Annotated in this window: 58 protein-coding genes, 4 tRNA genes and 1 pseudogene; 31 read left to right on the top strand and 32 right to left on the bottom strand. The window is 70.1% G+C overall.

Annotation, left to right across the window (positions count from 1 at the left end; translation table 11 throughout):
• Nucleotides 1–42: 42 nt before the first annotated feature.
• The 8 genes from BN1701_RS36585 to BN1701_RS27805 all read right to left on the bottom strand — a co-directional run bounded on the left by BN1701_RS36585 (nucleotide 43) and on the right by BN1701_RS27805 (nucleotide 6,728).
• A complete protein-coding gene (locus BN1701_RS36585; RefSeq protein WP_172803159.1) occupies nucleotides 43–198 on the bottom strand; it encodes a hypothetical protein in 156 nt (51 codons plus the stop codon).
• Between the two features lie 53 nt (nucleotides 199–251).
• Nucleotides 252–1,667, bottom strand: a complete 1,416-nt coding sequence (locus BN1701_RS27835) for an aminopeptidase P family protein (protein WP_054053683.1) — start codon at nucleotides 1,665–1,667, stop codon at nucleotides 252–254.
• A 101-nt stretch (nucleotides 1,668–1,768) separates the two neighbouring features.
• Nucleotides 1,769–4,189, bottom strand: coding sequence for a lamin tail domain-containing protein (locus BN1701_RS27830; protein WP_157368255.1), 2,421 nt, complete (start codon nucleotides 4,187–4,189; stop codon nucleotides 1,769–1,771).
• 82 nt (nucleotides 4,190–4,271) lie between these two features.
• Nucleotides 4,272–5,117, bottom strand: coding sequence for a hypothetical protein (locus BN1701_RS27825; RefSeq protein ID WP_054053681.1), 846 nt, complete (start codon nucleotides 5,115–5,117; stop codon nucleotides 4,272–4,274).
• 183 nt (nucleotides 5,118–5,300) lie between these two features.
• Nucleotides 5,301–5,390 (bottom strand) — tRNA-Ser (locus tag BN1701_RS27820).
• 101 nt (nucleotides 5,391–5,491) lie between these two features.
• A complete protein-coding gene (locus tag BN1701_RS27815; protein ID WP_054053680.1) occupies nucleotides 5,492–5,695 on the bottom strand; it encodes a CsbD family protein in 204 nt (67 codons plus the stop codon).
• 95 nt (nucleotides 5,696–5,790) lie between these two features.
• Entirely contained in the window at nucleotides 5,791–6,246 is a 456-nt protein-coding gene (locus BN1701_RS27810) for a nucleoside deaminase (protein ID WP_054053679.1), read from the bottom strand.
• A complete protein-coding gene (locus BN1701_RS27805) occupies nucleotides 6,243–6,728 on the bottom strand; it encodes a tRNA adenosine deaminase-associated protein (RefSeq protein WP_054053678.1) in 486 nt (161 codons plus the stop codon). Before BN1701_RS27805 ends, BN1701_RS27810 begins: the two co-directional genes overlap by 4 nt.
• Before the next feature lie 77 nt (nucleotides 6,729–6,805).
• On the opposite strand from BN1701_RS27805, the gene BN1701_RS27800 reads away from it, so the two are divergent.
• The 3 genes from BN1701_RS27800 (at nucleotide 6,806) to BN1701_RS27790 (ending at nucleotide 11,502) form a co-directional block, all read left to right on the top strand.
• The gene (locus BN1701_RS27800; protein WP_054053676.1) at nucleotides 6,806–8,014 is read left to right on the top strand and encodes a M20 family metallopeptidase; all 1,209 of its coding nucleotides are present in this window, start codon (nucleotides 6,806–6,808) and stop codon (nucleotides 8,012–8,014) included.
• Between the two features lie 180 nt (nucleotides 8,015–8,194).
• On the top strand, nucleotides 8,195–9,169 hold the full coding sequence (locus tag BN1701_RS27795; protein WP_054053674.1) for a prephenate dehydrogenase: 975 nt from the start codon (nucleotides 8,195–8,197) through the stop codon (nucleotides 9,167–9,169).
• 359 nt (nucleotides 9,170–9,528) lie between these two features.
• Nucleotides 9,529–11,502, top strand: a complete 1,974-nt coding sequence (locus BN1701_RS27790) for an Ig-like domain-containing protein (protein ID WP_054053671.1) — start codon at nucleotides 9,529–9,531, stop codon at nucleotides 11,500–11,502.
• A 53-nt stretch (nucleotides 11,503–11,555) separates the two neighbouring features.
• On the opposite strand, the gene BN1701_RS27785 is transcribed toward BN1701_RS27790, so the two are convergent.
• From BN1701_RS27785 to BN1701_RS27775, 3 genes are all read right to left on the bottom strand, one after another.
• Nucleotides 11,556–12,197 (bottom strand): putative glycolipid-binding domain-containing protein, encoded by a 642-nt coding sequence (locus BN1701_RS27785; RefSeq protein WP_054053669.1) that lies wholly within the window; start codon nucleotides 12,195–12,197, stop codon nucleotides 11,556–11,558.
• Nucleotides 12,194–12,397, bottom strand: a complete 204-nt coding sequence (locus tag BN1701_RS27780) for an antitoxin (protein ID WP_054053666.1) — start codon at nucleotides 12,395–12,397, stop codon at nucleotides 12,194–12,196. The genes BN1701_RS27785 and BN1701_RS27780 overlap by 4 nt, the downstream gene beginning before the upstream one ends.
• A 152-nt stretch (nucleotides 12,398–12,549) precedes the next feature.
• Nucleotides 12,550–13,737 carry a thioester domain-containing protein gene (locus BN1701_RS27775; protein WP_067520909.1) on the bottom strand — a complete coding sequence of 396 codons (1,188 nt, stop codon included), beginning with the start codon at nucleotides 13,735–13,737 and terminating at the stop codon, nucleotides 12,550–12,552.
• 424 nt (nucleotides 13,738–14,161) lie between these two features.
• On the opposite strand from BN1701_RS27775, the gene BN1701_RS27770 reads away from it, so the two are divergent.
• On the top strand, nucleotides 14,162–14,812 hold the full coding sequence (locus BN1701_RS27770; RefSeq protein WP_157368254.1) for an APA family fibronectin-binding glycoprotein: 651 nt from the start codon (nucleotides 14,162–14,164) through the stop codon (nucleotides 14,810–14,812).
• An 11-nt stretch (nucleotides 14,813–14,823) separates the two neighbouring features.
• On the opposite strand, the gene BN1701_RS27765 is transcribed toward BN1701_RS27770, so the two are convergent.
• Nucleotides 14,824–16,452: a DUF885 family protein gene (locus BN1701_RS27765; RefSeq protein ID WP_054053663.1), complete on the bottom strand. Its 1,629-nt coding sequence runs from the start codon at nucleotides 16,450–16,452 to the stop codon at nucleotides 14,824–14,826.
• Nucleotides 16,453–16,469: 17 nt separating this feature from the next.
• Between BN1701_RS27765 and BN1701_RS27760 the strand changes: the two genes are divergently transcribed.
• Nucleotides 16,470–16,952, top strand: a complete 483-nt coding sequence (locus BN1701_RS27760; protein WP_231949731.1) for an SRPBCC family protein — start codon at nucleotides 16,470–16,472, stop codon at nucleotides 16,950–16,952.
• On the opposite strand, the gene BN1701_RS27755 is transcribed toward BN1701_RS27760, so the two are convergent.
• Together BN1701_RS27755 and BN1701_RS27750 are read right to left on the bottom strand one after the other, a co-directional pair.
• On the bottom strand, nucleotides 16,906–17,634 hold the full coding sequence (locus BN1701_RS27755) for an SGNH/GDSL hydrolase family protein (protein WP_054053660.1): 729 nt from the start codon (nucleotides 17,632–17,634) through the stop codon (nucleotides 16,906–16,908). The two genes, BN1701_RS27760 and BN1701_RS27755, sit on opposite strands and share 47 nt — an antisense overlap.
• Nucleotides 17,634–18,107, bottom strand: coding sequence for a GbsR/MarR family transcriptional regulator (locus tag BN1701_RS27750; RefSeq protein ID WP_054053659.1), 474 nt, complete (start codon nucleotides 18,105–18,107; stop codon nucleotides 17,634–17,636). Before BN1701_RS27750 ends, BN1701_RS27755 begins: the two co-directional genes overlap by 1 nt.
• A 75-nt stretch (nucleotides 18,108–18,182) precedes the next feature.
• Here BN1701_RS27750 and BN1701_RS27745 point away from each other — a divergent pair, with 75 nt between their 5' ends.
• The 5 genes from BN1701_RS27745 (at nucleotide 18,183) to BN1701_RS27730 (ending at nucleotide 23,053) form a co-directional block, all read left to right on the top strand.
• Nucleotides 18,183–19,076 (top strand): ABC transporter ATP-binding protein, encoded by an 894-nt coding sequence (locus BN1701_RS27745; protein ID WP_054053657.1) that lies wholly within the window; start codon nucleotides 18,183–18,185, stop codon nucleotides 19,074–19,076.
• A complete protein-coding gene (locus tag BN1701_RS27740; RefSeq protein WP_054053654.1) occupies nucleotides 19,073–20,656 on the top strand; it encodes an ABC transporter permease in 1,584 nt (527 codons plus the stop codon). The genes BN1701_RS27745 and BN1701_RS27740 overlap by 4 nt, the downstream gene beginning before the upstream one ends.
• A 96-nt stretch (nucleotides 20,657–20,752) precedes the next feature.
• A complete protein-coding gene (locus BN1701_RS27735) occupies nucleotides 20,753–22,000 on the top strand; it encodes an MFS transporter (RefSeq protein ID WP_197672252.1) in 1,248 nt (415 codons plus the stop codon).
• Between the two features lie 138 nt (nucleotides 22,001–22,138).
• On the top strand, nucleotides 22,139–22,315 hold the full coding sequence (locus tag BN1701_RS36065; RefSeq protein WP_157368253.1) for a hypothetical protein: 177 nt from the start codon (nucleotides 22,139–22,141) through the stop codon (nucleotides 22,313–22,315).
• Nucleotides 22,316–22,528: 213 nt separating this feature from the next.
• Complete coding sequence (locus BN1701_RS27730) at nucleotides 22,529–23,053, top strand: hypothetical protein (protein ID WP_054053651.1); 525 nt, start codon at nucleotides 22,529–22,531, stop codon at nucleotides 23,051–23,053.
• A gap of 95 nt (nucleotides 23,054–23,148) precedes the next feature.
• Here BN1701_RS27730 and BN1701_RS27725 read toward each other — a convergent pair whose 3' ends face one another.
• From BN1701_RS27725 to BN1701_RS27705, 5 genes are all read right to left on the bottom strand, one after another.
• On the bottom strand, nucleotides 23,149–24,336 hold the full coding sequence (locus BN1701_RS27725; RefSeq protein ID WP_054053649.1) for a hypothetical protein: 1,188 nt from the start codon (nucleotides 24,334–24,336) through the stop codon (nucleotides 23,149–23,151).
• A complete protein-coding gene (locus tag BN1701_RS27720) occupies nucleotides 24,333–24,839 on the bottom strand; it encodes a SigE family RNA polymerase sigma factor (RefSeq protein WP_054053647.1) in 507 nt (168 codons plus the stop codon). The genes BN1701_RS27725 and BN1701_RS27720 overlap by 4 nt, the downstream gene beginning before the upstream one ends.
• A gap of 223 nt (nucleotides 24,840–25,062) precedes the next feature.
• Nucleotides 25,063–25,902: an ABC transporter permease subunit gene (locus BN1701_RS27715; protein WP_054053645.1), complete on the bottom strand. Its 840-nt coding sequence runs from the start codon at nucleotides 25,900–25,902 to the stop codon at nucleotides 25,063–25,065.
• Complete coding sequence (locus BN1701_RS27710; protein WP_054053643.1) at nucleotides 25,899–26,846, bottom strand: ABC transporter ATP-binding protein; 948 nt, start codon at nucleotides 26,844–26,846, stop codon at nucleotides 25,899–25,901. The genes BN1701_RS27715 and BN1701_RS27710 overlap by 4 nt, the downstream gene beginning before the upstream one ends.
• Nucleotides 26,847–27,030: 184 nt before the next feature.
• Nucleotides 27,031–27,471, bottom strand: coding sequence for a DUF6326 family protein (locus tag BN1701_RS27705; RefSeq protein WP_231949730.1), 441 nt, complete (start codon nucleotides 27,469–27,471; stop codon nucleotides 27,031–27,033).
• Between the two features lie 210 nt (nucleotides 27,472–27,681).
• On the opposite strand from BN1701_RS27705, the gene BN1701_RS27700 reads away from it, so the two are divergent.
• Both BN1701_RS27700 and BN1701_RS27695 read left to right on the top strand, forming a co-directional pair.
• On the top strand, nucleotides 27,682–28,824 hold the full coding sequence (locus tag BN1701_RS27700; protein ID WP_054053641.1) for a sensor histidine kinase: 1,143 nt from the start codon (nucleotides 27,682–27,684) through the stop codon (nucleotides 28,822–28,824).
• The gene (locus tag BN1701_RS27695; protein ID WP_054053638.1) at nucleotides 28,821–29,477 is read left to right on the top strand and encodes a response regulator transcription factor; all 657 of its coding nucleotides are present in this window, start codon (nucleotides 28,821–28,823) and stop codon (nucleotides 29,475–29,477) included. Before BN1701_RS27700 ends, BN1701_RS27695 begins: the two co-directional genes overlap by 4 nt.
• Before the next feature lie 303 nt (nucleotides 29,478–29,780).
• Here the strand turns inward: BN1701_RS27695 and BN1701_RS27690 are convergent.
• Together BN1701_RS27690 and BN1701_RS27685 are read right to left on the bottom strand one after the other, a co-directional pair.
• Nucleotides 29,781–29,856: transfer RNA gene (locus BN1701_RS27690), tRNA-Arg, on the bottom strand.
• Between the two features lie 36 nt (nucleotides 29,857–29,892).
• Nucleotides 29,893–29,982, bottom strand: a tRNA-Ser gene (locus tag BN1701_RS27685).
• A 207-nt stretch (nucleotides 29,983–30,189) separates the two neighbouring features.
• Between BN1701_RS27685 and BN1701_RS27680 the strand changes: the two genes are divergently transcribed.
• Nucleotides 30,190–30,957, top strand: coding sequence for a CoA transferase subunit A (locus BN1701_RS27680; RefSeq protein WP_054053636.1), 768 nt, complete (start codon nucleotides 30,190–30,192; stop codon nucleotides 30,955–30,957).
• Nucleotides 30,958–30,959: 2 nt separating this feature from the next.
• Complete coding sequence (locus tag BN1701_RS27675) at nucleotides 30,960–31,622, top strand: CoA transferase subunit B (RefSeq protein WP_054053635.1); 663 nt, start codon at nucleotides 30,960–30,962, stop codon at nucleotides 31,620–31,622.
• 28 nt (nucleotides 31,623–31,650) lie between these two features.
• On the opposite strand, the gene BN1701_RS27670 is transcribed toward BN1701_RS27675, so the two are convergent.
• On the bottom strand, nucleotides 31,651–32,316 hold the full coding sequence (locus tag BN1701_RS27670; RefSeq protein WP_054053633.1) for a dienelactone hydrolase family protein: 666 nt from the start codon (nucleotides 32,314–32,316) through the stop codon (nucleotides 31,651–31,653).
• Nucleotides 32,317–32,438: 122 nt separating this feature from the next.
• Here BN1701_RS27670 and hisC point away from each other — a divergent pair, with 122 nt between their 5' ends.
• The gene (hisC, locus tag BN1701_RS27665; RefSeq protein WP_054053631.1) at nucleotides 32,439–33,506 is read left to right on the top strand and encodes a histidinol-phosphate transaminase; all 1,068 of its coding nucleotides are present in this window, start codon (nucleotides 32,439–32,441) and stop codon (nucleotides 33,504–33,506) included.
• 36 nt (nucleotides 33,507–33,542) lie between these two features.
• Here hisC and BN1701_RS27660 read toward each other — a convergent pair whose 3' ends face one another.
• Nucleotides 33,543–34,292 carry a sulfite exporter TauE/SafE family protein gene (locus tag BN1701_RS27660; RefSeq protein ID WP_054053628.1) on the bottom strand — a complete coding sequence of 250 codons (750 nt, stop codon included), beginning with the start codon at nucleotides 34,290–34,292 and terminating at the stop codon, nucleotides 33,543–33,545.
• A gap of 25 nt (nucleotides 34,293–34,317) precedes the next feature.
• Nucleotides 34,318–35,019 (bottom strand): GntR family transcriptional regulator, encoded by a 702-nt coding sequence (locus tag BN1701_RS27655; RefSeq protein ID WP_369800630.1) that lies wholly within the window; start codon nucleotides 35,017–35,019, stop codon nucleotides 34,318–34,320.
• Nucleotides 35,020–35,149: 130 nt separating this feature from the next.
• On the opposite strand from BN1701_RS27655, the gene BN1701_RS27650 reads away from it, so the two are divergent.
• The 6 genes and pseudogenes from BN1701_RS27650 to BN1701_RS27635 all read left to right on the top strand — a co-directional run bounded on the left by BN1701_RS27650 (nucleotide 35,150) and on the right by BN1701_RS27635 (nucleotide 38,773).
• Nucleotides 35,150–36,394 carry an MFS transporter gene (locus BN1701_RS27650; RefSeq protein WP_054053626.1) on the top strand — a complete coding sequence of 415 codons (1,245 nt, stop codon included), beginning with the start codon at nucleotides 35,150–35,152 and terminating at the stop codon, nucleotides 36,392–36,394.
• Between the two features lie 11 nt (nucleotides 36,395–36,405).
• Entirely contained in the window at nucleotides 36,406–37,167 is a 762-nt protein-coding gene (locus BN1701_RS27645; protein ID WP_054053623.1) for a putative hydro-lyase, read from the top strand.
• A 2-nt stretch (nucleotides 37,168–37,169) separates the two neighbouring features.
• Complete coding sequence (locus tag BN1701_RS36060) at nucleotides 37,170–37,319, top strand: hypothetical protein (protein WP_157368252.1); 150 nt, start codon at nucleotides 37,170–37,172, stop codon at nucleotides 37,317–37,319.
• Nucleotides 37,320–37,595: 276 nt separating this feature from the next.
• Nucleotides 37,596–38,246 (top strand): hypothetical protein, encoded by a 651-nt coding sequence (locus BN1701_RS27640; RefSeq protein WP_054053621.1) that lies wholly within the window; start codon nucleotides 37,596–37,598, stop codon nucleotides 38,244–38,246.
• A 71-nt stretch (nucleotides 38,247–38,317) separates the two neighbouring features.
• Nucleotides 38,318–38,425 (top strand): annotated as a pseudogene (locus BN1701_RS37610) (MarR family transcriptional regulator); the annotation flags it as partial.
• Between the two features lie 63 nt (nucleotides 38,426–38,488).
• Nucleotides 38,489–38,773: a DUF5313 family protein gene (locus BN1701_RS27635; RefSeq protein ID WP_082860092.1), complete on the top strand. Its 285-nt coding sequence runs from the start codon at nucleotides 38,489–38,491 to the stop codon at nucleotides 38,771–38,773.
• A 7-nt stretch (nucleotides 38,774–38,780) separates the two neighbouring features.
• Here BN1701_RS27635 and BN1701_RS27630 read toward each other — a convergent pair whose 3' ends face one another.
• The 4 genes from BN1701_RS27630 to BN1701_RS27615 form a co-directional block, all read right to left on the bottom strand.
• Entirely contained in the window at nucleotides 38,781–39,167 is a 387-nt protein-coding gene (locus BN1701_RS27630) for a PIN domain-containing protein (protein WP_054053617.1), read from the bottom strand.
• Nucleotides 39,164–39,439: a hypothetical protein gene (locus BN1701_RS27625; RefSeq protein ID WP_054053615.1), complete on the bottom strand. Its 276-nt coding sequence runs from the start codon at nucleotides 39,437–39,439 to the stop codon at nucleotides 39,164–39,166. Before BN1701_RS27625 ends, BN1701_RS27630 begins: the two co-directional genes overlap by 4 nt.
• Nucleotides 39,440–39,552: 113 nt before the next feature.
• Nucleotides 39,553–39,637, bottom strand: a tRNA-Ser gene (locus BN1701_RS27620).
• Between the two features lie 30 nt (nucleotides 39,638–39,667).
• Entirely contained in the window at nucleotides 39,668–40,093 is a 426-nt protein-coding gene (locus tag BN1701_RS27615; protein ID WP_054056178.1) for a MarR family winged helix-turn-helix transcriptional regulator, read from the bottom strand.
• Nucleotides 40,094–40,857: 764 nt separating this feature from the next.
• Here BN1701_RS27615 and BN1701_RS27610 point away from each other — a divergent pair.
• Nucleotides 40,858–41,772: a neutral zinc metallopeptidase gene (locus BN1701_RS27610; RefSeq protein WP_054053613.1), complete on the top strand. Its 915-nt coding sequence runs from the start codon at nucleotides 40,858–40,860 to the stop codon at nucleotides 41,770–41,772.
• Between the two features lie 61 nt (nucleotides 41,773–41,833).
• Here BN1701_RS27610 and BN1701_RS27605 read toward each other — a convergent pair whose 3' ends face one another.
• A complete protein-coding gene (locus BN1701_RS27605; protein ID WP_172803334.1) occupies nucleotides 41,834–43,432 on the bottom strand; it encodes a M28 family metallopeptidase in 1,599 nt (532 codons plus the stop codon).
• 189 nt (nucleotides 43,433–43,621) lie between these two features.
• On the opposite strand from BN1701_RS27605, the gene BN1701_RS27600 reads away from it, so the two are divergent.
• The gene (locus BN1701_RS27600) at nucleotides 43,622–44,584 is read left to right on the top strand and encodes an NAD(P)H-quinone oxidoreductase (protein WP_054053611.1); all 963 of its coding nucleotides are present in this window, start codon (nucleotides 43,622–43,624) and stop codon (nucleotides 44,582–44,584) included.
• Nucleotides 44,585–44,952: 368 nt separating this feature from the next.
• Here the strand turns inward: BN1701_RS27600 and BN1701_RS27595 are convergent, their stop codons facing one another.
• Nucleotides 44,953–45,372, bottom strand: coding sequence for a hypothetical protein (locus tag BN1701_RS27595; protein ID WP_054053609.1), 420 nt, complete (start codon nucleotides 45,370–45,372; stop codon nucleotides 44,953–44,955).
• Complete coding sequence (locus BN1701_RS27590) at nucleotides 45,369–46,571, bottom strand: cysteine desulfurase-like protein (protein WP_054053607.1); 1,203 nt, start codon at nucleotides 46,569–46,571, stop codon at nucleotides 45,369–45,371. The genes BN1701_RS27595 and BN1701_RS27590 overlap by 4 nt, the downstream gene beginning before the upstream one ends.
• Before the next feature lie 136 nt (nucleotides 46,572–46,707).
• Here BN1701_RS27590 and BN1701_RS27585 point away from each other — a divergent pair, with 136 nt between their 5' ends.
• From BN1701_RS27585 to BN1701_RS27560, 6 genes are all read left to right on the top strand, one after another.
• Nucleotides 46,708–47,277, top strand: a complete 570-nt coding sequence (locus BN1701_RS27585; protein WP_054056177.1) for a bacterial proteasome activator family protein — start codon at nucleotides 46,708–46,710, stop codon at nucleotides 47,275–47,277.
• Nucleotides 47,278–47,344: 67 nt separating this feature from the next.
• Entirely contained in the window at nucleotides 47,345–48,214 is an 870-nt protein-coding gene (locus BN1701_RS27580) for a class I SAM-dependent methyltransferase (protein WP_054053605.1), read from the top strand.
• A gap of 56 nt (nucleotides 48,215–48,270) precedes the next feature.
• On the top strand, nucleotides 48,271–49,164 hold the full coding sequence (locus BN1701_RS27575; protein ID WP_054056176.1) for an ABC transporter permease: 894 nt from the start codon (nucleotides 48,271–48,273) through the stop codon (nucleotides 49,162–49,164).
• A 14-nt stretch (nucleotides 49,165–49,178) separates the two neighbouring features.
• The gene (locus BN1701_RS27570) at nucleotides 49,179–49,970 is read left to right on the top strand and encodes an ABC transporter ATP-binding protein (protein ID WP_054053603.1); all 792 of its coding nucleotides are present in this window, start codon (nucleotides 49,179–49,181) and stop codon (nucleotides 49,968–49,970) included.
• Nucleotides 49,967–50,872, top strand: coding sequence for a glycosyltransferase (locus BN1701_RS27565; protein WP_054053601.1), 906 nt, complete (start codon nucleotides 49,967–49,969; stop codon nucleotides 50,870–50,872). The genes BN1701_RS27570 and BN1701_RS27565 overlap by 4 nt, the downstream gene beginning before the upstream one ends.
• Nucleotides 50,873–50,939: 67 nt before the next feature.
• Nucleotides 50,940–51,209, top strand: coding sequence for a hypothetical protein (locus BN1701_RS27560; protein ID WP_054053599.1), 270 nt, complete (start codon nucleotides 50,940–50,942; stop codon nucleotides 51,207–51,209).
• On the opposite strand, the gene BN1701_RS27555 is transcribed toward BN1701_RS27560, so the two are convergent.
• Nucleotides 51,206–51,571: a GtrA family protein gene (locus BN1701_RS27555; protein WP_082860090.1), complete on the bottom strand. Its 366-nt coding sequence runs from the start codon at nucleotides 51,569–51,571 to the stop codon at nucleotides 51,206–51,208. The genes BN1701_RS27560 and BN1701_RS27555 overlap by 4 nt on opposite strands.
• Nucleotides 51,572–51,677: 106 nt before the next feature.
• Here BN1701_RS27555 and BN1701_RS27550 point away from each other — a divergent pair, with 106 nt between their 5' ends.
• Both BN1701_RS27550 and BN1701_RS27545 read left to right on the top strand, forming a co-directional pair.
• Entirely contained in the window at nucleotides 51,678–53,036 is a 1,359-nt protein-coding gene (locus BN1701_RS27550; protein ID WP_054053592.1) for an FAD-binding protein, read from the top strand.
• Nucleotides 53,037–53,050: 14 nt separating this feature from the next.
• Nucleotides 53,051–53,806, top strand: coding sequence for a decaprenylphospho-beta-D-erythro-pentofuranosid-2-ulose 2-reductase (locus tag BN1701_RS27545; RefSeq protein WP_054053590.1), 756 nt, complete (start codon nucleotides 53,051–53,053; stop codon nucleotides 53,804–53,806).
• Nucleotides 53,807–53,828 lie beyond the last annotated feature (22 nt).

Raw genomic sequence — 53,828 nt, 5'->3', positions numbered from 1 at the left:
ACCCCCGCGGGGTGACCGGCGTCCGTCTCGAATAACGAGAGATCAGCCCTCGTCGTCCGGCGCGGCGTGGTCGGCCTTGCCGGGGTTCGGGTCGCGGGACAGATCGATCAGCGGGTGCCGCTGCGCGCCTTCCGGCGCCGCGTGCCTGCCGACCTTGACGTCCGTCTCGGTCTCCCTGCGAGTGTCGTGATCGGACACGACGCCCTCCTTAGCTCCCCTTGACTAACTGCACTCCCAACAAAGGCCAGAGGCTACCCCCGATGGGCGCGCACCCACTCGGAGATGCCGTCGCGGGTGATCGGCAATGCGGCGGAGATCACGTCGGCACCGTCCGAAGTGACCACCAGGTCGTCCTCGATGCGCACGCCGATGCCGCGCAGCTCCGGGGGCACCGTCAGGTCGTTGGGGTGGAAGTACAGTCCGGGCTCGACGGTCAGCGCCATGCCGACCTCCAGCACGCCCTCGTTGTACGCGCCCGCGCTGGAGTTGGCGCAGTCGTGCACGTCGAGGCCGAGGAAGTGGCCGACGCCGCAGGCGATGTAGCGGCGGTGGTGCTGGCCCGCCGGGTCGAGCGACTTGTCGACCGAGCCCGGCAGCAGGCCCCAGTCGTGCAGGCCCTCGGCGAGCACCCGCATGGCCACCTGGTGGAACGCATGGTACTCCCGGCCCGGCCGGACCTCGGCCATCGCGGCCAGGTGCGCCGCGTGGACCAGGTCGTACACCTGGGCCTGAGCGGGGCTGAACTCGCCGGACACCGGGAAGGTGCGGGTGACGTCGGCGGTGTACAGCGTGTCGATCTCGACCCCGGCGTCGAGTAGCAGCACGCCGTCCTCGGCGACCGGGCCGTCGCAGCGGGTCCAGTGCAGCACCGGGGCGTGCTCGCCCGCGGCCACGATCGAGGTGTAGCCGACGCCGTTGCCCAGGGTGCGGGCCCGACGGTCGAAGGTGCCCTGCAGCCAGCGCTCGCCGCCGCCGCGCACCGCCTCCGGCAGTTCCCGGGCCACGTCGGCGAAGCCGATGACCGTCGCGTCGACCGCGGCGCGCAGCTGGCCGATCTCCCACTCGTCCTTGATCCGCCGCAACTCGGACAAGACCGTGCGCAGCTCGCCGCTGTGGGCCCCGACCAGCGCGTCGAGCATCGGTTCGACCCCGCGCGCGGCCAGGACCTGCGGCAGGTTGCCGCGCAGCGCTCTTGGCAGCTCCTCCAGCGGGCGGCAGATGATGCCCAGCGCGTCGGACCACTCGGCCAGGCCGGGCGCGGCACCGATCCACAGCTCGCCGTCGCGGGCGTTGGCGAAGAAATCGGCCTCGGTCGGGCCCGCTGGCTCACGCAGGTGCAGCACGGCGTCGTGGCCGTCGCCGGAGGGGTGCATGACCAGCACGGCGCCCTCGGCGTAGCAGCCGGTGAGCCAGGCGAAGTCGCTGTCGGCGCGGAAGGCGTAGTCGGTGTCGTTGGACCGCACGGGCGCGCGGCCCGCGCCGAGCGCGACGCGCTTGCCGGGGAAGGCGGCCGACAGACGGGCCCGGTGCGCGGCGGCGGCCTTGGCGGCGCCGGGGACGGCCCGGACGCGGCGGTCGGCCGGGCCCCAGTCGTCGCGGATGTAGTCACGGAAACCTTCGGCTTCCACCAACTTCGACGGGTCTCGTCGAGCCGGGCGGTCGCTCATGGCACACCTCTCTCACGTAGGCCTTGCCACCACCAAAGCACAGCGGGCCCACGTCGTGTCGACGCGGGCCCGCTGCCTGTGGATAACTAGTTGTTCTACTGCTACCGGTTCGGCCAGGGGATGCTGGTCGGGACGAAGCGGGTGACCTGCGGATCGTGGTCGCTCGCCTGGTCGGAGAACTCGGCGTTGATGTGCACGATGTCGTAGTCCGGGCGCAGCACGAACGGGCTGACCGTGGTGTGGTCGAGCGCCTGCGCGTTGCCCTGGAAGACATAGCTGTACCGCTCGGTCACGGGCAGCCCGTTGATCAGCGCGCGCAGCACCCCGTCCTCGGTCAGCTTGGCCATCACCGGCGAGAACTGGAAGTCGTTGATGTCGCCAAGGACCACCAGGTTGGCGAACGGGTCGATCCGCACGATCTGGCGGGCGAAGTCGTTCACCAGCGCGGCCTGCTTGAGCCGCTGCACCTCGGAGGTGCGGTTCGGCGGCTGGAAGCGGCCGAACAGCGGCTGGTCGCCACCCTTGGAGTTGAAGTGGTTGGTCACCACATACACGGGGTGACCGCGGAAGGAGAACTCGCCGACCAGCGGCTTACGGCTGTTGAGCCACGCCTCGTCGGCCGGGGCGATCCGCGCGGGTGACGCGGACAGCCTGGCCTGGAACGGGAACCGGCCGCGGCCGACCTGCACCGGGGTCACCGAGTCGCCACCCGGGCGGTCCACAAAGGACACCCGAGCCGGGTTGAACAGGAACGCGACCCGGATGTTGCCGCCCGGCTGGCCACCGTCGGCACCGTTGACCGGGTCGATCTGGCGCCAGTCGTAGCGCGGTCCGCCGAGCGCGACGATGGCGTCGGAGAACTTCTGCAGCGTCTGGTCCGCGGCGACGACGCCGTTGTTCACCGGACCTGAGTTGTCCTGAATCTCCTCCAGCGACAGGATGTCCGGCGTCGACAAGTTGGTGATGACCGCCTGCGCGAGCCGGTCGAACTTGGCCTGCGAGTCCACCGGCGACAGGTTCTCGACGTTGTAGGTCGCCACCGACAGCTCGCCGCCCCGCTCCGCGCGGGTGATCTCGGGCTGGATGCCGCCGGAGACCAGGTTGCCCAGTTCAGTGGCCTGGATGACGTAGCCGCCGAAGCGGCTGAAGTCGACCGGACCCGCGGTGACACCCGCGAGGGTGTCGCCGACGTCGGCCACCGGGAACGGGCGCTGGGCGAACGGGATCAGCGACAGGACCTGGACCCGGCCGCTGTTCTGCTGCTCGTATCCGGTGAGGACGGTCGCGCCGCGCGCCGAGCGGTTCTGGTCGGGCTTGGTGGTCAGGAACAGCTCATTGAACGCCGTGGTCGGGCCGACCACGCGCGCGTCGCTGACCTGCACGCGCATGCCCTCACGCGACTCGAAGAAGTCGAGCGCGGTGGCGGCCGGGTCCAGGGTCAGGCCCTCGATCGACCCGCCGGGGCTGGGCGCGTAGGTGTCCGGGACGGTGGTCGGCGTGAGCGCCTCGGCTGCGGGCAGCGGGTTGCCGCTGGAGCCGACCGTCCACGTGGCGCTGGTCAGCTCGGTGGTGGCGAGCATGACCGACGACGCGGGCGCCGCGTCCGGGTAGAACTCGTCGACCGTACCGACGACGGTGACCGCGTCGCCGACGCCCACGGTCGGCGTGGTGGAGCCGGTGAAGACGAACAGGCCCTCGCTGGTGGCCGGGTTCGCGTCGGGCTGCGGGTCCTGGAACCAGAAGCCGCGGGCCGAGCCGAACGCGCGGATCGCGGTCACGACGCCGGTCGTGCTGACCTTCGTGCCGTCCAAGGTGGACAAGTGCGTCGTGCCCTGGATCTCACTGATCTTGGCCGGGGTCGGCGCGGGACCGCCGCCGCCCGGGGTCTCGCCGAGGGAGTTTGTCGGCGTCGGCGCGCCGATCGCGAAGTCGACCGAGTTGTTGTCGGTGTCGGTCAGCGCGGGGCGGGCGGCCGACGTGGTGTTCGACGTCGCGGGGGTCGCCGTGGTCTCACGGACCACGGCGGCGCCATAGCCGACCAGGTCGCGGACGCGGGTGTCGGCGGCGCAGTCGGCGGCGGTCTTGCAGGTCAGCGGCGTGGTCGTGGTGACCAGCGCGATCGTGCCGCCGGTGGCCGACATCGGGATGGCGCCGGTGGCGTCGGGCGTGGGCAGCGCGACGGTCCCGCCCGCACCGGCCGCCTCGGCGACCAGGTAGCGGCTGTTGGCGCCGAGCGCGCCGGTGAGCGGGGTGACCTGCCACGGACTGGTCGGGCTCGCCGACGCGGGCAGGTACTGCACGCTCCAGCCGGACAGGTCGACCGAGGCCGAGCTCGCGTTGGCGAGCTCGACGAAGTCATTGGTCAGGGTCGCACCGGAATTGCCCCCACCGCCGTACACCTCGGCGATGAGCGCGTCGGCGCTCGGCACGGCCGCGGCGGTCGACGCGGTGGCGGCGACGAAGCCGACTGACAGGACGGCGGCGCTGAACAGCGCTGCCCGGGGGCGCGCGGTTGTTCTCACGGGAAGTCCTCCCTCACTGGACGGTGAGGGAATCCTTCCCCTATCGGGTGAACATGGGAAGTCGGCGAAAGTACTTAAGGGGTCACGCCGCACGACTGACTTTGCCGCGCAGCTCGGTCGTCTGGAGCATCCAGAACACCGCGAACTCCGCGATGAGCAGCGCTTCCAGGACGAACAGCCAGTGGCCGAACCCCAGCCATTTGGACACCAGGCAACCGACCAGCGAAAGTCCCATGGCGAAGGCGACGAGGGAATAGCGGTTGGTGGCCACCTTGGCCGCGGCGGTGTCGCCCTGTTTCTTGGCGAATCCCACGGCGTTCACCATGACCACGCCGATGATGCCCGCGAACAGCGCGATAGCCGAGACGGCGTGGCCGATCCGCTCGAAAGTGTCGCCCCAGAAAAGGAAGAACACGGTGCCCGCGGCCAGCGCGGTCAGCGTCACGGCCACTGAGATCCGGGCGTACTTGCTGAGGGGCCGGTCCGGGTTCTTGCGCAGCCACCGCACCACCATCGCCAGCAACGCGGCACCGAACCCGACGACGAGCAGCGTGAGCACGTTGTTGCTCACCGCGTCTGTCAGCTCTTCCGCCGTCGGGACGTTGCTGACGGCGCAGGTGTTGTCGACCGTCGTGGGCACGAAAGCGACGACAAAGGCCATGAAACCGGAGTAGTCGAGCAGCACGTTCTCGGTGTCGGTGCTGCCCCGGTAGACGATCAGACAGGCGCCGATCGCACACAGGGCTCCGACGAACACCGCACGCGCGGGGGTGAAGTAGTAGGCGCTGATGGAGTGCTGGAGGCAGTCCGGGGCGCTGGCGAAGTACTGGACTATGACGGAGAGGAAGAGCAGGCCGACGAGCAGGACCATCGCCAGGCGCAGGGTCAGATAGGTCTGGTTGACGTTCTCGCTGGTGGTATCGGTCATGGCCCCTCCTCGCGCGATTGATCAAGTAGGCCACGCCCACGAGCGCGTCGAGTAGGGCCCAACGCACCGATCCCGCTGCGCGTTCGGGCAATCATTCGCGCCAGGTGCGTGATCGGGGCGAATGAGACCAGACAGCAGAACGCCCGTTCCCTGAGATCAAGGAACGGGCGTTCTGCCTGAATATGGCGGTGGCGGTGGGATTTGAACCCACGGACGGGGTGAACCGTCACGCGCTTTCGAGGCGCGCTCCTTCGGCCGCTCGGACACGCCACCGCAGAAGAGAGTACAGATCTGGGGGCGGGATCCGCTCGCGGGGGTGGTCATAGCGCCCGCGAGCCCGCCACCGGCCGTGGCGGGCTCGCGAAAGCCGGCCGCTAGCTCAGTTTGTCCTTGGCCTGCCCCAGTGCGTCCTCGGCCTTGTCGCGGACGTCGTGGGCGGCTTCCTTGACCTCGCCCTCGACCTGGTCGGCCCGGCCGGAGTTGGCCAGATCCTCGTTCCCGGTCAGCTCGCCGATCTTCTCCTTGGCATCGCCGATCAGCTGTTCGGCCTTGTCCTTGGCCTTGTCGAAAATGCTCATCGGGGCACTCCTCTCCCTGTCCGAGGGCTCGAAGCCCTCGCTACAGGGGTGTCCTGCGTTCGGCCTAATCCCACATCTTTGTGATGCAGGTCACACTATCGACGGTCAGCGAAAAACTCGTCGAGCAGAGCGGCGCACTCGGCTTCGAGGACACCGCCGACGACCTCGGGGCGGTGGGTCAGCCTGCGGTCGCGCACGACATCCCACAGGGAGCCGACAGCTCCGGTCTTGGGTTCCCACGCGCCGAACACGACGCGGGCGACGCGGGCCAGGACCAAGGCGCCCGCGCACATCGTGCAGGGCTCGACGGTCACCGCGAGGGTGCAGCCGGTGAGCCGCCAGCCGTCGCCCAGACGGGTGGCGGCGGCGCGCAGGGCGAGGATCTCGGCGTGGGCGGTGGGGTCGCCGAGGGCTTCGCGGGCATTGCAGGCCGCGGCGAGCACAGTGCCGTCCGGGCCGGTCACGACCGCGCCGATCGGGATGTCGGCGGTCGCGTCGGCGCGGCGTGCCGCCTCGATCGCGGCGCGCACCAGCTGTTCGTCCGAGGTCACTGCAGGATGGTGTCGAGGTGCTTGGTGAACTCGTCGGCGAAACCGAGGCGCTGGGCGATCATCTGCAGCTGCTCGTCGGGGTACAGGTCGATCTCGTCGATGATCACCTGCATCTCCGGGGCGGGCAGCCCAAGATCGGCGAGGATGTCGAGCGAGCCCTCCGGCCACACCTCGTCCTCGTCCTCCGGCGGGTCGACGCGCAGCAGGTCCAGCGCGTCGGCGGCGATGTCGTAGTCCAGTGCGGCGGCGGAGTCGGACAGCAGCAGGGAGACCCCGCCCGGACTAGGCCTGAGCAGCAGGAAGAACTCGTCGTCGATCGCGAGCAGTCCGAAGACCGCACCCGTCGACCTGGTCTTGCGCAACTCGGTGATGGCCGCGTCCAGCTCCCGCAGCGCGGAGCCGTCCATTGGGTCGCATCGCCATTTGCCGTCCTCACGGACGACCGCAACTCCGAAGCCCGTTACCGGCTCCTGCTCCGACATGGCCCCACCGTATTCCGATCAGCGGTCACCCGGAAGAAGCAGTCCCCCTAACTGGGGGTCAATGACACTATCGAGAGATGAAGACGCAGCCCGACCCGAGGTTCAGCGGCCTGTTCGAAGCCGCAAGGGCGCTCCAGCCCAAGACCGTCGCCCTCCGCCGACAGCTGCACAAACACCCAGAACAGGGGCTCACGCTGCCCCGCACCCAGGCCGCGGTGCTGCACGCGCTCGACGGCCTCGACCTCAAGATCCAGACCGGCACCGCCGTCGGCTCGGTCGTCGCCGTGCTCAGCGGCGCGCGCCCCGGTCCGGCCGTGCTGCTGCGCGGCGACATGGACGCGCTGCCGCTGACCGAGGAGACCGGGCTGGAGTTCGCCTCGGTCGAGGACGGCACCATGCACGCCTGCGGCCACGACACCCACGTCGCGATGCTCGCCTCGGCCGCGCGCCTGCTCCACGACCGGCGCGACGCGCTCTCCGGGCAGGTCGTGTTCATGTTCCAGCCGGGCGAGGAAGGCCACCACGGCGCCCGGTTCATGCTCGACGAAGGCGTGCTCGACGCCGCGGACAATCCGGTGGAGAAGGCGCTGGCGCTGCACATCACGTCCAAGGAGAAGTCCGGGGTGATCCGGTGCAGGCCGGGTCCGATCATGGCGAGCGCGGACTCGTTCCGGGTCGTGGTAACCGGTCGGGGCGGCCACGCGTCCACCCCGGCCGACGCGCTCGACCCGGTGCCCGCGGCGGCGGCGATGGTGGGCGCGCTGCAGACCGCGGTGACCCGACGGGTCAGCGTTTTCGAGCCCGCGGTCGTCACCGTCGCCCGGATCACGGCCGGGACCACGTCCAACATCATCCCGGAGACGGCGCTGCTGGAGGGCACGCTGCGCACGCTGTCCGAGCAGACCCGCAAGACGATGGTCGAGGAGATCGCGAGGGTCTGCGTGAATGTCGGCGCGGCGCACGGGTGCGAGGTCGAAGTCGACATCAAGCCGGGCTACCCGGTGACGGTCAACGACGCGGTCGTCGCGGAGTGGCTGGTGAAGCTGGTGGGCAAGGTCGGCGGGCAGGCCAACATCATGCCCAACCCGCTGATGGGCGCGGAGGACTTCTCCTATGTCCTGCAGCGCGTGCCGGGGGCGATGGCCTTCCTCGGCGCCTGCCCGCCGGGGATGGAACCGGCCGACGCCCCGCCCAACCACTCCAACCGGGTGGTGTTCGACGAGGCCGCGATGGCGCACGGGGTCACCACGTACGCCGCGTTCGCGCTGGCGGTGCTGGGGTCTTAGAGCGCGTCTGGGAACTGGCGTGCGTGAGAGTCGTGATGGAGATGGCTCCTGGCGGTGCGGCCGGATCGGCCGCATACCGGAGTGGTCTGTGGGCGTATCCGGCCGTGCCGCCAGGAGCCATCTCGGCGCGGCTATCGCGTGCGCCAGTTCCCAGACGCGCTCTTAGGGCAGGATGTGTCGATGCGATCGGTGTGCGTGATCGGCCTGGGACTCATCGGCGGCTCGGTACTGCGCGCGGCGGTCGGCGCGGGCCGCCCGGCGTGGGGCGCGACGGCGTCGGAGACCGACGCGGAGGCCGCCGCCGCGTCCGGCTTCGACATCGGGTCAGTGGAGGACGCGCTTCGACGGGCTGGCCGCGAGGACGCGCTGGTGGTCCTCGCGGTGCCGCTGACCGCCGTCGACCAGGTGCTGCGGCGGGTCGCCGAGTTCGCGCCGGAGTGTCTGCTGACCGACGTGGCAGGCGTCAAGGCTCCGGTGGCGGAGGCAGTCGCCCGGTACGCGCCCGCGACCCGGTACGCGGGCGGGCACCCGATGGCGGGCACGTCCGACTCGGGCTGGTCGGCGGGCTCGGCCGAGCTGTTCCAGGGCGCGGCCTGGGTCGTCACCACCGACGACGACACCGACTTCACCGCTTGGCGCGCGGCCGCCGACCTGGCCATGGACTGCGGCGCGCACGTGGTCCCGGTCTCCGCGGGCGAGCACGACGCGGCGGTAGCGCGGATCTCGCACCTGCCACACGTGCTCGCCGCGGTGCTGGCCGCCTGCGGAGTCGACGGTGGCCCGTTGGCGCTGGCCCTGGCGGCGGGCTCCTTCGGCGACGGGACCCGGGTGATGGGCACGCGGCCCGACCTGGTGTTGGCCATGTGCGAGGGAAATCGCGCCGCTCTGCTTGCGGCCGTCGACGAAGCCCTCGGCCGCCTCGGCGCCGCCCGCGGCGCCCTTGCCTCAACCGGCGCGCTGCGTGCGACGGTGCAGGCGGGGCACGACGGTCGGCTGACGCTGGACGCCCACCGGGCGGCTAAGTCGGCGCGGGTACTGGTGGATCTTGAAGGCGGGAACGTGCTGGAGGAACTGTCGGTGATCGGCGCGGACGGCGGCCGGGTGGTCGGGTTCGATGGCACGATGGCCGTGGCCGAGGTCCCGATCTCGGCCTGACAACCCGCGCACTGCCCTAGGCCTGGGGGCGGCGCGAGGTCGTAGACGGGCCTGGTTGGCTGCGACTCGCAGCGCAACCCGGCAGGCGCGAGTCCGATGGGCGCCGGGACTCGGCGTCAAGGTGACCGCGGGCCGGGTGATCGGGTTCGAGAGCACGACGGCTGTGGCCGAAGTCCCGATCTCAGCCCGATGACCGCGAGCGCACAAACCCCACCCGCCCTGGGGGGCGGCCCTTGAACCAGTCTATCCGAGCAGGGCGACAGATGATCTTGGTTCGGTGGTGCCTGTGGACAACGTGCGCAGATATCGGGTCGGCAACAAAACCGTGACCGGCCGCACACCGGCCCTACGTTGACGTCGTGGATCAACCCCCGCCGCCCGGCCGCAAGACGCTGCTTCGGCGTGCCGCGATCATCGTGGCCGGGGTGGTCGTCATCGGCGGGGCCGTCGCGGTGCTGCGGTCCCCCGAACAAGCTGCTGACCTGCCAAAACCCGTCGCCCCGCCACAGACCACAGTCAAAGAGTTCGCAGGCGACGCCGTCGTTATCCCGTCCCCCGGCAATCCCCCTGCCCAGCCGGAGGGGCTGAGCGTCGACTCGGGGCCGCAGCGGCTGCTGGTGGCGTGGGGGCCGCAGCGGACGGGCAAGCCGGAGCCCGAGCGCGCGGCGGGGTACGAGATCCGCTGGGGTCGCGACGGCACGCTCACCAACGTCCGGCTGCTCTCCCAGCCCGTCGCCCAACTCGACGCGTTGGACAACGATGTGGCGTATCAGATCGAGGTGCGGACGATCGACTCGTTCGGCAAGCGCTCGATGCCCGCGTTGACCGTGGGCACGCCGCGGGCGCCGGAGAACGAGCCGCCGTGGGTGTTTGTCGACCGGTTCGCCTCGCGGGTGGTGCCGGAGCCGTCGCGGTGGCGGCTGGCCGGGACCTCCGACTGCGGTCGGGCCACCCGCGGCGAGGGTCAGGACGGCAAGCGGATGGTGGTGAGCGGGCAGTGCGGCGCGGATCCGCTGGTGCTGCGGTCGCGGGCGCCGTTCCGGCTGCGCGACGCCCCCGTGGCAGGCGAGTTGGGGCGGCTGGTCCTGGAGACCGACCACCCTGGACAGGCCGGAGAGCTGACCATCGACCTCGTCCCCGGCCCGGCCGACCTGATCGGCTCGGTCAACGTGCCCGGCCCGTCCGGTCCGCCCGGCCTCGCGCAGGACGACCCCGGGCTCCCACCCGGCGCGGTCCGGATCCGGATAGCGGGGGCGACGGTGCCGACCGCGCAGGTGCTCGTCGCGGCAGGCACCCCGCGGTTGGGCGGTGCGGTGGCACTGACGCCGATGGCGCCCGCGGAGATCGGGATCTCGACGCGCTGGGAGGTCGTGTTCCGGGCCGACGGGATCCGGGTGGTCCGCGACGGCAAGGTGGTCGGCGGCGGCGACGTGGTGCCCGCGTGGCGGGAGGCGACGGCGCTGCTCGGGTTCGTCGGCGGACCCGGCGGGCTGCGCGCCGCGGTGGACCTGGTCGGCTTCCTGGGCGCGGAGACCGCGCCGCCGGTGCTCGTGGCCCCGCCCGTGCTCGACACCGGCCGGGTGATGGAGTCCGGCCCGCAGCTGTCCACCCCGTCCGGCGGTGCCCGGGTCGGCGGCACGGTCGGCGCGCAGTTGCGGGTGACGCTGGTGCCCGGCAACGCCACCCCGATGGAGCACCTTTACACCGTCGAGGTCGGCGGCCGCGAGTTCCCCACCCGACCCGCCGTCGCGGGTCAGCCGCTGATCCGCGGCGTGCGCTATCCGATCGTGGCCGACGTGCCCGCCGAGGCCCTGATCCTGCGCGCCGACGGTGACACGCTGCCCGTGCGGGTGCGCGGGCCGTTCCGCCGGGGTGAGGGCGCCGCGCGGATCGTCAGCGCGTCGATCGAGCTGCTGGCCCCGCCGGGGGCGGTGTCGGCGGCGGCCGGGTCCGGCACGGACGTGCCGCTGGCGCGCACCCGGCTGGCGCTGGCCCGGCCGTCGGCCCGGTTCCTCGACGCGGCGGGCCAGCCCATCGCGGCCGACACGGCGGTGCCACGCGGGCGGCTGGTGCTGGAGGTGACCGCGGACGGCCCCGGCGGCCAACGGCTCGGCGGCGAACTGGCCGGGTTGGCCGGGGTCGAGGTGCGGCTGGACGGGACGAAGATCGCGGGCATCCCGACCGTCGCCGACGGCCCTGGCGTGGCGGGGGTCTGGCGGCTGGCGCTCAACACCACGGGACTGTCGGCGGGCGCGCACACGATCGAGGTCAAAGCGATCGGCGTCGACGCGCGGGCGGCCTTCGCCGTGGCCTACGCGCCGTTCACCATCTAGATGACCTATGAATCCGTACGCGGGATAGCGCGTGCCGGACTCGCAGGCAGGGTCTAGACCCGGCCCGCCACGCCGGGGAAGTCGACGACCACGCCGTCGGTGTCCACGGTCAACTCGGTCGTCTCACCGTTCTGCGTGAACGCGATCACCGCGCCGTCGGCGTCGATGGATACCGTGCGATAGGACTGGGTGACCAGGCTGACCGCCAGATCCGGGGCGTTCACCCACACCACCGGCAGCTCCGCCTCGCCGGGCGTGCGGTGCAGGCCCAGCCTGCGGATCGGCAGCGTGTGGAAGGTGACCGCGCCCGCGACCGCGACCGTCAGCGAGCCATCGAACTCCTCGCGCCGGGAGGCACCGGCCCGGTCGACCAGCCAGGCGCCGTCCTCGGTCCGGCTCAGCGAGATCTGGCGTTCCTCTTCGGCGGTGGTCGTGCGCAGCAGCAGTCGACCAGCGGTCTCACCCTTGTCGACCGACGCCTCGAACGACGCGCTGAACGCCTCGACGTCGCCGTCCGCGGCGGCGATGAGCCTGCCCGACGCGCGCAGCCGGGTCTCGGCGACCAGCAGCCGCACGGACTCCAACCGGGGCGGGCTGACCCGCTGCCAGGTGTGGATGGTCGGTTTGCGGGCAGCAGGCGAGCGGGTCCCTCCCGGAGGAAGGACCCGCTCGTCGGCCTGATTGCCTAAGTTCACGCCTGAGTGCCCTCGGCGGTGCCGGGCTTGTCCGGGATCATGTCCTGGATCTTGTCGACGACCCCGTCGACCTGCTCGTCGTGGCCGAACTTGCCCTTGACGAACTCGCCCGCCTTCTCGACGCCCTGCTCGATCTTGTCGCCGTGCTGCTCGACAAGGTCTTCCGCCTTGTTCTTCAGCTCGTTGAAGTCGATGCCCATCGGTGCTCCTCACGCACTCAAAAGTCTGCTGTGCACCCTTCCAGCAGGGTACCAACCGGCAACTTACCCATTCCCGCTCAGTTCGCGACTCGGCGCCGCAGATGAGTGAGCCCCTTCCGGACCAGCCGGAAGGGGCTCAGCTCAGTGCGCTATCAGGCGGAGCGGCGGCGGCGCTGGTAGAGCACCGCGCCGGTGCCCGCGCCCACGAGTCCGACACCGATCAGGACCGGCAGCAGGATCGAGGCACCGGTGTCCGGCAGGTCGCTGCCCGGCGGGACCGGGGTGGTGGTCGTGGTGACCGGCGGGGCCGTCGTCGTGGTGGTGGTCGACGGCGCCGTGGTGGTCGTGGTCGTGGTGGTGCTCGGCGGCGTGGTCGGCGCGACCTTCCAGTCGCCCTTGGCGCCCGCCTCGACCTTGATCAGCTGCGAGTCGGCCACGATCAGCGACTGGCCGCGCTTGTCGCGGTTCTCGACCACGAAGAGCCTGCCGGTGTCGAGCTTGGACTCGCCCTTGAGCTGGAACTCGCCAGAGCCGGCGGCGGCGCCTGCCGGGACCTTCAGGTACAGCTCGGTGCCGTCCTTGATGTCACCGGCGGCGATCTCCTTGCCGTCCTTGTCGGTCAGCGAGACACCCTCGGGCAGCTTCTTCACGATCTCGGTGATGCCGCCGTTGGTGCTGACGGTGAACGGGCCGACGAGCTTGCCCGCCTCGCCGCTCTTGGCGTCCGGGTTGACCTCCAGCGCCGGGGTGGGCTGGTCCTCGATGCCGACGTTGGCCTCGCCGACGAGGTAGTTGTAGAGCGCGAGGACATCCTTCTCGGCGTCTTCGCGGGTCGGCGTCGGGTTCTTCTGGTTGAGGTCGACGTCGTCGCTGAAGTGCCACACCGCGGCCTGGGTCGCGGAGATGGCCTCGCGCTCCTCAAGGCCGTCCTCGCTCCACTCAAGGCCGGGGATGGCGTTGAGCTCGGCCAGCGTCTTGCCCGGGAAGCCGTTGTGCAGCGCCCAGTTGACCTTCGCGCGGTTCAGGTGGAACGGGGAGTCCTGCACGGGGTACTCGTCCCACGGGACCTCGACCATGTCCTCGTCGTGGTTGAGGTTGACGTGGATCTCGACGCAGTAGACACGCAGCGTCGAGCCGTCGTTGAGCTTGAGGGTGAACAGCGTCGGCTGGATCTCGCCGAGGTTGCCACCGCCCATGTTGACTTCCCAGCCCTCAGCCTTCGGCTCGTGCTGGACGCGCCCGACGACGGGGTCGGCGGCCGCGGGAAGCGCGGCCAGCGTGAGGGTGGCTGCGGCGGCGGCGATCGCGACACCGGCGCGGCGGAGGGAGGAACGGCCCATGACTCTCCTTGAACGGATCCGACGTCAATCCTGGACTGCTGGATGCGCGCGGATTCGCCCAGAAGTCCGCCGCCACCGACTGCCGGAGATCAACTCACCCGAATGGGGTGATCACCGTAGATCAGTGCGGCGGACTCTACCGAGCGTTGTACCTAGTCCCTCAATGGGGTCACATTCCGATTTGGCAACTACTCCATCAGGTGACCCTGTCCAACTAGGACACTCTCCGAAACCACGTCCACCGAGGTCGGGGCCGGGTTATCGTCAGCCGGTGAGCGGCTGGCACAACGACGACCCGCTGCGGGACCAACCCACTGATAGCGGGTTTCCGACATCTGCGGGATTCGGCGAATCCCCGACCAGGGGTCGCTCGTTATTGCCCGCAATCCTCAGTGTCACCGCGATCGTGATCATTGTCGCCACTGTGATCACTATCGTTTTGCTGAACCGGAATGGCGGTACCCCGGAGCCCGTCTCCGCCCCACCGAGCACCCGGCCGAGCCAGACTGCGAGCCAAACTCCCACGTCGACCCGGACATCGGCGCCGGAACCGGGTCGGATCGACAATCCGCGGGCCCGGCTGGGCTACCAGGTCCCGGACGGTTGGAAGACCAGTGACCGAACCGTCGAGGTACTCGGCGTCGAGTTCGGCGGAACCGCCGCCTACGGCGCATATCAATGCGGTAACAACACCTACACAAGGTCGTTCGCCGTCAGCGCGGCGGCGCGAAGCAAGTCCGAGCAGCGCCTGAACCCGGAGCCCACGGCGGCCACCTTCGCCAAGGCGTTCGGCGAGCGCTTCTATCCGGGCGGCCAGGTCGGGGCACCGAGGAGCAGTGCCACCGAGGTCGACGGCGATCCGGCCGTGGTGGTCACCGTCAAGGTCACACCCAAGGTCGCCGACGCCGCGTGTGAGGCGTCGGACGCCGAGGTCACCGTGCTGGCCGTTCCCCTCAGCGACAAGGAGATCTCGCTGCTGGTCGTGACCAGCGACCTCGCGGGCGGCCCGGCCACCCCGAAGCCGCTGACCGCCGACGCCGCCCAGGAGATCGTGGAAAGCGCCGCGCGAATCTAGCGGTGTGACCCCTAGCCCTGCCAGGCGGTGACGACCTCGTCGAGCACCGACAGCGGCAGCGGGCCGCCGCCGAGCACCAGGTCGTGGAAGGCCCGGATGTCGAACCGGTCGCCGAGCCGGGCGGTCGCCGCGGCGCGGATGCGCTGGATCTCCAGCCGTCCGACCATGTAGGACAGTGCCTGGCCGGGGTAGCCGATGTAGCGGTCGACCTCGTTGCTGATCTCCAGGTCCGACACCGGGGTGTTCTCCCGCATGTAGGCCACCGCCCGCGCACGGCTCCAGCCCTTCGAGTGCAGCCCGGTGTCGACCACGAGCCGCGCGGCGCGCAGGGAGTCCATGGCGAGCATGCCGAGCCGGTCGACGTCGCCGGAGTACAGGCCCATCTCCTCGGCCAGCCGCTCGGTGTAGAGCCCCCAGCCCTCGGCGTAGGCGTTGACGTCGGCCAGCTTGCGCAGCAGCGGCAGGCCGGTCAGCTCCTGGGCGATGGTGAGCTGGAAGTGGTGGCCGGGCACGGCCTCGTGGAACGCGGTGACCTCGGAGGTGAACCGGTCGCGCTCGTGGGCGCGGTCGGTGTTGGCGTAGTAGATCCCCGGTCGGGTCCCGTCGAGCGCGGGCTGCATGTAGTAGGCGGCGGGCGCGCCGGGCGCCTGGGCGGCCGGGACCGGCTCCAGCTGACAGCGCTGCCCCGGCAGCCTGCCGAACCACTTGGGTGCCTCCGCCTCGGCCCGCTCGATGGCCGACCGGGCGTGCCCGAGCAGCTCGTCGGCGTCGCGCCAGCGCAGCGCCGGGTCGCTGATCAGCCGCTGGAAGATCTCGGCCTGGTCGGACACGCCGAAGACGCGGCCGCCGATCTCGGCGTACTCCGCGCGCAGCCCGGCGATCAGGTCGAGGCCGGTCTGGTGCAGGTCGTCGGGGGTGCGGTCGGTGGTGGTGTGCACCCGTGACAGCCCGGCGTAGATCGCGTCGCCGTCGGGCAGCGCGCACAGGCCAGGCCGGTCGTCGGTGCGCCCGTGCTGGGCGATCTCGTCGGCGAGCGCGGCCCGGTATCGGGCGAACGCCGGGCGCACGACCTCGGCCACGGCCTTTGCGCGCTCGGCGGCGCTGTCGTCGTGCTTGTGCGAAAGCAGCGGGTCGTTGTCGTCGGCGAGGTAGCGGTCGAGCTGGGCGATGGCGTTGTCGACGAGCCTGCGCACCGGCACCCGGCCCGCGACGATGCCCGCGCGGTGCCGGTCGAGGTGCCCGTCGAGGTGGCCGGGGATCGCGCGCAGCCTGGTCACGTAGTCGCGGGCGTGCTCGGCGTCGGGCAGCGAGACCATCGGCAGGAAGGTCAGCAGCGACGACGCGGCGCCGTTGAACAGGTCGGTGATCGTGTACTCGACCTGGCGGGCGTCGATCCGGTCGATGGTGGCCCTGGCCTGCTGGGCGGTGACCTGGGCGGTGACGTCGTCGGACGCCTCGGCCCTGGTGGCGATGTCGGCGCACTTGGCGCGGAGCGCGACTTCGGCCTCCTCGGACGGGTCGGCCAGGCGGTCGTCGTAGCCGGGCACGCCCATCAGGCTCGCGCCGAGCGGTTCCGCGTCGAACAGCACGTCGAGCAGTTCGTCGGCCAGGGCCGTGACGTCATTCACCCCAGAGGTCATGGCACGAGGCTACGCGGATGCCACCGTTCGATGTCACGATGTGGCGCATGGTCGACAGCCGCACCACCTTCGCCTTCGAGGTGACCGCCCGCAGCACCGCGGACGCCGCCACGATCTTCGCCTTGGTCGCCAACGGCGCCCGCTGGTCGGAGTGGGCCAAACCGCTGGTGTCGTACTCGGCGATCGAGCGCATCGGCGACCCGGCGCCCGCCGGGGTGGGCGCGGTGCGGCTGCTGGGCCACAAGCCGGTCCTGGTCCGCGAGGAGACGCTGGAGTACGAACAGGACCGCCGCCACCGCTACGCCCTGCGCACGCCTGGCCCGCTGCGCGACTACACCGCCGAGATCACGCTGACCCCACGCGAAGGCGGCGGCACGGACCTGGTGTGGCGCGGCAGCTTCGGCGAGCGGCTGCCCGGCACGGGCGCGGTGCTGCGGCTGGGCGTGCACAAGTTCATCGAAGCGCTGACGAAGAAGCTGGTCCGCGCGGCCGAGCGCTGACCGTCTCGGCCAGGCCGTCGGCCCACAGCGCATACCCCGCCTCAGATGGGTGAAAACGGTCGGCGCAAAACAGCCCGCCGTCGACGAGTTCACCGGGCAGCGGCACGTGACCCACGCCCGGCACCCGCCGAGCGATCCGCGCCGCCGCCGCGTCGAGTTCGGCCGCGCGGAGTCCCAGGACTGTCCGAAGTGGACGCGGCAGCGCCGGGAAGCGGTCCATCGGCGGCACTCCGGCGAACACGATCCGACCGTGGCGGGCGCGCAGGTCGATGCTCAGCCGCAGCAGGTCGCGGGTCCAGCGGGCGGCCGAGTGGAACTCGATCACGTCGTTGACGCCCAGCACGACCAGCACGACGTCGGCCGGGTCTAGCGCGTCGGCCAGTTCGGTTCGGGTGACGTGGGCGTTGGCGCCGATCCGGGCCGAGACCTGCCAGCGCACGGCGTGCCCGCGCGCGGCGACGGCGTCGGCCAGCCTGCCGGCGAGTCCGACCGCGTGGGTGCGGGCGCCGACGCCTGCCGCGGTCGACTCGCCGAGGACGGCCAGGCGCAGCGGGTCGCCGGACCCCGCGGTCCCGGTGGTGGGACCGTCCGCACCGGGCAGCCGCGGGATGGTGCGGCGCAGCATCAGGCCTTGGGCGGCGAGCACGGGAAGCAGGGCTGCGGTGGCGACTGTCGCGCGCATCAACGGCCCTTTTCCTGGGCACGCCAGCGCTCCATGAGCAGCGGGGTCTCCTTCTGCAGGAACTCGAAGAACCGCCGCGTGTCGCCGATGCGCTTGCCCGCGCGCGTGTCGGTGCCCAGCGCCTCGGCGCCTTCCCCGAGCGCGGCGTTCCACGTGTCGTAGAGCTTGTCGCGGTTGGTGATCGCGTCCAGCCAGGTGTCGTCGTCCACCGCGTAGTGGTCGCGCCGCTCGCCGGGTTCCCGTCCTTTGTGGACAAGATGGACCTGGTCGAGGTAGCGGACCGCGCCGGAGATCGCCGCCGGGCTGACGTTGAGCGCCTCGGCCAGCTCACCCGCCGTCATCCGGCCGGAGTCGGTGGCGAGCAGGCGGGTGAACACTCGCGCGGGCATGCGCGCCATGCCCGCGTCGGCCAGCAGCAGGGCGAACCGCTCCACGAACCTGGCCACCGCGTCGTCTTGGGATCTCTCGGTCACGGGCCCACCTTCTCATGCCACCCTTACGAGTTCTTAATGTTCACAAGTTTGTGAAATAAGAGTAGCTTCTGAAGTATGACAACCGCAATCTCGGTGTCCGGCCTGGTCAAGACCTTCGGCCGGACCCGCGCGCTCGACGGGCTCGACCTGACGGTGCGGACCGGGGAGGTCCACGGCTTCCTCGGCCCCAACGGATCGGGCAAATCCACGACCATCCGCGTCCTGCTCGGCCTGCTGCGATCCGACTCCGGCACCGCGACGCTGCTCGGCGGCGACCCGTGGAAGGACGCGACGGCCCTGCACCGCAGGCTGGCCTACGTGCCCGGCGACGTCTCGCTGTGGCCGACCCTGTCCGGCGGCGAGGTGATCGACCTGCTCGGCAGGCTGCGCGGCGGGCTCGACCAGCGCCGCCGGGCCGACCTGCTGGAACGCTTCGACCTCGACCCGCGCAAGAAGGGCCGCACCTACTCCAAGGGCAACCGGCAGAAGGTCGCGCTGGTCGCGGCGCTGGCCTCGGACGTGGAACTGCTGGTGCTCGACGAGCCGACCTCCGGGCTGGACCCGCTGATGGAGGCGGTGTTCCAGGAGTGCATTGAGGAGGAGCGCGACCGGGGGCGCACGGTGCTGCTGTCCAGCCACATCCTCGCCGAGGTGGAGACCCTTTGCGACCGGGTCAGCATCATCCGCGCGGGCCGCACGGTCGAGACCGGCACGCTGTCGGAGCTGCGCCACCTGACCCGCACCGCGATCACCGCCGAGTTGGCCACCCCGCCCAACGGCATCGCCGCGCTCGCGGGGGTGCACGACGTGAAGGTCAACGGGAACCACGTGTCCTTCGACGTCGACACCCGGGAACTCGACGGCGCGCTCAAGGCGCTCACCTACTCCGGCGTGCGCGCGCTGACCAGTCAGCCGCCGACGCTCGAAGAGCTGTTCCTGCGTCACTACCAGGAAGAAGTCGCCCGATGACCGGGACATGGCCGCTCATCCGGCTGGCACTGCGCCGCGACCGGATCATCCTGCCGATCTGGATCGTGCTGCTCGGCCTCACCCCCGCGAGCACCGTCGCGGCCTACGACCAGCTGTATCCCGACGCCGCGTCCCGGGTGGCGCTGAGCGCGGGCGCGGGAGCCAACCCGTCGATCGCGGTGATCTACGGACCGGCGTACGACCTGACCACCGCGGGCGGGTTCACCGCGTGGCGGTACGGGCTGTTCCTGGCTCTCTTCGCCGCGTTGATGAGCGTCTTCACCGTCACCCGGCACACACGCGCGGAGGAGGACAGCGGCAGGCTCGAACTGATCGGGTCGGCGGTGGTCGGCCGCTACGCGGCGCTGACGGCGGCGGTGTCGGTCGCGGCAGGCGCGAACGTCGTGATCGGACTCGCCGCGGCGCTCGGTCTGGTCGGGGCCGGGCTGCCCGCGTCGGGCTCGTTCCTGCTCGGACTCGGCGTCGCGGGCGCCGGTCTGGTGTTCACCGCGATCTCTGCGGTGACCGCCCAGCTGACCGAATACGCGCGCTCGGCCAACGGGATCGCGTGCGCGGTGTTGGGCGGCGCGTTCCTGGTCCGCGCGGTCGGCGACTCGACGGCGTCGCTGTCCTGGGTGTCCTGGTTCTCGCCGCTGGCCTGGCCGCAGCGCGCCAAACCGTTCGTCGCGGACAACTGGTGGCCGCTTGGGCTGGTCGTCCTGGTCGCGGGCGTGATCCTGACGGTGGCGTACTCGCTGGTGCCCCGTCGCGACCTCGGCGCGGGCCTGTTCCCGGCGCGGCTGGGTCCGGCGACCGCGCCCGCGTCGCTGTCGAGCCCGCTCGGCCTGGCGTGGCGGCTGCAGCGCGGCGCGCTCATCGGCTGGACCGTCGGCGCGGTGATCGTCGCGGCGGTGTTCGGGTCGATCGCCAACGGCATCAGCGATCTGGTCGGCACCAGCGACCAGGTGCGGGAGATCATGGAGCGGATGGGCGGGGCGCGGAGCCTGGTCGACTCGTTCATCGCGGCGATCGCGCAGCTGATCGGCATCGTGACCGCGATGTACGCGGTGCAGGCGGCGCTGCGGGCGCGGTCGGAGGAGACCGCCGCGCGCGCCGAACCCGTGCTCGCCACCGGGGCAGGCCGGGTGGTGTGGGTGGGCAGCCATCTCGCGTTCGCGGTGATCGGCTCGGCGGTGCTGCTGGGCGGCGCCGGACTGGCGATGGGGCTGGCGCACGGGCTGCGGATCGGCGACCTGGGCCAGGTCGGCGGGATCGTGGCCGGAACGCTCGCGCAGCTGCCCGCGGTGTGGGTGGCCGGCGGCGTCGCGGCGCTGCTGTTCGGGCTGCTGCCCCAGGTCACCACGGTCGCATGGGGCGCGGTCGCACTGTTCGCGTTGATCACGCTGTTCGGCCCGGCGGTCCAGTTGAGCCAGTCGGTTCTCGACATCTCGCCGTTCACCCACGTGCCGAGGATCCCGGGGGCGGAGTTCACCGCGACGCCGTTGCTCTGGCTCGCGGGGACCGCGGTCGTGCTCTTCGGCGCGGGTGTCACGGCGTTCCGTCGACGCGATGTCGGATGACGGAATGCGCGGGCTCGGAAACTAGTTACCCGATCGGGTGACTCCGACATATAGTTCGCGCAGCTAACAACTTCTTGGGGGCGGTCTCGGGTGACGGTGTCTGCGTTGGATCGGCCCGAGACCCTCCCCCGTGAAGTCTGGGTGCTGGTCGCGGCCAACTTCGTCATCGCCATCGGCTTCGGCCTGGTCGCGCCCGCCCTGCCCACCTTCGCCCGCAGCTTCGACGTCAGCGTGACCGCGGCGTCCATCGTGGTCAGTGCGTTCGCGGTGGCCCGATTGGTCTTCGCGCCCGCCGCGGGCGCGCTGCTCGGCCGGATCGGCGAGCGCAAGGTGTACCTGACCGGCCTGATGATCGTCGCGGTCAGCACGGGCGCCTGCGCGTTCGCCGACGAGTACTGGCAGCTGGTCACCGTCCGCGCGCTGGGCGGCATCGGCTCGACCATGTTCACCGTGTCGGGGGTCGCCCTCCTGGTGCACCTGACGCCACCGACCGTGCGCGGCAAGGCGACCGGCCTGTGGGGCACCAGCTTCCTGCTCGGCACCGTCGTCGGCCCACTGGTCGGCGGCGGGCTGATCACGATCTCGCTGCGCGCGCCGTTCATCGCCTACGCCGCGGCGCTGGTCGTGGCCATCCTGATCGTCTGGCTGTCACTGCGCGGGTCGACCCTGATCGCCGAGGCAGGCGAGAACCCGCACCCTGAGCTGCCGCTGCGCACCGCGATGCGCGACAGCGGCTTCCGGGCGGCGCTGGCGTCGAACTTCGCCAACGGCTGGGCGGCGTTCGGTGTACGCGTGTCGCTGGTCCCGCTGTTCATCACCGAGGTGCTCGACCGCGAGGACTCGTTCGCCGGGACCGCGCTGGCGGTGTTCGCGGCGGGCAACGTCGCGATGCTGATGGTGTCGGGCAGGCTGTCGGACCGCTGGGGCCGCAAACCGCCGGTCCTCATCGGACTCGTCGTGGCCGGACTGGCCACCATGGCCGTCGGCTACACCGAGTCGGTCCCGGTGTTCATGCTGCTCACCGCCGTCGCCGGGCTCGGGACGGGCATCCTCTCGCCGCCGCAGAGCGCCGCGGTCGCCGACGTGATCGGCAGCAACGCCCGCGGCGGCCAGGTGCTCGCGGCGTTCCAGATGGTCGCCGACATCGGTGCGATCCTGGGCCCGATCATCGCGGGCGTGCTCGCCGACCAGCTGTCCTACACCGCCTCGTTCCTGGCCACGGGTGCCCTGCTCATCGTGGCCGCCCTGATCTGGCTGCCCGCCCGCGAGACCCTGCCGCGCCACCCCGCCCCCGGCCCCGTCCACCCGACGCCCGCCGAGGCGATCGGCGCCGAACTGCCCTGAGTCGACAGTCACGGACAGTGTCCGGATTGCTCCGAAGGGGCGGAATCCGTTGATCCGGACCGGCAACGTCGGTCAAGTTCGTGCGTCGCGGCCTGCCGGGTGGGAGCCTTGTCATAGGGCATAAGGCAGGTGATTGGTATGGCGACGGCACTGTGGGTGGTGACAGCCGCGCTGTTCGCGGCGTTCATCATCTGGCGCCTGCGCCGAGCCAACCAGACACTCACCGCCATCCTGCGCGAAGATCACGCCGACGACTTGGAGCCCGCCGAAGTCGAGCAGCCCGCACACCGGATCGGCCGCCACCGCAAGCAGTAGGGCGTGGTTGAGAAGTGGCGTACGTGAGATCCGTGATCGAGGTGGCTCCTGGCGGTGCGGCCGGATCGCCCTCCTACCGGGCGTATTCGGGCGAATCCGGCCGTGCCGTCAGGGGCCGCCTCGGCGCGGATATCGCGTGCGCCACTTCTCAACCACGCCCTAGCCTGTGGATAACTTGCGACGCGTGTCGACACGGGCACGTAACGTGACCTCATGGCCTTCACCTTGGAATACAACAGCACCGTCAACGGCGTCACCTACGCTCTCACCGCGGTCGACGACGGCACCGCGGTCGACCTCGAACTCATCGGCGCCGCCGAATCCGGCGACATAGTCGCCGAGGGGAAAGTCCGCCTCCCGCCAGGCGGCGCGACCGCCGCGGCGGACCTTGTCCGCACCGCCCTGACCGCCATCGCCACCTTCGAGGGCAAACGGACCCGGACTCGCGTCGGCAACTCCCACGCCCGCTGGACCCCGGCCGACGACGCCGTGCTGCACGCGGATTGGCTGAGGTACCCACCCTCGACACCGGCGGTCGACGCCATCCGCGAACTCGCCACCGCCCGCCAACGCTCCTCCGCCGCCATCCGCGCCCGCCTGGGCAGGCTCGGCTGCGACCCGGACGTGGCGGGCAGGCTCCTGTCCGCCGAAGCCGCCGCGGTCGTCGGCCGGAACTCGGTGGCCGGGGAGATCTTTATCGCGGATGTGGAGGCCGCCCCTGGGCTGCCCGGTCGGTGAGTCGGTCGATCCCCAGGTGGTCCACAGGCCTGTGGACCACCTGGGACACAGCCCGACAAGGGGAGACAAGATCGCACCCAGGACCGGAGCGTCGCTCACGGCCGTCGCACGACGACCGACTTCTCCGTATCCACCCCGGGCAGCGTCGCCCGCTCGCATGGCGATCCGTCGACGTGACACCGCAGCAGGCCGAGTCCCCGATGGCCCGCGATCAGCACCGCGGTCTCGGTCTCCCAGTAGAAGTCCGGTGAGTCGAAGATGTCCATGGTGCCGAGCCCTTTGCTCCAGCCGCTGCCGGTGAGCAAGTCGGCGTGGGCGATCCACTCGGTGCCGCGTTGCCAAAGCAGGTACTGCCCATCGTTGGAGACAGGCGGCGGCTCCCAGGCCAGACCGACGCGACAGACCTTGCGCAGCACCGCGAACTCGGCTGCCGGATCGACCTCGACCAGGCAGGCATCCTGTGAGTCGGTGTCCGAGACCATCGCCAGCAGGTGACCCGCCGCGCCGAACCGCCCCAGGATCGCGAACTCCTTCAGCACAGGAGAAACCACGAACGCGCCCCGCGCCGGATTCCACGCGTCGACCGGCACCGCACCGAAGTCCCCGCTGACCCGGGCAAGCACAACCAGGTCCCCCGACCAGGCCCGCACCACCATGGACTGATCACCGGCGGGCAGTGGGGTTCGCGCCACCACGGTGCCCGACGGAAACTCGACCACCACGGCGTTCGCTACCTGGGTCCCGTCCTGATAGCTCCCGTTCCAGAACTGGACCACGGCCCGCTTCCCATCACGGTCAACGACGACCGCGGTGTCCGGCGCCTGGCCGAGGGGCGCGCTACTGCCGTCCTCCCGAACGAGCACCACGCTGTGCCCCTGCAGGCTGTCGACCCGCTGATAGGTGAGCAACCACCCGCCTACGACCCGAACCGCGTCGGCGACCCGCATGTCCGCCACGGCCGGAAGCGCGACCTGCCCCCCGCCTGCCCGCCGAAGCACCAGCCCGTCGACCAGATCCAACCTGGGCCGAGGCGATCCAGGAGCGGGCGCCACCGAGATCGACGTCGGATCGGCGGGCACCACCGCCACCGGCTGCCGCGCCACCTGCACCACCACGAGCGCCGCCGCGACCACAGCCACCACGGACCCGGTGATCGCCACCATCGCCCGACGCCTACGGATCCGCCGCCCCCCGGCGATCGCGCTGTCGGCCAGGTCAACCGTGTCCGGCACCACGGCCACCCGTGCGGCCAGTGCCTCTTGCAGGTTCTCCTCGATGCTCATCGGGTCACGCTCCCCTTTGCGTCCACCGGTTCGACACGACCGCGCAACGCCCCCAGCGCCCGCGACGTCTGACTCTTCACAGTCCCGACCGACACCCCCAGCGCGGCGGCCGTGGCGGCCTCGGACAGGTCGTCGTGGAACCGCAACACCAGCACGGCCCGCTGCCGCGCGGGCAGCTTGCGCACCTCGGCCCAGAGGTCCTGACTCAACGCCATCCGATCGGTGAAATCCGGCTGGACGACCTCAGGCAATACCTCGGTCGGCCGCTCGTCCCGCCACTTCCGCCGCCACAACGACGTCGCCGTATTCACCATGACCCGCCGAACGTAGGCGTCAGCCGCCTCGTGATCGGTGATCCGCCCCCACGCCAGATAGGTCTTCGTCAACGTGGTCTGCACCAGGTCCTCCGCGCTGGCCCAGTCCCCACTGAGCAAACACGCGGTCCGCAACAACGCGTCCTGCCGCGCGGCCACGAACTGGCGGAACTTCCCCTCGCCGTCCATCCGGACTCCCCTCGACACAAGGAGGACGCCGCGGCACGCCGAAAAGGTTGTCGGCCTCCGGGCCCCGGATGTGGTGAATCCGGACTTTGAGAGGGCGCCCGAGTTGAAGGACCGCAACGCGACGCTGGACGTGCGCGCGGCACTCGACAGCGCCGACGAACGGCGGCTCCGCGCACCCCGGTCGTCGTGCTCAGCTCCTTGGGGGGAACCGAGATGCACGGCGTCAGGCGTCGCGTCGGTGCAGCGTGACGGCGGCCGCCGCGATGGGGACGACAGCGTAGGCGGCCATCACGATCAGGCTCGCCTGTGTGGAGAGGTAGGCACCTTGCGTCTCGGCTGCTCCGGTGGTGAGCAACGCTGAGGACGCAGGCAGCGGTAGGTAGCTGACGATGGTCTCTACCCAGTCCAGGCTGATGAAGCTGAGGGTGCCGGGCAGCAGCAGCAGGACTGTCAGGGCAACGGTCACGCTGGCAGCGGTGGAGCGAAGGAGCGTGCCGATGCCGAGGGAGAACAGGGCGGCGGCGATGAGGGAGTAGAGGGTGCCGCCGAACACGCGCCAGGTGCCCGGGTCGTCCAGCGCTGGGACAAGGTCGTACTGCGAGAGCTGCGGCATGGTGACGAAGTAGGACAGGGTCACGCTGACGAGGGTCACGGCGGCGGTCAGGACGACCAGGGTGAGGGCTTTGGCGCCAAGGACGGGGATCCGGGTCGGGACTGCCGCGAACGTGGAGCGGATCATGCCGGTGGCGTATTCCCCGGTGATGAGCAGGGCGCCGAGGACGGCGATGGTGAGCATGCCGAAGTGGAAGCCGCCTGCGATGACCTCGGCGCCATGCATCTGCTCGATGCCCGGGGCCCGGGTGGGGTCGTCGGTCATGGCGCTCAGCGACATGGCGGCGGCCAGGGCCACCAGCGTGATCACCGCGGCGGTGGAGGCCAGCGCCCACCAGGTCGAGCGCAGGGACAGCAGCTTGATCCACTCCCCGCGCATGACCCCCGCGAAGGTGGGATGCACCTGCGCGGCGGGTGAGGTCATCGGGGGGTCGGCGGTCAGGGTGCTCATCGGTTCTGGCCCTTCCCGGTGGGGGTGGGTCGGGCGGTGGTGGGCTCGGAGCGGTACTCGACCGCGTCGTGGGTCAGGTTCATGTACGCCTCTTCGAGGCTGGCGCGGCGCGGGGACAACTCGTACAGCGGCAGCCCGTTTCTGAAGGCGACCTTGCCGACGTGCTCCGCGGTGGTCCCGCTGACCTCGATCGTCCCGGCCTCCGGAGCGGTGATGGTCACACCGTCGGTGGCCAGGGCGGCGGCGAGCTCGCCGACGCGCGGGGAGCGCACCCGCACAGCGCCGCTGGCGACGGAGTCGATGACCTGTTGGACCGAGCCTGCGGCGATGATGTGACCGCGGCCGATCACGAGGAGCTGGTCGGCGGTCTGGGACATCTCGCTCATCAGGTGCGAGGACAGGAACACGGTCCGTCCCTCGGCGGCCAGGTCGCGAACCAGCTGCCGAACCCACTGCACGCCCTCGGGGTCGAGCCCGTTGACCGGCTCGTCGAGGATGAGCGTTCGGGGGTCACCCAGGAGTGCGGCGGCGATGCCCAGGCGTTGGCTCATGCCGAGGGAGAACCCGCCGACGCGCTTGGTCGCGGCCCCGGCCAGGCCGGTCATCTCGATGACCTCGCTGACGCGGGAGGTCTTGATGTTGTGGGTGGCGGCCATCGTGCGCAGGTGCGAGCGGGCGCTGCGGCCGGGGTGCACGGCCTTGGCGTCGAGCAGGGCGCCGACCTCCCGCAGCGGGGAACGGTGCTGCCCGTAGGGCTTGCCGTTGACCGTGACGGTGCCCGAAGTCGGCCGGTCCAGTCCCATGATCAACCGCATGGTCGTGGACTTGCCCGCACCGTTGGGACCGAGAAACCCGGTGACGGTGCCGGGCGCGATGGTGAAGCTGAGGGCGTGCACGGCGGTCTTGTCGCCGTAGCGCTTGGTGAGCTGGTGTGCCTGGATCATGACCGGGGACCTCCCTGGGTGTTCGGTGGGGACTGGCGGGCCTGTGTGCGCATCTGACCTGCCGGTAGGGGCCTTGGAAGGCCCCTACGCGACGTCCCAGTGGTAGTTGGTGCCCACCGTCAGGAGGCCCACACCGCGGCACCGAGGCAGCTGGCTCCGAACAGGACGGGGACTGCTCTTGGGTTCACGCTTGCCGCTGGGCGCGAACGGTTTCACGGTCCGGGCTGGTCGCCATGGTCGCCGACGGTGCGGTGCGGGGCCAGGTCCAGGCCCACCGCAGGATGAGGGCGAGAAGGATCAGTTCCAGTGCGAAGCCAAGGCCGTAGAAGTAAGTCCAGGACTCGCCCACCACGTTGAATGCCGCGTAGGGGATCTGTACCGAGGCCACGATGAGGTTCGTGATGCGGTTCGCCCGGGCGGGCAGCGTCATCGACAGCACGATCATGAAGATCGGGATCGCCATGAGCGCGATGAAGGTGGTCAACAACGTCTGGTTGATGTCGAACTCAAAGACGACGCCGGCCAGGATGTCCTTGACGACGCCGGGCTTGAAGAAGGCGATGATGTCCACATAGGCGTACAGGAACATGAAGCTTGTCCACGCTGCGGCGAGCTTGGCTCTCACCGGGATCCGCGGGTCTTCCAGTGTGGTGGTGGGTTGACGTGTTCTCATCAGGGGCTCCGTTGTCGTGGTGCGGATCGGTAGGTCCACGATCTCCGAGCCCGGCGGCTGGCACATCGGCGTCGAGGCCGGACCCGCCTCGTTCGGTGGGAGGAGCGGCGTCTCGTTCTTTCGGTCGGTACCCGACGCCTCGGCGGTCCCTAGGCTGGGTGTGTGATTACCAACGCCCTGAGTTCGCTGTGGGCCGAGCCCCGCGCCACGGACGCTCCCGAACGGGTGTCGCGCGACTGGGTGCTGGTCGGGGTGTTGATGGTGACGGCGCTGCTCGAAGGAACCCTCCGAGAGGACGTCACCTGGCGGCTGGTCGTGACGATCGTGGCGGTCGGGCTCGCGCCGGTGCTGCTGTGGCGGCGTACCCACCCGTTGGTCTGCGTCGTGGTGGGCTTCGGCACCGGTATGGCGTTGGGACTGGCGAGCCTGCTGGGCGGGATCCCGGGCGTGGGCCTGAACACGATGGTCTACATCCTGGTGCTCGTCTACGCGCTGGTCCGCTGGGGCTCAGGGCGCGAGATCGTGATCGGGCTGGCGGTGGTGGCGGTCGCCGCGGTATTCAGCATTGCGACCGACTACACCGGGCCGACCGAGCTCTTCGGCGGGTTCGCCGTCCTGGCGGCGGCGGCGGCGGGCGGAGCGGCGTTCCGCTACCGCGCCGAGAGTTGGCGCCGGGCGTTGGGCCAGATCCGCAGCCAGGAGCGGGTCGGCCTCGCGCGCGAGCTGCACGACATGGTCGCCCACCACGTCTTGGCGATCGTTGTGCAGGCGCAGGCGGGCCGGGCGATGTCCGGGCAGCGACCTGAAGCGGCGCTCGAGGCGCTGGCGGCCATCGAAGGGGAAGCGTCGCGGACGCTCGCGGAGATGCGGGCGATGGTCCGGGTGCTGCGCGACGGAGCGCCTGCGGAGTACGCCCCCCAGCCCGGCGTTGCCGACCTGGTGTCCCTCGCCCGCCGCGACCCGGTCCCGGTCGTCGACGTGGAGTTGCCAGATGACCTGGACGAACTTCCGCTCCAGGTCGACGCGGCGGTCTACCGGCTGGCGCAAGAGGCGCTGACCAACGCCCTGCGGCACGCCCGCAACGCCTCGCGTGTGGAGATCCGGGTCGTAGAGGGCGCGGGAAGGCTGCGACTACGTGTGACCGACGACGGACAGATCGACCCGGCACGGTCGGTGAACCACGGCTTCGGGCTGCTGGGGATGACCGAGCGCGTGCAGCTGCTCGGCGGCACGCTGCGTGCCGGGCCCGCGCCCGAGGGCGGGTGGGCGGTCGACGCCGAACTGCCGACGAAGGTACGCCGATGACGGTGCGCGTGCTGGTGGCCGACGACCAAGATCTGGTGCGCACCGGCCTGTCGATGATCCTTGACGCGCAGCCCGACATCGAGGTCGTCGGCCAGGCCGCCGACGGCCACGCCGCCGTCGAGCTGGCGCATCGGCTCCGCCCCGACGTGTGCCTGGTCGACATCCGGATGCCCGGGCTCGACGGCATCGAGGTGACCGAGCTCCTAGCCGGGCGGGGCGTCCCGGACCCGATGGCGGTGGTGGTGATCACGACCTTCGACCTCGACGAGTACGTCCACGGCGCGCTTCGGGCAGGCGCCCGAGGCTTTCTGCTCAAGGACGCCGGGCCGGAGCTCCTCGTCCAGGCCGTGCATGCCGCCGCCGTCGGCGATGCCCTGATCGCGCCGAACATCACCCGGCGGCTGCTGTCCACCTTGGCCGCCAGGGAACCGTCGAAACGACGTACCCAACCGATCGATCCGCTCACCGACCGCGAGGAGGAGGTGCTGGCGCTGGTCGCCCGTGGCCGCACGAACGCCGAGATCGCCGCCGAGCTATTCATCGGCTTGACGACCGCCAAGACCCACGTCGCCAGCCTGCTGACCAAAATCGGCGCCAGGAACAGGGTCGAGATCGCGATGTGGGCGTACGACACCGGCCGGGTGGGGGACTGAACCGAACCTGACGTGCATGCACGACGACTGGTTCCCGGCAGGGTGGCTGCAGGGCGGCGGCCTGCGCTTGACAGTCGTCCTTGGCGTCGGCAGTGAGCTCAGGCGACGCACCTAAAGTCGACCAGCCAACGACTGGCCAGCGACCGGCGGACGGCGCGGATCTGCGGCCTAGCTGGCTCATTCCTAGGGCACCCAGAGAAACGCTCGGGCACCCAAAGGGGTCCGACAGCGAGAGCAAGCGGAGTGAAAATATCCGAACATAGACGAAACCGCAGCTAGACGAGGTCTCTCTGCGGTTTCGAGTGGTGCGCCCGAAGGGATTCGAACCCCTAACCTTCTGATCCGTAGTCAGATGCTCTATCCGTTGAGCTACGGGCGCGTGTTCAGTTATCACCCAGCGGGCTGGGTGGTACAGCGGAGGCTCCGGGATTTGAACCCGGGATGGGGGGTAACCCCAAACCGCATTAGCAGTGCGGCGCCATAGACCAGACTAGGCGAAGCCTCCCGGGGAGCCCCAAGCCGCTCGGCGGTAAGACTACACAGGGTGGGACGGCCCAAGCAAAACGCCCCCCTGGGGGCAGGGAAACAGCAGGTCAAGGGCCACATAGTCGGTGGACACGAAAGCGTCGCCGGATCGTGGTGTTCGGCCACATAGACACTCCAGCGGCCCCCGCTAGAGTCGAAATCGCCACACCCAGAAGGAGGGGCACACATGGACAAAGTCGTCCGCAGCGCCGCCGATGCGGTCGCCGACATTCCGGACAACGCGAGCCTGGCCGTTGGCGGGTTCGGGTTGTGCGGGATCCCGAGCGTGTTGATCCAGGCGTTGCACGAGACCGGGGTCACCGGGCTGGACGTGGCGTCCAACAACTGTGGGGTCGACGAGTGGGGGCTGGGGCTGCTGCTGCGCGACCGGCGGATCGCTCGGATGACCAGTTCGTATGTCGGGGAGAACAAGGAGTTCGCCCGCCAGTACCTGACCGGTGAGCTGGAGGTCGAGCTGACCCCGCAGGGCACGCTGGCCGAGCGGCTGCGCGCGGGCGGCTCCGGGATTCCCGCGTTCTACACCCGGACCGGGGTGGGCACGCAGGTCGCCGATGGTGGGGTTCCGTGGAAGTACGACACCGAGGGCAACGTCGCGATCGCGTCGCCTGCCAAGGAGGTTCGGGAGTTCGACGGGCTGGACTACGTGCTCGAGCGCGCGATCGTGTGCGACTTCGGCCTGGTCCGCGCCTGGAAGGGGGACCGGCACGGCAACCTCGTGTTCCGGGACTCCGCGCAGAACTTCAACCCGCTGTGCGCGATGGCGGGAAAGATCAGCATCGCCGAGGTGGAGGAGCTGGTCGAACCCGGCGACATCGCCCCCGGTGAGGTCCATTTGCCGGGCATCTTCATCCAGCGGGTCGTCCCGATGACACCCGAGCAAGCCGCCGACAAGCGCATCGAGCGTCGTACCGTCCGTCCGAAGCAGGAGGCCTGACGATGGCACTGACCCGTGAGCAGATGGCCGCGCGCGCCGCCGCCGAGCTGTCCGACGGCTCGTACGTCAACCTGGGCATCGGCCTGCCGACGCTGGTCCCGAACTACGTGTCCGACGACATCGAGATCGTGCTGCAGTCCGAGAACGGCATCCTCGGCGTCGGCGCTTACCCGTTCGAGGGTGAGGAAGACCCCGACCTGATCAACGCGGGCAAGGAAACCGTCACCGTCCGCAAGGGCGCGTCGTACTTCGACTCCGCCACGTCGTTCGGGATGATCCGCGGCGGCAAGGTCGACGCGGCGATCCTGGGCGCGATGCAGGTGTCGAAGGTTGGCGACATCGCCAACTGGATGATCCCCGGCAAGATGGTCAAGGGCATGGGCGGCGCGATGGACCTGGTCCACGGCGCCAAGCACGTTGTCGTGCTGATGGAGCACGTGGCCAAGGACGGCTCCTACAAGATCGTCAACGAGTGCTCGCTGCCCTACACCGGCCTCAAGGTCGCCCAGCGCATCATCACCGACCTCGCGGTCATCGACATCACCGCCGACGGGCTCGTGCTGCGGGAGACCGCGCCGGGCGTCAGCGTCGACGAGGTGCGCGAGAAGACCGAGCCGGAGCTGACCGTGGGCGCCGACATCCTGGAGATGGCTGTCGCGGTCTGACGCCGAAGCACCTGCGCTGGGCGAAAGCTCAGCGCAGGTGTGCGTCGAACCAGTTCAGTGCCCGCTGCCACGCCTCGAAGCCGCCGCTCTCGAAGGCGAAGCGGACCACGTCGGTGGCCACCTTGGCCGCGGCCGCGGCGTCGCGCAGCTTCTCGACCTGGGGTTCGGTGATGTCGTCGCCCTCGGTTCGGTAGAGGCCGAGCCACGGGCAGCGCAGATCGCCGGCGACCTCGATCAGCGCAGGCAGCCCGGCCGACAGCGGCTCGACGATGCCGCCGCCCGCCACCGTGACCGCGGCGCCGATGGTCCGGCTCGCGGCGACCACCAGGGCCACCGCGCCGCCGAGTTCGAAGCCGATGACGCCGATCCGGTCCGGGTTCACCGAGTGCTTGGCCAGCCAGGCGAACGCGATGTCGGTGGCGGCCAGCACGGACTCGCCGGACAGCTCGCTCACCTTGTCTCTGGCGGCCTCGTGGTCGACCTCGGCCGACCCGCCGACGTAGAGGTGCGGGACCACGATGAGCCACCCCTCGGCGGCCAGGCCCGCGACCATGGCGAGCACCGTGTCGGTGATGCCGCGCGCCTCGTGCAGGACCACGAGCCCACCGCGGGTGACACCGTCGGGCTCGGCGTAGGTCAGGCGCAGTTCACGGCCGTCGTCCAGCCGGATGTCCTCGGTATGGGTCTGGGCCATATGTCAACCCAACCACGGGTAGGTGTGTCCTCGTCAACGTGATCACCCGCTCACCCCGGGTGTCGGGATAGGTTCGGACCCAGCGGCAGCGTCGCCGCCACCGTGGAAGACGAGGAGCTCCGATGAGTGTCCGTACCCGCCCCGACCTGGCGGCCCTGCCGGACTACGTCCCGGGCAGGTCCATCCCGGGCGCGATCAAACTCGCCAGCAACGAGGTGTCGCTTGGCCCGCTGCCGAGCGTCGTCGCCGCGATCGCTCAGGCCGCGACCCAGATCAACCGCTACCCCGACAGCGGGTCCGGCGAACTGGTCGCCCAGTTGGCGCGCAAGCTGGAGGTGGCCGCCGACCAGGTGGCCATCGGCTGTGGCTCGGTGACCCTGTGCCAGCAACTGATCCAGGCGACCTGCACCGCCGAGGACGAGGTCATGTTCGGGTGGCGCTCGTTCGAGGCCTACCCGATCCTGACCCAAGTCGTCGGCGCCGCGCAGGCGCGCGTGCCGCTGACCGACGACCATTTCCTCGACCTCGACGCGATGCTCGCGGCCATCACACCCAAGACGCGCCTCATCTACTTCTGCAACCCCAACAACCCCACCGGCACCGCGCACCGCCGCGACGCCGTGGACCGGTTCATCGAGGCCGTGCCGGATGACGTGCTGATCGTCATCGACGAGGCGTACGGCGAGTTCGTCGACGACCCCGAGGTCCCCGACGGCGTGGACGTCGCCAAGGCTGCGTGGGCGGCGGGCCGGGACAATGTGGCGGTCCTGCGCACGTTCTCCAAGGCGTATGGGCTCGCGGGCCTGCGGGTGGGCTACCTGGTGGCGCCCCCGGTGGTCATCGCGGCGGTCAACAAGGCGTTCGTGCCGTTCGCGGTGAACGCCATCGCGCAGGTCGCGGCCATGGCGTCGCTGGAGGCCGAGGACGAGCTGCTGGCCAGGTGCCGCGACATCGTCGGCGAGCGCGGCCGGGTGCGCGCGACGCTCACCGAGTTGGGCTACGACGTGCCAGAGACGCAGGCGAACTTCGTGTGGCTGCCGCTGGGCGAGCGGACGGCGGCGTTCAACGAGCACTGCCTCGGGCAGAAGGTGATCGTTCGCGCGTTCGCGGGCGATGGTGCCCGGGTCACGATCGGCACGCCGGAGGAGAACGACGTGTTCCTCGCGGCGGCGGGGTCGTTCCCCCGCTAGGCGACCGGGTGGCGGCGTGTCCTGGCGGGCACGCCGTCACCTGACCAGAAGTTGAACGATCGCGGTGACACCGACGACGACGATCACCCCGCGCAGCACCGTCGGCGACAGCTTGCGGCCGACCTTCGCGCCGATCATGCCGCCGACGATTGCGCCGCCCGCGATCAGCGCGACCGCGTCCCAGGCGACCTCGGCGACGAAGGCGAAGATCACGCCGGACACGAGGTTGACCACGGCGGCGAGCACGTTCTTGACCGCGTTGATCCGCTGCAGGGTCTCGGTCATCAGGATGCCCATCAGGCCGACCAGCAGAACCCCTTGCGCCGCACCGAAATAGCCGCCGTAGACGCCCGCGGCGAACACGCCCGCGAACAGCGCGACACCGCCGTGCTCGTGGCGTTCCCACTCGGAGAGCTTGCGGGACAGCCACGGCTGCACGACGACCAGGACGAGCGCGAGTCCGATGAGGACCGGCACGATCGTCTCGAACGCGCCGGGCGGCAGGACGAGCAGCAGCACCGCGCCAACGGCCCCGCCGACCAGCGATGCGGTGCCCAGGCGCAGCAGCCGGGGCAACTGGCCCGCCAGTTCGCGGCGGTAGCCGATGGCGCCGGTGACCGATCCGGGGACCAGGCCGAGCGTGTTGGACACGTTGGCCACGACCGGCGGGAAGCCGACGGCCAGCAGCGCGGGGAACGTGACCAGCGTGCCCGAGCCGACGACGGTGTTGATGCCGCCGGCGAACACCCCGGCCAGCACGATCCCGGCGGCCTCCAGTGGCGTCATCGTGTCGTCCTCACGAGACGTGACCCTAGTTGGCCAGTTTCTCGTCTCGCTGCGTAAATGCGTTGAACATCTCATGCTCGGCGTCGTCCAGGTAGGACCGCAGGAGGTCCTCGGCGCCCTTGAGGTCGTTCTTGTTGACCTTCTTGACGATGTCCCGGTTGCGCTTGAGGTAACCCTCGTGCAGCGTCTGCGGGTCGCCCATCTCGTGGAAGCCCAGGCGCAGTTCGGCGCCGACCTGGCGCATCACCTCGTCGAGCCGGGGGCTGCTGACGAGGCCGACGATGGCCTGGTGGAAGCGGATATTGGCGGTGCCGACATCGGTCCACAGGCCGCCGTCGGCGGCCTCCTCACCGCGCTCGACAGCCGCCTGCAGGACCTGCGAGCCGTGCGCGTCGGCGAACTTGATCGCGGCGCACTCCAGGATGCGGCGGACGGTGTAGAGGTCGGCGACGTCGTCGCGGGACAGGCTGCGGACGAAGACGCCGCGGTTGAGCTTGTGCACCAGCAGGCGTTCGTGGGTGAGCAGCCGGAACGCCTCGCGCAGGGTGTTGCGGGAGACGTCGAGCGGGCCCATGAAGGACTCCTCGGTGATCCGCGTACCCGGCGGCAGCGCGCCTTCCATGATCAGGTCACGCAGTGCGGCCGCGGCGACCTCCGCGGCGCTGGAGCGTCCCTGCCCGAGCCTGCGGGCCAACATGCTCGCCCGCTTGACATCCTCCGCCGCCACGCGCCGCCTCCGATCGTTGGATTGTTCAACAAGTGAATCATCCGTTTGTCGGATTGTCATATTGTTGAACAATCCTCACACTCAACAATACGACATGTGAACAAGTGAACAATCCGCCGAAGGGGGAGCCATGACCGTGCCGCGCACCGACCAGGCTGAGACCGGCTGGTACCGATCACTACCGCCCAAGGGCCGCAAGGCCTTCGTCGGCGCGTTCCTGGGCTTCGGCCTCGACTCGTACGACTTCTGGGTGCTGCCGCTCGGCCTGGCCGCCATCGCGGCGAGCTTCGGGCTCACCACCGGCCAGACCGGTCTGCTGTCCACCGCGACCTTGGTGTTCTCAGCGCTGGGCGGCGTCATCGCTGGCGTGCTCGCCGACCGCATCGGCCGCGTCCGCACCCTGATGATCACTGTCGTCACCTACGCCGTGTTCACCGCGCTATGTGGCCTCGCCCAGAACTATGAGCAACTGCTGGCCCTGCGCGCACTGCAAGGCCTCGGCTTCGGCGGCGAATGGGCGACCGGCGCCATCCTCGTCGCCGAGTACACCGCGGCCCGCCACCGCGGCCGGGTCGTCTCGGTGATCCAGAGCTCATGGGCGGTCGGCTGGGGCGCGGCGGTGATCGCCTACACAGTGGTGTTCCACTTCGTCGACGCCGACCTGGCCTGGCGGATCCTGTTCATCACCGGCGCCCTGCCCGCCCTGCTGGTGTTCTACCTGCGCCGCGGCGTCGAGGACGCGCCCGTGTTCACCGAGCAGAAGTCCGCCGCCCGAGGGTCGCTGCGGGCGATCTTCCGCCGCGACCTGATCCGCACCACCGCGTTCGCCGCGCTGCTGGCCACCGGCTGCCAGGGCGGCTACTACACGCTGGCCACCTGGCTGCCCACGTACCTGAGCAAGCAGCGCGGCCTCACCGTGATCGGCACCGGCGGCTACCTCGCCTTCCTCATCACCGGCGCGTTCCTCGGCTACCTGACCGGCGGCCACCTCACCGACCGGATCGGCCGCAAGCCCTCGTTCCAGCTCTTCGCGGTCCTCAGCGCCGTACTCCTGCTGCTCTACACGCAGTTGCCCGCGTCGGCGTCCGGGTATGTGATGTACCTGGGCTTCCCGCTCGGCTTCTGCTCGTCGGCGATCTTCAGCGGGTTCGGCGCCTACCTGGCGGAGCTGTACCCCAGCCGCGCCCGCGGCGCGGGACCCGGCTTCACCTACAACTTCGGCCGCGCGGTCGGCGCCTTCTTCCCCGCCGTCATCGGCCTGCTCGCGGGCAGCTTCGGCATCGGCGGCGCGATGGCCTTCGGCGCGCTCGCCTACGGCCTGGCCATCGTCGCCCTGCTCGGCCTGCCCGAGACCCGCGACCGCGAACTGTCCTAAGTGGAGGAGACATGGACCCGCGAGAAGCCCGCGCGACCTTCCGCACCGGCGTGGCGCGAACCACCTCGGGCCTGGCCGACGGCTACGCCCAGGCCAACCTGATCGCCGTCCCCCGCGCCGACGCCTACGACGTGCTGCTGTTCGCCCAGCGCAACCCGAAATCGTGCCCCTTGCTCGACGTCACCGACCCGGGCGCGACCCGCACCCACCTGGCCGACGCCGACCTGCGCACCGACCTGCCCCGCTACCGCGTCTGGCACGACGGCGACCTGGTCGACGAACCGACCGACGTCACCGACGTCTGGCGCGACGACCTGGTCACGTTCCTGATCGGCTGCAGCTTCACCTTCGAGGCCGCCTTGACCGCGGCCGGGATCCCGATGCGGCACACCGAACAGGGCACGACCGTGCCGATGTTCCGGACGAACAGACCGTGCCGCCCGGCCGGACGGCTCAGTGGTCCGCTCGTGGTGTCGATGCGTCCCATCCCGGCCGCGCTGGTGGCCGCGGCGGTCCAGGTGACCGCCGCACTGCCCGCGGTCCACGGCGCGCCCGTGCACGTCGGCGCCCCGGAAGCGTTGGGAATCAAGGACATCGACCAGCCGGACTACGGCGACGCCGCCGAGGTCCGGCCCGGCGAGATCCCGGTCTTCTGGGCCTGCGGCGTCACCCCGCAGGCCGCCATCGGCGCGCTCCCGTTCGCCATCACCCACGCGCCGGGGCACATGTTCATCACCGACGTCCAGGAGTCCGCTTATCGATCCGGGGGATAGCCATGCCAGACACCGCCGCCTTCGCCATCCTGCTCGCCTGCCTGGCGATCATGTCCGTCCTCGGCAAGGCCCGCGTGCTCGGCGCGCTGGCCGTCACCGGTTTCGTCCTTGGCGCGATCTCCGCCGCCTCGGTGTTCGTCATGATCAGCTGAGAAGGGGCGGTGCCGGCACCGCCCCTTCACTCAGGCCCTTCGGCTGCTCCGGCCAACAGCATGGCAAGGCCGACGACGCTGAGGCCGATGAACACTGGCCCGGTCTCGGCCAACTCATCGTCCCGACGCGGCGCGGGCGGCGACCGTAGCCAGAACGTGAGCCGATCACCACGAAGCAGACAACGGGGAGTAGTCGATTAGTCCGAACAGGTGAGTCGAGATCACGATTTGCCGATGCGGGTAACGCGGCGGCCTCAGCGTGCGGATGCCCAGGGCATGACCTCGTCGCCCCGACCGCTGCCCGCCCGCGTTGCGCTCGGCCTCCTGGCATCGCTGTTCGCCGCGGCCGCGTTCGTCGCGGACGGACCTGCGGGCATGCTGATCGCCTTGGCGCTTCTCGCCCTGGCGATCAGCGCCACCGCGCTGATCGCGGGCCACGCGCGGTGGGCGTTCGTACCGAACCGGGCCAGGGCGACCGGTCTCGCCGCCGTCGCGATCGCGCTGCTGCTCACCGGCGGCGCGCTCCTGCCTGCCAAGCCGATCAGCAGGCTCGCCGCTGTCCCCTCGGCCGCGGGCCCCGCACAGGGCGTCACTGAGTCCCTGACGACGGTGACGTCGATCCCGGTCGCCACCACCACCGTCGCCACGACGACGGTCATCGCCACGACGCCCCCGAGGACCACAACCACGACAACCACCACAACGTCCCGCCCGAAGCCGACCACGACGACGCGCCCCGCCGAAACGCAGCCGGTCACCGCGCCCGCGACAAAGCCGGGCTGCGACGCGTCCTATCCGACGCTGTGCCTGCCGGGCACTGGGCCGGACCTGGACTGCAAGCAGATCCCCCAGCGCCGCTTCCCGGTCCGCCCACCCGACCGCCACCGCTTCGACGACAACGGCGACGGCGTCGGCTGCGAACGCTGACCTGACCTGACCTGACCTGACCTGACGAGCGTCACCCCGTTGACGTGGCCGGGCTGACGTATGGCGGACAAATGGTTGGTGCACAACGTTTCTCGAACGAGGATCCGCTCGCCCTGGAGCGCCAGGTCTGCCTCGCCCTGTCGATCGCGTCGAGGTCCGTGGTCGCCATCGACCGGCCGCATGGACCTCCCGGAGCTGTACCGCCTGCACCAGTCCTTGAGCCGAGTCATCGAGGCAGCGAAATGACCAAACCGTCCGCACCTAGACGCTTGTGGCACCTACTCGGCGGCCGCCTCCCCATGAGCTATCGCGAGTGGGTGTTCGCCGACGCGACCGGTCCAAAGTGGATAATGTGGTTCACCGTGCGCGCAATACTTCGGGCACTGCCCCTGTCAGCGGCGATCACCTTGACCCTGACCCTCGGCTACCTGGCGGGCGCCGCCGAACAGGCCCGCAAACAGCGCACCGCCGCCCGCGACGTCGCCCAGCAGGCCGGCTACAACGCGGCCTGGCGCGAGTCCGCCTGACCTCGTATCACACCTTGATGATCGTGACCGACTGACCACAAAGCACAGCCAGGTCCTCAGGATCTGAGGTCAAGATCGTTGTTGGCCCCGTAGCCGCAAGTGCGGTAGCCGCGAGCATTGCATCGATGGCGTATTTGTGGCCGTGGCGTCCCGCCCGCTCCAGCAGGATTCCGGCCTGTCGCGCGACTTCGGAGGTGACGGCTTCCACCACCACCCGCGAAAGCACCCAGTCAAGCGACGGTCGGTTGATTCGGGGATGAATCACTTCGACCAACGTCGCCGCGCTCGTGACAACCCGTTCATCCTCCGCACGAGCCGCCGCCAACCACGCGGTGAGTTCGCGGTCACGAAGAACGGCCTTGGCGAGGCCTTCACTGTCCAGAATCAGCGTCACGCGGCGCCCGGGTGGTGCCGCTCACGAGCGGCGGCCAACTGCTTCCGTTTGGCCGATATCTCCTCCGGAGTGAGCGCGCCGTGCTCAGCCTCGGCCGCGACGATCAACTCGTCAAGATTGTCTCGCTCGATCTGACGCTGGACGGCGGCCTCGATGTACGCGGACACGCCGCGCTTGCCAACGCGGCCACGCACAGCACCGATCGTGCCGCTGTGCATGGACACCGAAACAGCCGTCATCGGCCCCTCGCCCGGCACCACATGATCAGCCATGCGTCCAGTCTAACAAATCTTCTAACAATCGACGAGCTGTGCGCACTGGGCACGTTGTGGCGCTCCCCGACGAACCGACTGCAAGCAAGGCCACAAGTGTGTGAGCTTTGTTGCGGAGGCGGAGGGATTTGAACCCCCGGACGGTTGCCCGTCTTCCGCTTTCAAGGCGGATGCATTCGGCCGCTCTGCCACGCCTCCCGTGACCGTCAGCCTAGCCAAGTCGGGAAGTCAGCCGAGGTCCAGGTGCTCGATCACGCGCTCGAAGAGGGCGGCTACGGCCTTTTGTTCCTCTGGGGTCATGAGATCGACCAAGTGGGCGCGGACGCCGGTGACGTGGGTCGGGGCGGCGGCGCGGAGGGTGTCCATGCCTTTTTGGGTCAGTTCGGCTACGACGCCGCGGGCGTCGTCGGGGCAGTCCGCGCGTTTGACCAGGCCTGCTTTTTCCAGGCGGGAGATCTGGTGGGACAGCCTGCTCTTGGACGAGGCGACCTGGCCCGCGAGCTGGCTCATGCGCATCTGCCAGCCCTCGCATTCGGACAGGCGCACGAGGACCTCGTAGTCGGGCAGGGCGATCCCGTCGCTGTCCTGGAGCTCACGGTTGAGCTGCTGGCGCAGCAGCTCGCTGGCGATGACGTAGGCGCGCCAGGCGCGCATCTCGTCTGGGTCCAGCCAGTGGGGGTCCTCGGTCACGCCGAACAGGTTACGGGCAGAGGCCGACGAAACCCCAGGTCCAGCCGAGAATCACGCCGCGCGACCGGGGTAACCCGATCGACGGGCCCGCTGCCGGGTGCGGCGGTGACGCGGGCCACCCGGTCCGCTTCGGACAGTGAAATCGAATTTCACCAGTTCAGGACGGGCGCTGGGGGTTGTAACGACCATGTGATGGGGGCAACATGGGTAGCGACGGTTGGCCCAAGTGGACCCGAGGTGCTACCCCGGATGCGCCAGGTCGCCGAGGTCGACCGAGAGAGGGTAGGTGGTGCCGTGGCGGAGCAGCTATCTCCAGTAGTGGCCAGCGGCACGCCGCGACCCCGCGGCTGAGGCGACAGCATCGACCCAGTCGTGACTGTGAGCGGCGAATCGCCGGATGATGGTGAGATCTCGTGCGTGACAGCACCTGCCCGGAATGGGCAGCGCGGTTCCCCTCAGGAGCCGCGAGGATCGCAACGAGCGTGCTGAAGGTCTGGCACCTCGACCGCCGTTGAGCTTTGCGTCGGACGTGTCTCCAGACCGCCCAGCAGGGCTCCGCGCCTGCCGGTTCGCCAGCGGCCACTACGTCATCGTGAGGAACCTGGGTGCGGCAGCCCGACGGCGCCGCACCCAGGCGCATGTCCGGCCTGCCGCGGCCGCTGGAGCCGGCTATCGTTTGACCCGAACCGGGGGCGGCGTGCCTTCGACGGTCCGACGCGGAGTGGCCAGTGGAGTTCAACGACGACGTAGCCCTGGATACGTCCCAGGTACAGGACATGCGGGGCTCGGGCGGCGGCGGGGTCGGCGGCCGGGTGGCGCTCGGCGGCGGCGGGCTCGGCATCGTCGGCATGATCATCTACTTCTTGCTCTCCCAGCTCGGCGGCGTGCCTGCGGGCGCCCCGCTGAGCACCAACGACGTCGGCACCGGGCAGAGCGTGTCCAGCTCCGACCTGTCCAAGGAGTGCCGGACGGGCAAGGACGCCAACACCAAGCAGGACTGCGCGCTCGTCGCGGTCATCAACTCCATCCAGGGCTACTGGACCGACACGTTCGCGCGTTCCGGCAGCACCTATCAGGCCGCGCCGACCATCTTCTTCACCGACGGGGTCAACACCGCCTGCGGCAGCGCGACCTCCGACGTCGGCCCGTTCTACTGCCCCGCCGACCAGAAGGCCTACATCGACCTGCGGTTCTTCAAGGAACTGCAGACCCGCTTCGGCGCCCAGGGCGGCACGTTCGCCGAGGCCTACGTCCTGGCCCACGAGTACGGCCACCACGTGCAGAACCTGCTGGGCACCTCGGACCGGGTGCGCCGCGGCAGCGGGCCGACCTCCGACGCGGTGCGGCTGGAGCTGCAGGCCGACTGCTACGCGGGCGTCTGGGCCAACCACGCCACCACGGTGCCCACCTCCAGCGGCAAGCCGCTGATCAAGTCGATCTCGCAGGACGACGTCAACCGCGCCCTCGACGTCGCCGCCCGCATCGGCGACGACTTCATCCAGGAGAACCTGGGCGGCGGGCAGGTCGACGAGAGCCAGTTCACCCACGGCTCGTCCAAGCAGCGTGAGCGCTGGTTCACCGCTGGCCTGAACACCGGCGACCCGGCCCAGTGCGACACGTTCAGCGCCCGCGACCTGGGCTGATCCCGAACAAAGAAACAACCCCTGCGGCCGAGGCCGCAGGGGTTGTTCTCGTTATGACTGCTTACGCGGCAGGCAGGTTGGAGTGGATGCAGCCAACCTCGTCGGTGCCCGCGACGTGCGACGCGTGCGCCGCGGCGTCCTCTTCGGCCATCTGGACGCGCATCATGCGAGTCTGCGCGGCCCGCACCTCGGCGCGCTTGACGCGCGGCGGGATGCCGTTGACGTCCTCGGTGCTGATCGCGTAGGACGCGGTCACCCAGGCGAGGGCGTCGGAGTTGCGGTCGAGCGCGGTGCGGTTGACGTTGCCCAGGTTGTCGCACTTCTGGTGGTAGCACTTGTCGTAGGCGACGTTCGCCTGGCCGCCCCAGAGGTCGGCCTGGGCCTGGGTCTTGATGCCCTCGGCGCCGGTGAACAGGCCACCGGCCGGGATGCCGACGGCGATGAAGCGGCCGTAGTCCGAACGACCCGAGAAGTCGGTGCCCTGCGTCGGGGTGCCGGTGGCGCCCAGGAAGTTGACGAAGGCCTGCTCGATCTGGGCGGAGCCGTACGGGCCGGGGCCCGCGCCGACGGCGTCGGAGTCGTCACCGTCGTAGACGAAGTAGGCCGCGTTCGGCGAGCCGATCATGTCGAAGTTCAGGTAGAGGGCGATGTCGACCTGCTGCTCGAAGGTCAGCGAGTCGACGTACCTGGTCGAGCCGACCAGACCCAGTTCCTCGGCGCTCCACCACGCGAACCGCACGGCGTTGCTGACCTTGGGGGAGCTGCCCATCTGCAGGGCGGTCTCCAGCAGGCCCGCGGAGCCGGTGCCGTTGTCGCTGATGCCCGCGCCCTGCAGGACGCTGTCGAGGTGGGCGCCCGCCATGACGACGTTGTCCTTGCGGCCGGTCTTGGTCTCCGCGATGACGTTGTAGGAGGTGCGCTCCTCACGCAGCGCGCGCAGCTCCAGGGTGGCCGTGCCGCCGGACGCGGCCAGTGCCAGGCCGTCGGCCTTGGTGATGCCGCCGGTGGGCAGCTTCGCCGCAGCCGGGTCGCTCAGGGTGCCGTTGAGCGGGCCGTCGGTGTTGTTGTAGATGACCGTGCCCACCGCGCCCGCCTCGAAGGCGACGGCCTGCTTCTGGGCGAAGGTGCAGCCGCCGCGCGAGACCAGGGCGATCTTGCCGGTGGCGCCGACGGACGCGTAGTCCGCGATCTCACAGCCCGGGGTGGTGTCGCCCGCCAGCGGCACGACGGCCAGGGGCGCGGTGACGCCGCCGACCGAGGTGGAGAGGCTGTAAGTCATGATCGAGATCGGCACCGCGGTGCCGCCAGCGGTCAGCTTCTCGGCCAGGGTCTGGGTGAAGGTGAACGGGAACTCGTGCCGGGTGACGTCGAAACCGGCGCCCTTGAGCTTGGCCTCGACGTATTCGGCCGACTTGTTGTAACCGGGGGTGCCCGCGCCGCGGGTGCCGCCGTTGGCGTCGGAGATGCGCTGGAGGGCGATCAGGTGACGGTTGACTCCCGCTCCCGTGACCTTCTTGACGAGGTTCCGCGCGAGCGCGGGGCCGTCCGGCAATTCGGCAGACGCGTTCGGCGCCGCCGATGACGGAATAGTGGTGAACGCCAAAGCGCCGGTGGCCGCAAGGATGGCGGCTCCGACGCGGAGCGTCTTGCTTGTGGGCATGCAGGTCCCCTTGCTCATGGAATGGATGCCAACCGGTGACCGCCCCGACGCGATCGCTACTCCGGCGTGAGACACCCTCACCTGCGAAGGCTTTCTGGTCAATAGCTGTTCATCATCAACTGCGCACAAGTTCACACGGACAGACGAGAAACGCCGCGGCCGCCGGGGGCGAGCGCTACGGTCGTCCACATGCGAGCGATCACGGTCAGCGAACCGGGCGGCCCGGAGGTCATGGCGTGGACACGGGTCCCCGATCCCACGCCCGGACCGGGTGAGGTGCTGGTCCGTGTCGCGGCCACCGCGGTCAACCGCGCCGACCTCTTGCAGCGCAAAGGCTTCTATCCGCCGCCGCCGGGCACGACCGACACGATCGGACTGGAGTGCTCCGGCACCGTCGCCGCGGTCGGCGCGGGCGTGTCGAAGTGGACGGTCGGGGACGAGGTGTGCGCGCTGCTCGCTGGCGGCGGCTACGCCGAATTGGTGAGCGCTCCGGCCGAACAGCTCATGCCCATTCCCGAAGGTATCGACTTGGTGACGGCCGCGGCGCTCCCAGAGGTGTCGTGCACCGTTTGGTCGAACGTTATGCGGGCCGCCCGGCTCACCGAGGGTGAGACCCTGCTCGTGCACGGCGGCGGCAGCGGGATCGGCACCCACGCCATCCAGATCGGCAAAGCCTTCGGCGCGCGCGTCGCGGTGACCGCGGGCTCGGCCGAACGGGTGCGCCAATGCCTCGACCTGGGCGCCGACATCGCGCTGAACTACCGCGCGGAGGAATTCGAGAAACTCGTCCAGGCCGACGTCATCCTGGACAACATGGGCGCGAAATACCTCGCCCGCAATGTCACGGCCCTCAACCGCGGCGGCAGGCTGGTGATCATCGGCATGCAGGGCGGCGTCAGCGCGGACCTGAACATCGGCGCGCTGCTGGCCAAGAACGCTTGGGTGACGGCGACGAGCCTGCGGTATCGGCCGGTCGAGGAGAAGGGCGCGATCGTGGCGGACGTCGTGGGGAACGTGTGGCCGCTGATCGAGGCGGGGAAGGTGCGGCCGGTGGTGCACGAGGTGCTGCCGATCGAACGCGTCGGCGACGCGCACCGGATGCTGGACGAGGGCGGCGTTTTCGGCAAACTCGTTCTGACCGTGGGCGCCTGACGCCAGTGCCTGGCAGGCGGTCGCGATTCGCCAGGAGTTCGGCTGGACCGCGCGCCGACCGGGTTCTCCGGCGCGTGCGGCGCGAATTCGTCACGCTCGGCGTCGAGGAAGACCTGGGCCGCGACGGCATTCGGGAAGCTGATCGTCGCGCCGCATCTGGCGGCGAGGCATCGTCGAACAGACAGACTCACTTAGCGACGCACCGACGGGCAACCTGATTTTCGCCGCCGAGGAGCGGTAGCAAACAGCCCCCACCCACCTCGGGGGGACGGCCCTTGGCCAGTCTATCGGGGGCAGGTGTCAGTTTTGGGTGGTGGACAGGGGTGTGTGGATAACCGGCGCGGCCTGTGGATAACCGGGGGCTTCGATTAGAAGCGCTCGCCGGGGGCGCCTTCGGAGAAGAAGATCAGTTTCGCGCGGGCGTTGGCCAGAAGCGCGGCGGCGACCACGGTTGGCACGCTGCGGCGACGACTCAGGCGGGTGGCTTCCGCGCTGGTGATGAGGCGGGGGCGGATGCTGCGGGCGAGGACGTCCGCGTCCTCCTCGTCGGACCAGCGCAGGTCGCCGCCGCACCATTCCACGACCCAGGGCGTGCCGCGCGTCAGCAAGGCGGCGACCTCGTCTGGTTCCAGCCACGCGGCTTCGACCTGCCACAGCTCGCCTGCGCGGTCGTGGAGGGTGGCGCCGCGGACGGTTCGGCGGAGCGGGGCTGGGGTCGGGCGGGTAGGCGTGGGCAGGTGAGCCAGGATGTCGGCGAATCCGGTCTTGGCCTTGCGGCGGGCACTCACGGGCGCAGGGTGCCGACGGCGTGGACCAGTTGGTCGACCTCGACCGAGTTCGTGTAGTGGGCCAGGCCGATGCGGACGGCTCCCCCGACCTCCCCCACCCCCAAGGTGGCGAAGACGCCGCTGGGGGTGTCGTCGGCGAAGGCGCAGATGCCGTGGTCGGCCAGGTGGGCGACGGCGTCGGCGGCTTTCACGTCGGCGACGGTGAAGGCCAGGGTCGGGATGCGGCGCATGGCATCGCCGATGACCATGACGTGGCGGTGGGTTCGCAGGTCGCCGATGAGGCGGGAGAGCAGGCCCGCCTGGTAGGACTTGGCCGAGCTGAGTGAGGTCTGGAGGCGTTCGCGGCGGGTGCCGGTGGCGGCGTCGTCGAGGATGGCCAGGTAGTCGACGGAGGCGACCAGGCCCGCGAGCATCGGGTAGGCGTGCTGGCCGAGTTCGAGCCGCTCAGGGCCGATCGCGCGCGGGTCGAGCGAGGCCGCGGGGAGGCGGTCGAGCACGGCCGGGTCGGCGAAGGCCAGGGCCGCGACGGCGGGGCCGCCCCAGGCGTGGGCGGACACGGCGACCACGTCGGCGCCGACCGTATTGATGTCGAACGGGACGAACGGGGCCGACGACGACGCGTCGACCACCACGAAGGCGCCCGCCGCCTTGGCCAGGTCGGCGATCTTGTTCAGGTCCGGGCGGGTGCCGACCGCGCCGGAGGCGGCGGTGACCGCGACGACCTTGGTGCGGTGGGAGATCAGGTTCTCGTACTGCCAAGCGGGTAGTTCACAGGTCTCGATGTCGATCTCGGCCCAGCGCACCGTGGCGCCCGCGCGCTGGGCGACCCGCAGCCACGGCGCGGTGTTGGCCTGGTGATCCAGCCGGGACAGGGTGACCTCGTCGCCGATGAGCCAGCTGTCGCCGAGGGACTCGGCGAGGCGCGCGAGCAGGACGGCGGTGTTCGGGCCGAGCACCACCCCGGCCGGGTCGCAGCCGACCACGTCGGCCACGGCGCGCCGGGCGGCGTCGACGATGGCGTCGGCGCGCTGGGAGGCCGGGAAGGGGCCGCCGGGGCCGGACACGGGGGCCCGCAGCGCGGTCGACACGGCGGTCGCGACCTGCTCGGGCACCTGCATCCCGGCGGGCGAGTCCAGGTGCACCCAACCGTCACCGAGCGCGGGGAACAGCCCGCGGATCCGCGCGACGTCGAAGGCCATGGCCACACCGTACGCACGCTGGACGGCCGACGTTTAGTGGGGCGGGGCAGCGGATACCCTCGCAGACGTGACTTCGGTGGACTCCCCGTGGGAGATGCCCTTCGCACCGATTCCGATCTGGCCCAGGACGGAGCCCATGACCCAGCCAAGCAACACCCCCGACGGCAGCGACATCAACGGCGGTGACGACCAGGCCCACACGGTCATGGTGGTCGGACCAGACGGCTCCCCCCTCGGCGCCGCCCGCATCCCGGAGTCCGGCGCCGGGCCGAGCGAGTCGGTCGGCGACATGGTGGAGCAGCCCGCCAAGGTCATGCGGATCGGCACGATGATCAAGCAGTTGCTTGAGGAGGTGCGCGCGGCACCGCTGGACGAGGCCAGCCGCAACCGCCTCCGCGAGATCCACCACCGCTCGATCGCCGAGTTGGAGGACGGCCTGGCCCCCGAGCTGCGTGAGGAGCTGGAGCGACTGTCGCTGCCCTTCACCGAGGGCACCACCCCGTCCGACGCCGAGCTGCGGATCGCGCAGGCTCAGCTGGTCGGCTGGCTGGAGGGTCTGTTCCACGGGATCCAGACGGCGCTGTTCGCCCAGCAGATGGCGGCCAGGGTCCAGCTGGAGCAGATGCGCCGGGGTCTTCCCCCTGGTGTCGGCCCTGCCGACGGCACCGACGGCGCGGGCCCGCGGGGCACCGGACAGTATCTGTGACGTGACTTACTCACTGGGGCGCTCTGGCCGTATCCTTCGCTGAATTTTGCTCGGAGAGGAGCCCTGGATGCTCGACAAGGTGCGCGAAGTCTTGCGGACCGACGACCTCAAGCGGTCGCTGCGCGACAAGCTGGTCAACGCCGTGGAGGAGGTCGTCTCCCGGCACCACCGGGAGACGACCGCCGAGATCGACGCGCTGCGGGCCGAGGTCGGGCGACTGCGGGAGGAACTCGGCAGGCAGACCGAGCGCACCGCCGACCGGGTCATCGAGCGCGTCTCCGACTTCGAGCACCGGGCCCGGCGGGACATGTTCTACGCCGCCGAGCGCGACGCCGCCGCCGACAGCAGCCGGTTCGCCAACGAGACCATGCCCCAGGCCGCCCAGTTCACCCACCCGCACCAGACGCTCGAACACGGCCTCACGCTGGCCCCGGCGGGCGGGCTGGCGCTGGAGTTCGGCGTCTTCACCGGCACCACCCTCAAGATCATCGCCACCGCCCGCGGCGGCGAGGGTGTCTACGGGTTCGACTCGTTCGAGGGCCTGCCGTCGGACTGGCGCGCGGGCTACCCGGCCGGGGCGTTCCGCACCGACGGCCTGCCCGAGGTGCCCGGCGCCGAACTGGTCGTCGGCTGGTTCGACGACACCCTGCCCGGCTTCCTCGCCGCGCACCCCGGCCCGGTGGACTTCCTGCACGTCGACGGCGACCTCTACAGCTCGGCCAAGACCGTGCTGGAGCTGGTCGGGCCGCGGCTGCGGACCGGCAGCGTCATCGTGTTCGACGAGTTCTTCAACTACGCGGGCTGGCGCGAGCACGAGTTCAAGGCGTGGCTGGAGTACGTCGCCGCCACGGGTGTCGAATTCCAGTACGAGGCGTACACGACCGACAATGAGCAGGTCGTGGTCCGTATCACCGGGACGGACCGCCCGGCTGGGTGAACGAACCCGGCCCGACGGTAGTCTCGTATCCCGTGCAAACAACGCTGACCGAGGAGATGCCCGTGCCAGTGGTGGCGCACGCCGGGCGCACTTTCAGCCGTGCGGTCGATGATCTACGGCAAGGCTTCCACCAGCGCGAGCTGTGGGGGCACCTCGGCTGGCAGGACATCAAGCAGCGGTACCGCCGGTCGGTGATCGGTCCGCTCTGGATCACCCTGAGCATGGCCGTCACCGCGGCGGGCCTGGGCCTGCTGTACTCGCAGCTGTTCGGGACGCCGATCGGCACGTTCCTGCCGTATCTGACCGTCGGGTTCATCGTCTGGAACTTCATGCTCGGCTGCATGACCGAGGGCGCCGAGACGTTCATCGCCAACGAGGGGCTGATCAAGCACCTCCCCGCGCCGCTGACGGTCTACGCGCTGCGCACCGTGTGGCGCCTGACGCTGATGTTCGCGCACAACCTGCTGGTCTACGCGATCGTCCTGGCGATCTTCTTCCCGGATCTGGTCAAGGACGGGTACCTGCTCAGCGACAAGGGCCTCCCCCAGCCAGGTCTGGACTGGACGATCGTGCTGTCCGTCCCCGCCTTCGCACTGATCGCGCTGAACGGCACTTGGGTGGCGCTGCTGTTCGGCATCATCAGCACCCGCTACCGCGACATCCCGCAGGTGATCGGCGCGCTGACGCAGCTGCTGTTCTTCATGACCCCGATCGTGTGGCCGGTCGACATCCTGACCAAGCGCCTCGGCGAGGAGGGCGGCAACTGGGTGGTGCTGCTGGTCGAGCTGAACCCGCTGTACCACTTCATTGAGATCCTGCGCGCGCCGCTGATCGGCAGCACGCAGAGTTGGCACCACTGGGCCGTGGTGGGTGGCATCACGATTGTCGGCTGGGCGTTGGCCCTCGTCGCGATGCGCAACTACCGTGCGCGTATTTCCTACTGGGTCTAGTGAGGCATTCCGACATGGTCAGCATCGAGGTCCAGAACGCCTCCGTCGACTTCCCGATCTTCGACGCCAAGACGCGGTCGCTGAAGAAGGCCGTCCTGGGCAAGGTGGGCGGCAAGATCGGGACCGACACCAAGGTCCCCATCATCGAGGCACTGCACGACATCACCCTGTCGCTCAACGAGGGCGACCGGGTGGCGCTGGTGGGGCACAACGGCGCGGGCAAGTCCACGCTGCTGCGGCTGCTCTCCGGCATCTACGAGCCGACGCGCGGCATCACCAAGATCAACGGCAAGATCGCCCCGGTGTTCGACCTCGCGGTCGGCATGGACCCGGAGATCTCCGGGCTCGAGAACATCATGATCCGCGGCCTGTTCCTCGGGATGTCCCGCAAGGAGATGGAAGCCCGGGTCGAGGACATCTCCCAGTTCACCGAGCTGGGCGACTACCTGCACCTGCCGCTGCGGACGTACTCCACCGGCATGCGGGTGCGCCTGGCGCTGGGTGTGGTCACCTCGATCGACCCGGAGATCCTGCTGCTCGACGAGGGCATCGGCGCGGTCGACGCGGCGTTCATGACCAAGGCGCGCGACCGACTGGTCGACCTGGTCCGCCGGTCCGGCATGCTGGTCTTCGCCTCGCACTCCGACGACCTGCTCTTCGAACTGTGCAACACGGCCATCTGGATGGACGAGGGCCGGGTGAAGATGCACGGCTCACTGCGTGAGGTCCTGACCGCGTACAAGGGCCGCGACCCGTTCGAGCACATGAGCCCGGAAACCCTCGAAAGGCTCGGCGAGACCCTATGAGCACCCCGCAGCAGTTGCCGCCGGGATCGGTCGTGGCCGTGGTGGTCACCAGGCACCGTCGGGCGCTGCTCGCGGAGTCGCTGAAGATGATCGCCGCGCAGTCGCGTCCGCCGGACCATGTGATTGTGGTCGACAACGGTCCCGACGACCCGGCCAGGGACATCGTCGAGTCGTGCGGCGTGTCCGCCACCTACCTGGTCTCGCACCGCAACCTCGGCGGCGCGGGCGGGTTCGCCCTGGGCATGCTGCACGCGCTGGCCATGGGCGCCGACTGGCTCTGGCTGGCCGACGACGACGGCCGACCAGCCGACGAGACGGTGCTGGCGACCCTGTTGGACGTGGCCGAGAAGCGCGGCCTGGCCGAGGTGTCGCCGGTGGTCACCAACATCGAGAAGCCGACCAAGCTGGCCTTTCCGCTGCGCCGGGGGCTGACCTGGAAGCGCGACGCGCGCGAACTGGGCACCGACTTCCTGCCGGGGATCGCCTCGCTGTTCAACGGCGCCCTCTTCCGCGCCGACACCCTCGACGTCGTGGGTGTGCCGGACTACCGGCTGTTCTTCCGCGGCGACGAGGTGGAGATCCACCGCAGGCTGGTGCGCTCCGGGCTGCCGTTCGGCACCTGCCTGACCGTGTCGTACCTGCACCCGGACGGCTCCGACGAGTTCAAGCCGATGCTCGGCGGTCGCTTCCACGCGCAGGACCCGGACAACGCGATCAAGCGGTACTACACCTACCGCAACCGCGGCTACCTGATGTCGCAGCCGGGGATGCGCAAGATCGGGATGCTGGAGGTCGTCCGGTTCGGGCTGTACTTCCTGGGCACCAAGCGCGACCCGAAGGCGTTCCTGGAATGGCTCAAGCTGGTCCGCAAGGGACGAAAAGAGCAGTTCTTCCGCGTTTAGCTCTCAGCGGATCCGCTGTGGGTGAACTTCGGTTGCCGCGCAACGGTTTCGCTGATCTGCTGGGACCATGAACGACACCCAGCAGGCGCTGATCCTGCACCTGGCCACCGGCGGCGAGCCGGTCGTGTTCGCCTTGTCCGTCAAAGCCGCCAAGAGCCTGCGCAACCGGCTGCCCGTGCTGATGGGCTCCGGCGGTGTGGACACCCTCGAACTCGAGGACGCCAACACCGTCTCGGTGAACTTCGGCCACGTGGTCAGCGCCCACCTCGACGAACTGCCCAGCCACGCACGCGTCTACGGCAGCCCAGGACGGCGATCCAGCGGCTTCGGGGTCTAGTCGCGGAAAACGACGGTCCGCAGCAGGACGAAGTTGATCGTGGTGCCGACGGCCTGGGCGATCATCCACGCCAGCGCGTACTGCCAGCGGAACTCGGGCAGCACCGCCAGCATCAGCGCGTTGGTGCCGACGTTGACGAAGAACGTCACGGTGTAGAGCAGGGCGAACCCGCCCGCCTGGCTCGCGCCGCGGTCGCGGGCGCCCGCGAAGGTGAAGCGCTTGTTCAGGAAGTACGCCGTGGTGGTGCCCGCGATGAAGCTCAGCGCCTTGGCCAGGTGCACCCAGGTGCCCGCCTGCAGCAGCAGCCAATAGAACCCGGAGTCGACCAGCGCGCAGAAGCCGCCGACCATCGCGAAACGCATGAGCTGCTGAACCAGCCCAGCGCGTTGGGTGTCGTTCCCCACGTCAGCCACGTGCCCGTCCCTGTCTCCCCGACAGGGGCAGTCTAGGGCGCACTACGCTGGCCCGGTGGAGGATGCGAGATTCGAGACCCGCGCGCTCACCGGCTGGGGCCGCACCGCGCCGTCGGTCGCCACGGTCGCCCACCCGACCACCGCCGACCAGGTCGTCGCCGCGCTGGCCACGGCCGGGCCACGCGGGGTGATCGCCAGGGGGCTCGGCCGCTCCTACGGCGACCCGGCGCAGAACGCGGGCGGGCTGGTCGTGGACATGACCGGCGTCGACCGGATCCACTCGATCGACCCGGACACCGGCCTGGCCGTGCTCGACGCCGGGGTGAACCTCGACCAGTTGATGCGCGCCGCGCTGCCGCACGGGCTGTGGGTGCCGGTGCTGCCGGGCACCCGCCAGGTCACCATCGGCGGGGCGATCGGCTCGGACATCCACGGCAAGAACCACCACTCCGCGGGCAGCTTCGGCAACCACGTCCGCGCGCTCGACCTGCTCACCGCCGACGGCGAGGTGCGCACCCTCACTCCCGAGTCCGACCTGTTCTGGGCCACCGTCGGCGGCATGGGCCTGACCGGGATCATCCTGCGCGCCACCATCGCACTGAAACCCGTCGAGAGCGCGTACTTCGTCGTCGACACCGACCGCACGTCCACTTTGGACGAGACGCTGGAGCTGTTCGCGAACGGCTCCGACGCGCACTACGACTACTCGATGGCGTGGTTCGACTCGATCTCCGCGGGCGCGAAGCTCGGCCGCGCGGTGTTCTCCCGCGGCTCACTGGCCACAGTGGACCAACTGCCCGCCAAGTTCCGCGCCGACCCGCTGAAGTTCGACGCGCCGCAGCTGCTCACGCTGCCTGACGTCTTCCCCAACGGCCTGGCCAACAAGCTGACGTTCCGCGCGCTCGGCGAGGCCTGGTACCGCAAAGCGCCGAAGCGGGGGCGCGAGCAGATCCAGAACCTGACCGCGTTCTACCACCCACTCGACCTGTTCGGCGAGTGGAACCGCGCCTACGGCTCGCGGGGATTCCTGCAGTACCAGTTCATCGTGCCGTTCGAGGCCGACACCGAGCTGCGCGCGATCGTGCGGCGGATCGCCGAGTCCGGGCACGTGTCGTTCCTCAACGTCCTCAAGCGGATGGGCGACGGCAACGCCGCTCCCCTGTCGTTCCCGCGTCCGGGGTGGACGATCACCGTCGACTTCCCGATCGTGGCGGGGCTGCCGGAGTTCTGCGTCGAACTCGACCAGCGAGTGCTCGACGCGGACGGGCGGCTGTATCTGGCCAAGGAGTCGCGCACGGCGCCCGAGACCTTCCAGCGGATGTACCCCCGGCTCGACGAATGGCGGAAAGTGCGCCACGCGGCCGATCCGGACGGCCTGTTCATCTCCGACCAGTCGCGCAGGCTCGGCCTCTGAGTAAGGACTCAATCTTGATCAACGCAGTCGGCACCCCGCAGTCGCTCCTGCTGCTCGGCGGCACCTCCGAGATCGCCATGGCCATCGCGGAGAACTACCTGCGGCGGGCCCCGCTGACGGTCGTCCTCGCGGCCCGCCCGTCCGACCGGCTCGACGCCGCCGCGACCAGGCTGCGCGGCCTGGGCGCGACCGTGCGCACCGTCGAGTTCGACGCCAAGGACACCGCCTCGCACCCGGCGGTGATCGAGCAGGCCTTCGCCGAGGGCGACGTCGACGTCACGGTCATCGCCTTCGGACTGCTCGGCGACCCGGAACTGGCCTGGCAGGACCACGCGACCGGAGTGGAGTTGGCCCAGGTCAACTACACCGCGCCGGTGTCGGTGGGGATCGCGCTGGCCGAGCGGCTGCGCAAGCAGGGCCACGGCGCGGTCATCGCGCTGTCGTCGGTGGCGGGCGAGCGGGTGCGGCGGTCGAACTTCGTCTACGGCTCGACGAAGGCGGGCTTCGACGGCTTCTTCCTGGGACTGGGCGAAGCGCTGCGGCCCGCCGGAATCACCGTTACCGTCGTCCGGCCAGGATTCGTGCACACCAAGATGACCGAGGGACTCAAACCCGCGCCCATGGCCACCACCGCCGACAAGGTCGCCGAGATCGCCGTCGACGCCGTTCGCCGACGTCGCGACCTGGTGTGGGCCCCCGGCCAGTGGCGCGCGGTGATGTCGGTGCTGCGTCACATCCCCCGGCCCATCTTCCGCAAACTGCCGATCTGACGGTCAGCGCGCCACTACGATC

Source organism: Alloactinosynnema sp. L-07, from assembly GCF_900070365.1.
In the GTDB taxonomy this organism is placed as follows: Bacteria; Actinomycetota; Actinomycetes; order Mycobacteriales; family Pseudonocardiaceae; genus Actinokineospora.
Note: the sequence above shows the minus strand (reverse complement) of the source record. Positions and strands in the feature narration are given on the sequence as shown.

Excerpts from the sequence above, each read along its gene's own strand:
- hisC (WP_054053631.1), top strand. The coding sequence starts at position 32,439 with ATGAGTGTCCGTACCCGCCCCGACCTGGCGGCCCTGCCGGACTACGTC.
- BN1701_RS27755 (WP_054053660.1), bottom strand. The coding sequence starts at position 17,634 with ATGCGCGCGACAGTCGCCACCGCAGCCCTGCTTCCCGTGCTCGCCGCC.
- BN1701_RS36065 (WP_157368253.1), top strand. The coding sequence starts at position 22,139 with ATGGCGACGGCACTGTGGGTGGTGACAGCCGCGCTGTTCGCGGCGTTC.
- BN1701_RS27635 (WP_082860092.1), top strand. The coding sequence starts at position 38,489 with ATGACCAAACCGTCCGCACCTAGACGCTTGTGGCACCTACTCGGCGGC.
- BN1701_RS27560 (WP_054053599.1), top strand. The coding sequence starts at position 50,940 with ATGAACGACACCCAGCAGGCGCTGATCCTGCACCTGGCCACCGGCGGC.
- BN1701_RS27720 (WP_054053647.1), bottom strand. The coding sequence starts at position 24,839 with ATGGACGGCGAGGGGAAGTTCCGCCAGTTCGTGGCCGCGCGGCAGGAC.
- BN1701_RS27675 (WP_054053635.1), top strand. The coding sequence starts at position 30,960 with ATGGCACTGACCCGTGAGCAGATGGCCGCGCGCGCCGCCGCCGAGCTG.
- BN1701_RS27695 (WP_054053638.1), top strand. The coding sequence starts at position 28,821 with ATGACGGTGCGCGTGCTGGTGGCCGACGACCAAGATCTGGTGCGCACC.
- BN1701_RS27625 (WP_054053615.1), bottom strand. The coding sequence starts at position 39,439 with ATGGCTGATCATGTGGTGCCGGGCGAGGGGCCGATGACGGCTGTTTCG.
- BN1701_RS27805 (WP_054053678.1), bottom strand. The coding sequence starts at position 6,728 with ATGTCGGAGCAGGAGCCGGTAACGGGCTTCGGAGTTGCGGTCGTCCGT.
- BN1701_RS27575 (WP_054056176.1), top strand. The coding sequence starts at position 48,271 with ATGCCCGTGCCAGTGGTGGCGCACGCCGGGCGCACTTTCAGCCGTGCG.
- BN1701_RS27555 (WP_082860090.1), bottom strand. The coding sequence starts at position 51,571 with ATGCGTTTCGCGATGGTCGGCGGCTTCTGCGCGCTGGTCGACTCCGGG.
- BN1701_RS27795 (WP_054053674.1), top strand. The coding sequence starts at position 8,195 with ATGCGATCGGTGTGCGTGATCGGCCTGGGACTCATCGGCGGCTCGGTA.
- BN1701_RS27815 (WP_054053680.1), bottom strand. The coding sequence starts at position 5,695 with ATGAGCATTTTCGACAAGGCCAAGGACAAGGCCGAACAGCTGATCGGC.
- BN1701_RS27765 (WP_054053663.1), bottom strand. The coding sequence starts at position 16,452 with ATGACCTCTGGGGTGAATGACGTCACGGCCCTGGCCGACGAACTGCTC.
- BN1701_RS27800 (WP_054053676.1), top strand. The coding sequence starts at position 6,806 with ATGAAGACGCAGCCCGACCCGAGGTTCAGCGGCCTGTTCGAAGCCGCA.
- BN1701_RS27825 (WP_054053681.1), bottom strand. The coding sequence starts at position 5,117 with ATGACCGATACCACCAGCGAGAACGTCAACCAGACCTATCTGACCCTG.
- BN1701_RS27835 (WP_054053683.1), bottom strand. The coding sequence starts at position 1,667 with ATGAGCGACCGCCCGGCTCGACGAGACCCGTCGAAGTTGGTGGAAGCC.
- BN1701_RS27570 (WP_054053603.1), top strand. The coding sequence starts at position 49,179 with ATGGTCAGCATCGAGGTCCAGAACGCCTCCGTCGACTTCCCGATCTTC.
- BN1701_RS27680 (WP_054053636.1), top strand. The coding sequence starts at position 30,190 with ATGGACAAAGTCGTCCGCAGCGCCGCCGATGCGGTCGCCGACATTCCG.
- BN1701_RS27645 (WP_054053623.1), top strand. The coding sequence starts at position 36,406 with ATGGACCCGCGAGAAGCCCGCGCGACCTTCCGCACCGGCGTGGCGCGA.
- BN1701_RS27715 (WP_054053645.1), bottom strand. The coding sequence starts at position 25,902 with ATGAGCACCCTGACCGCCGACCCCCCGATGACCTCACCCGCCGCGCAG.
- BN1701_RS27740 (WP_054053654.1), top strand. The coding sequence starts at position 19,073 with ATGACCGGGACATGGCCGCTCATCCGGCTGGCACTGCGCCGCGACCGG.
- BN1701_RS27650 (WP_054053626.1), top strand. The coding sequence starts at position 35,150 with ATGACCGTGCCGCGCACCGACCAGGCTGAGACCGGCTGGTACCGATCA.
- BN1701_RS27565 (WP_054053601.1), top strand. The coding sequence starts at position 49,967 with ATGAGCACCCCGCAGCAGTTGCCGCCGGGATCGGTCGTGGCCGTGGTG.
- BN1701_RS27760 (WP_231949731.1), top strand. The coding sequence starts at position 16,470 with ATGCCACCGTTCGATGTCACGATGTGGCGCATGGTCGACAGCCGCACC.
- BN1701_RS27775 (WP_067520909.1), bottom strand. The coding sequence starts at position 13,737 with ATGGGCCGTTCCTCCCTCCGCCGCGCCGGTGTCGCGATCGCCGCCGCC.
- BN1701_RS27660 (WP_054053628.1), bottom strand. The coding sequence starts at position 34,292 with ATGACGCCACTGGAGGCCGCCGGGATCGTGCTGGCCGGGGTGTTCGCC.
- BN1701_RS27585 (WP_054056177.1), top strand. The coding sequence starts at position 46,708 with ATGACCCAGCCAAGCAACACCCCCGACGGCAGCGACATCAACGGCGGT.
- BN1701_RS27605 (WP_172803334.1), bottom strand. The coding sequence starts at position 43,432 with ATGCCCACAAGCAAGACGCTCCGCGTCGGAGCCGCCATCCTTGCGGCC.
- BN1701_RS27580 (WP_054053605.1), top strand. The coding sequence starts at position 47,345 with ATGCTCGACAAGGTGCGCGAAGTCTTGCGGACCGACGACCTCAAGCGG.
- BN1701_RS27730 (WP_054053651.1), top strand. The coding sequence starts at position 22,529 with ATGGCCTTCACCTTGGAATACAACAGCACCGTCAACGGCGTCACCTAC.
- BN1701_RS27640 (WP_054053621.1), top strand. The coding sequence starts at position 37,596 with ATGACCTCGTCGCCCCGACCGCTGCCCGCCCGCGTTGCGCTCGGCCTC.
- BN1701_RS27590 (WP_054053607.1), bottom strand. The coding sequence starts at position 46,571 with ATGGCCTTCGACGTCGCGCGGATCCGCGGGCTGTTCCCCGCGCTCGGT.
- BN1701_RS27725 (WP_054053649.1), bottom strand. The coding sequence starts at position 24,336 with ATGAGCATCGAGGAGAACCTGCAAGAGGCACTGGCCGCACGGGTGGCC.
- BN1701_RS27780 (WP_054053666.1), bottom strand. The coding sequence starts at position 12,397 with ATGGGCATCGACTTCAACGAGCTGAAGAACAAGGCGGAAGACCTTGTC.
- BN1701_RS27600 (WP_054053611.1), top strand. The coding sequence starts at position 43,622 with ATGCGAGCGATCACGGTCAGCGAACCGGGCGGCCCGGAGGTCATGGCG.
- BN1701_RS27615 (WP_054056178.1), bottom strand. The coding sequence starts at position 40,093 with ATGCGCGCCTGGCGCGCCTACGTCATCGCCAGCGAGCTGCTGCGCCAG.
- BN1701_RS27745 (WP_054053657.1), top strand. The coding sequence starts at position 18,183 with ATGACAACCGCAATCTCGGTGTCCGGCCTGGTCAAGACCTTCGGCCGG.
- BN1701_RS36060 (WP_157368252.1), top strand. The coding sequence starts at position 37,170 with ATGCCAGACACCGCCGCCTTCGCCATCCTGCTCGCCTGCCTGGCGATC.
- BN1701_RS27710 (WP_054053643.1), bottom strand. The coding sequence starts at position 26,846 with ATGATCCAGGCACACCAGCTCACCAAGCGCTACGGCGACAAGACCGCC.
- BN1701_RS27670 (WP_054053633.1), bottom strand. The coding sequence starts at position 32,316 with ATGGCCCAGACCCATACCGAGGACATCCGGCTGGACGACGGCCGTGAA.